Source organism: Pseudomonas sp. S2_H01, assembly GCF_054668305.1.
Genome location: NZ_CP162756.1, coordinates 4,886,037 through 4,943,707, shown reverse-complemented (window position 1 = coordinate 4,943,707; position 57,671 = coordinate 4,886,037). Strand labels below are relative to the sequence as shown.

Here is a 57,671-nt window from a genome sequence, read left to right as displayed (position 1 = left end):
GTGAGGTCGGCGCGACCGTCACCGTCAGCGTCAACGGTGTAGAGATCGCGACCGGGACCGTGGGGGCGAACGGCACCTTCGTCATCGACCTGACCGGCATCGCTGCCGATCAGATACTGTTCGTCGTTCAGAGCGATGCCGCGGGCAATGACTCCACCGCGTCCACGCTGGTGGTGCCCCTCACGCCTGCGCCGGATGCCCCGGACAACCTGGTCCTCTCGGCGGACGGTGTGACACTGACCGGGACCGCCGCCAGCGGTGCAACGATCACGGTGTACAGCCCGACGGGCGCTCCGTTGGGTACGGGCGCCGTCGGCATCGACGGCACCTTCACGGTGACACTCAGCCCGGCGCAAACCAACGGCCAGATTCTGGACGTCACCGCCAGCACGGTGCTCGGTGGCTCGTCGGTGCCGACCGAGATCACTGCAGGTGACACCACAGCCCCTGTTCCGCTGACCGATCTGGCAATCAACGCAACGGGCACAACGGTGACCGGGCGCGGGGAAGTCGGCGCGACGGTCACCATCACCTCTGCCAACGGCACGGCACTGGGAACGGCTGTGGTCGGCGCAAACGGCACCTTCAGTGCGCAACTCAACAGCGCCCAAGCCAATGGACAGATCCTCAACGCGTTCCAGACCGACACGGCGGGGAATCCTTCGACCACGCTGAACGTCACGGCGCCGGACATCACCGCGCCCAGCGCGCCCTCCACGTTGGGGCTCAATGGCACCGGTCTGCTGTTGACGGGCCTGGGTGAAGCCGGGGCCACAGTGACCGTGCGCAGCGCCGCCGGCCTGGTCCTGGGCACCGGAACCGTGGCGGCGAACGGCACGTTCTCGGTCACGCTGAACACCGCACAACTCAACGGCCAGCCGCTGACCGTGAGCCAGGCCGACGCAGCCGGCAACGTCTCGGCGTCAACCGGCTTCACGGCACCGGACACCACGGCGCCTGCGGGTCTGAACAATCTGGCGCTCAACCCTGGCGGCCTGCAACTGAGCGGGTCCGGCGAGCCGGGTGCGACCGTCAGCGTGACCAACGCCGCAGGCCAGGTGCTGGGCACCGCCGTGGTGGGTGCCGGTGGCAGCTTCACCGTGCAACTGTCCAGCGCGCAGCTCAACGGCCAGTCACTCAACGTCCAACAGGCGGACCCTGCCGGGAATCTGTCTCCGGTCGCCAACCTGGTGGCCACCGATATACAGGCACCGACTGCACCGACCGGCCTGACCCTGGCAGCCAACGGTCTGACGGTAAATGGCAGCGGCGAAGCGGGCGCAACGGTCAACGTCTACAGCGCGGGCGGTGCCTTGCTGGGCACCGGCACAGTAGGCAGCGGCGGCACGTTCAACTTCAACCTGACCTCGGCCGCGCAACTCGACGGTCAACCGCTGACGGTGCGTCTGGTCGACGGTGCGGGGAATGTCTCTGCGGCGGGCAGCCTGACAGCGCCCGACACGACAGCCCCCGGCGCGCCCACCGGCGTTGCCGTCAACGGCAGTGGCACGGTGTTGACCGGACTGGGTGTGGCAGGCTCGACCGTGACCGTGCGCAGTGCCACAGGTGTTGTTCTCGGCACAGGCACCGTGGCGGCCAATGGCAGCTTCTCCGTCGCACTGGCCGCTGCGCAGATCGACAACCAGGTCCTGACCGTGACGCAGGCCGACCCGACCGGCAACGTCTCGGTATCGGCCACGGCAACCGCACCGGACCTGACCGCTCCCGTCGCGCCGACTACGCTGTTGGTCAGTGGCGACGGCCTGACGGTCAGCGGCACCGGGGAAGCCGGTTCTACGGTAATCATCAAGTCCGCCAGCGGCACCGTGCTAGGCACGGCGGTCGTTGGCGGCACCGGTGTGTTCAGCGTCGGGCTCAATGCGGCGCAGATCAACGGTGAGAAGTTGTCCGTCAGCCTCACCGACACCCATGGCAACGTCTCGGTCGCAACGGTCGTCACGGCGCCCGATATCGACGCCAACGCACCGGTGGTCGCCAGTGACAATCTGGCCACCGCCACGGTGATCATCGCGCCGGTCAAGGTCACGCAGAACTTCTCCGACTCTTTCACCACCCTGCTGTCCGGCTTCTCGAAAACCTTCACCTTTACCGTGGCCAGCGGCACCAGCATCGACCCAACGCTGACCCTGACCACGGGCAGCCTGATCTCGCTGCTCGACGGCGTTTCCTACACGCTGCAAGTCAAGAGCGCCAGCGGCGTCTGGGTCACACTGGACGTCAATGGCAGCGGTGGACTGCTCGACCTGATCGCCATTGCCGGTCAGGGCGTGCGGGTCAATATCGGCGACCTGCTGGGGGGCGACTATCGCCTGACCGTGGCCAGCTCCGGCATCGGCGTGCTGACCACCGTCACCACCCAGCTGCAACTGGATATCACCAGCCTGACGCAGTTCACCGGAACCGCCGGTGCGGCGATCACCGGCAACGTGATCAGCGACGTCGGCACTGACGGTCAGGTCGACCAGACCGGTCCCGATCAAGGCGCCTTGTTGCAGATCCAGAAAAACGGCAGCTATGTGGCGGCAGGCGGCGGCACGACCGTGCAGGGCCTGTACGGCACGCTGACCATCGACGCGAACGGCAACTACAGCTACAAACCCAATGGCAGCCTGAGCAGCGTCGGCAAAGTGGATGTCTTCAACTATCAACTGGTGCACGCCAACGGGCTGAGCGACACCGCCACGCTGTACGTTCGCATCGACAGTCCACAAGCGGCGGAGATCTGGAGCAACACCAACCTCGCCAGTCCGGCCTTGCTGGTGGACGCCACCAACGACATCGCTCATACGGGCATCACCCTGGTCAACCAAGAGGTCACCACAAACTCGGCGCTGGGCAGCTTCGGCGTGTTGCTGGGTGGCAGTAGCGGTACCTATGCCACCAGTGTCGCGGCCAACACCGTCAGTGACCTCACGGTCGTGGTCAACGCCAGTAATCTGTTGAGCCTGCTGAGTTCGGTGACGGTGAGTCTGTACAAGCTCAACACCACCACGGGTCAATACGTGCTGGTGAAAAGCTACGGCGGCGGCTCGTTGCTCAATCTGGGCGGGGGCAATTACGGCATCCAGTTCGACGATCAGACGTCCGGCAGCTATCAGGTCAAAGTGGCCGTTGGCGGTCTGGGCGTGGGAAGCACGATCAACACCAGCCTCATCAATGTGGCCACCTCCACCAACCAGTTCGTCGTCGGCAGCTACACGCCCGTGGCAGGCAACCTGCTCACTGACACGGCGGGGGCCGGTGCAGACGTACTCGGCTCGGCCTATACCGTGCTCAGCGTGCAGCAAGCCGGGATGTTCGTCACCCCGGGCTACAACGGCACGACCCTGGTCGGCACCTACGGTTCGTTACTGGTGCATGCCGACGGCAGCTACGTCTACACCCTCAACCCCGGCCAGACCAGCGCGGTGGTTGGCCATCAGGATGTGTTCACCTACCAACTGACCCATCCCAACGGCACCACGGACACGGCCACGTTGACGGTGGACCTGGACGCGGCCGGCGCCGTGGCCACCACATCCTTCGCGGCCCTGGCCAGCGTCGACGATCACAGCGCCGCGTCGGTCGCGACAACGGCCGACGCTGCGGGCACCGAACTGATTCAGGGCACCGACGGCAACGACACCCTCGACGGATCCCACGGCGGCGCCGTGACCCTGCAAGGCGGTGCCGGTAACGACACGCTGATCATCAGCGACCCGCATTTCGCGTCGGTGGACGGCGGTACTGGCACCGACACGCTGCTGTGGGCCGGTGGCGACGCGGCAATCAATCTGGGCGATCTGCAAAGCCGGATTCACAACATCGAAGTGCTGGACCTGAACCACACCAGCGCCGTGTCACTGACCGTGAGCCTGGCAGACCTGGTGGCGATCACCTCCTCCGACAACAACACCCTGCTGATCAAGGGCGACAGCAAAGACAGTGTGCACATGACCGACACCTGGGCGGCCGACGGCACCCACCAGGCGGACGGAATCGACTACACCCAATACACCCCGCAGGAGGACCCGAGTCACCATTTGTGGGTACAGAACGGCATTCAGGTTGTTTGAGATCCAGGGAAGTCTGACCCAGGTCAGTAAGGAAACCATGTGAAGTGCGTACGCCGTCACCCCTGGCCGATGGTGCTATTGACCATCGGCCTGCAACACCTGATCCACCTGCCCGCGCGGGCAGACGAATACATCGACCCGGGGCTGCGCAGCATCAGCCCTTCCCGGCTGCAACATCAACCGGGGGACAAACAACCGAAACCACGGAGCAGCCAATCGCCCGTCGCGGCAGTACCGGGCAAAGAAGACACGCAGACACTGGGGCTCGAACAGGCGGTGAGGCTCGCGGTGGACTGGCACCCCAGCATCAGCGAGGCCATCGGCACGCTGTATCAACAGGCCGAGGGTATCAACGTGGCCGAGGCCGGTTATTACCCGCAGATCGCCGGCGGCATCAAGGGCGGCTACAACAGCGGCTATGGCAGTGACGCCAGCAGCCAGTCGGTGAGCATCTCGCTGAAGCAGATGCTGTATGACTTCGGCAAGGTTTCAAATGCCGTCGAGGCTGCCCGGGCCAAGGCCGCACGCAGTCAGGCGAGCATTCTGCTGGCGATCGATCAGGTCGGTCGGGACACCGCATTCGCCTACGTCGAGGTTCAGCGCTATCAGCGTTTGATCGACATCGCCCGCCAGCAGATTCAAGGGATTGGCGGGATTGTTGATCTGGCCAAACAGCGCAGCGACATGGGCGCCAGTACCCGCTCCGATGTGGTTCAGGCACAGTCCCGCGCCGAGGGCGGCATGGCGACCTTGCAGGAGTACAAGGCGCAATACGCGCGCTGGCAAGCGACGCTGGGCAATCTTCTGGGGCGACAGACGTCCCCGCAAGTGACCGACGCCTTTCCGGACTCGCTGAATCAGTCCTGCAACACGCCCGTGATTACCGATGCCCTGCCCGCCGTACTGCAGGCAGCCGCCCAGCGCACCCAGGCCCAGGCCGAACTCGCTCAGGCCAAGGCCGAGGCGTATCCGACGCTGTCGCTGGAGCCCTCGTTCAATCAGTACCTGGACAACAATTACGACAGCCAGAACCCGGCCATCGACCGCACCCAGGTCGGGATTTTCCTGAACCTTGAAGTGCCGATTTATCAGGGAGGCGCCATCAGTGCCCGCAGCCGTGCTGCCGGTTATGCGTTGACCGCTGCCGACGCCGCCGAGGACGCCGCTCGCTTGCAGGCGCGCCAGGGCTTGAGCGAGTCCCAGGCCCAGACGTCCGGCCTGACACGCCGCCTCAACTCATTGGAGTTTCGCGAAACCACGATTAAAGAAGCCCGCGAGCTGTACGGCCGGCAATACCTTGAGCTGGGCACGCGGCCGCTGCTGGACCTGCTCAATGCCGAGCAGGAGATCCACCAGTCGCGCTTCGATCTGGCCAACACTCAGGCCGACCTGCGTCGCCTGCAAATCGACTGTCTCTACAACAGTGGCGCATTGCGCCGGGCATTCGGTATCGATCACAGCACCATCCAGCATGTGGAGATCCTGCCATGACCGATCCCATCGTCATCGCTCAACCTGTGCAGGCCGACACGGCGCGTCAGGACTATTCACCGTGGCTCGAGGCTGTGCTCACCGTCGCACGGCATTACCGACTGGACGTATCGCCGGAAAGCGTGCGCCTGGCGTCGATCCACAGTGAGGGACGGGTCGAGGAAGTGGTCCGGCACATGGCGCGTCAGGCCGGGCTCAGCGTCAAGTTCGCCGACTACGACCACAAGAGCCTGAGCCGCTGGCGCACGCCTTTGCTGGTGCAATTGCAGGATGGCCAGGTCGGGGTGATCGAAAGCGTCGGTGAAGACGGCGAACTGGGCATTGCCTACAGCGGCGATCAAGGCCTGCAAAGCCGGATCGAACCTGCGGCCCTCGCGGACCAGGCCGTGCGCACGGTGATCCTGCGGCCGATCCAGCCACTGAGCGATGTGCGCACCAACGATTACATCAAGCCCTACGACGAGCACTGGTTCAGGCGCATCGTGCTCAGCGACCTGCGCCCCTACAGCCAGGTCATGCTCGCCTCGCTGGTGGCCAATCTGCTGGGCATGGCCGGTGTGCTGTTCTCGATGCAAGTCTATGACCGAGTGATTCCCGCCGAATCGCTGCCGACCCTGTACGTGCTGTTCGGCGGCGTGATGCTGGCGCTGGTGTTCGATTTCGTGATGCGCATCATGCGTCTGCGCATCACTGACATCCTTGGCAAACGCGCCGACTTGCGGGTCTCCGATCTGGTCTTCGGTCACGCCCTGCGCCTGCGCAATTCGGTCCGCCCCAAATCCACCGGCTCGTTCATTTCGCAGTTGAGGGAGCTGGAGCAAATCCGCGACCTGATCACGTCCAGCACCGCGACGGCGCTGGCGGACATGCCGTTCTTTTTCCTGTTTTTGCTGGTGTTCTACCTGATCGGCGGACTTTTGGTGCTGATTCCGCTGCTCGCGTTGGTTGCCATGGTATTGCCGGGCATTCTTGCGCAACACCGGTTGGCGAAACTGGCCAACGAATCGATGCGCGAAGCTGCGCTGCGCAACGCGATGCTGGTGGAAAGCGTGCAAGGCATGGACGACATCAAGGCCTTGCAGGCCGAGCAGCGTTTTCAGCAGCAGTGGAATCACTACAACGCCGCCTCAGCCGACAGCAGCCTGCGCTTGCGCACCTTGACCAACAGCCTGGTGACCTGGACCCAGAACGTTCAGGGCGGCGTCTTCGCGGTGGTCATCGTGTTCGGTGCGCCGATGGTGATTGCCGGCGACCTCACCACCGGCAGCCTGGTGGCGGCGTCGATCCTGTCATCGCGGATGATGGGTCCCATGGCACAGCTGACTCACGTATTGACCCGCTGGCAGCAGGCCAAAGTCGCCTTGCAGGGCTTGAACCGGATCATGCAGATGCCAGTGGATCACCCCGAAGGCAGCCAGCGCGTGCACCTGCCCGCGATACGCGGGGAATACCGGATGCGTCAAGCGGGCTTTCGCTACAGCGAAGAATCATCGCCTGCGTTGAGCAATATCGACCTGAAGATACGCCCCGGCGAACGGATCGCCATTCTAGGGCGCAACGGTGCTGGCAAGTCGACCCTGCTTCAGGCATTGGCCGGCGCCATGGACCTGAGTACAGGTGAAACCACACTGGACGGCATCGCCCTCGCCCACATCGACCCCGCCGACCTGCGTCGCGACGTGGGCCTCATGTCGCAACAGGCACGACTCTTTCACGGCACGCTGCGCGACAACATTACCCTTGGCGCCGGGCAGGCCAGCGATCAGGAAATCATCGCGGCGCTCGCCGTCACCGGTGCACTGGATTTCGTGCGGCAGATGCCCAAAGGCATGGACCATCTGATTCTCGAAGGTGGCCTGGGGCTGTCGGGCGGGCAACGCCAGAGCCTGCTGCTTTCGCGGCTGTTGATCCGGCAACCGCAGGTCCTGCTGCTGGATGAACCCACCGCCTCGCTGGACGACATCACCGAGCGCCTGTTGCTGGAAAAACTCACCACCTGGTGCACCGGCAGAACGCTCGTCGTCGCCACTCACAGGGTCAGCGTCCTGCAGCTTGTCGAGCGCATCATTGTCCTGGACAACGGCCGGATCGTGATCGATGACCACCGCGACGCCGCGCTTGCGCGGTTGCGGCAGCCCCAAGGAGCACCGTCATGAAAGCACTGACGGCCGAACACGCGCCGCGCTTGCCGGATTCGATCACCTACCTGGACGGTCGCGACGAGCGCAGCATCACTGGCGGCATCCGGGTCATCTGGGGCTGCGCCGTGATGATCGCCTGCTTTCTTGCCTGGGCGGCATGGTTTGAAGTGGTGGAAGTGTCCACCGGCACGGGCAAGGTGGTCCCCAGTTCCAGGGAGCAAGTGATCCAGTCCATGGAAGGCGGCATCATCAAGGAAATGAACGTCACTGAAGGTTCGCTGGTGGAGCGTGGCCAGGTCCTCGCCCAGCTCGATGCCGTGAAAACCGAATCCAACGTGGGGGAAAGCGAAGCCAAGTATCGGGCGGCGCTCGCCAGCGTCAATCGCCTGCAAGCAGAGGTCAGTGAAAAAACCCTCTCGTTCGATGCGTCGCTCAGTGGTTTCCCCGAACTCATCCGCGCCGAAACCGAGCTGTACACCACCCGCCGCAAGGGCCTGCAGGACACGCTGGACGGCATCCAGAGTTCGCTGAAACTGGTGCGCAGCGAGCTGGAGATTACCGAGAATCTGGCGAAGATCGGCGCGTCGAGTCGGGTTGAAGTGCTGCGTCTGAATCGGCAACGTTCGGAACTCGAACTCAAGGCCACCGAAGCCCGCTCCGATTACATGGTGCGCGCCCGCGAAGACCTGGCCAAAGCCAACGCCGAAGCGCAGATGCTGGTCGCAGTGATTCGTGGCCGCAATGACTCACTCTCCCGTCTGACCCTGCATTCGCCAGTGCGCGGCATCGTCAAGGACATCGAAGTGACCACCATCGGCGGCGTGGTTCCACCCAACGGAAAGCTGATGCAGATCGTGCCGCTGGACGAACAACTGCTGATCGAAGCGCGGATTTCACCGCGCGATATCGCCTTCATTCACCCGGATCAGGAAGCCAAGGTGAAGATCACCGCCTACGACTACTCGATCTACGGCAGTCTCGACGGCAAGGTCGTGACCATTTCCCCTGACACGATCCAGGACGAGGTCAAACCCGAGATCTTCTATTACCGCGTGTACATCCGCACCGACTCCGATGTACTGCGCAACAAGGCCGGCAAGACCTTCGCCATCGTGCCCGGCATGATCGCCACCGTGGATATCCGCACCGGCCAGAAGACGGTGCTGGATTATCTGATCAAACCCCTGAACCGCGCCCGCGAAGCCTTGCGCGAACGATGATCAGCGACTGGCAAGGTGAGTCGGTGCCGCTGTCACCGGCTGGGCCTGCGCCAGGTAACGGCCCCACTCGCGATTGATCTCGGCGTAGGGCAGAAAGATGCTGACCCGAGGCTGGTTGGCGAGGTCCGGGCGCTTGAGTGCAGCCAGTTCGCTGGACGACAGGAATGCAACGGTGATGCCGACGACCTTGCCATCGGCGGCAAACACCGGGCCGCCCGACATGCCTTTGGCGACCGGCCCATCGTGGGTGCCATAGAGCACGTTGCCCTCTTTGGCGTCCAGCCGCACCATCGCAGGCAAGGCGTGGCCACTGCCCTTCACCGACATGTACAGCGAGTTGTAACCCACTGCCGTGACGGCCTCGCCCGGGGTGTATCCACGCCAGAGTGGAACGCCATTGGCCTTGTGCCGGAAAAACTGGATGTCCCCCTGCCCTTGGTAAACCGACCCGGGCACGTAGGGAATGTGCTTGACGGTGACGGCGTACTCGTCATTCCACTGCACCGCCGTGCCCATCAGCATGTAAGGAAGCGGTCCGCCGGAATGGACGACGAACGCTTGGTCATAAACTGGATCCTGAGTAAAAGCGACTGGCATTCCATTGCACCCGCTGAGCAGCACTGAGGCCGCAACAAGTGACTTTAGGGGGCGCATTTTGCACACGGAGAGTGAGTTGAAGACGGCTCAAATATGTCATTGAGCCATCACTCCATCAATAGCCTGAGACTACCTTTTGTCCGAATTCGATACAGTGAGTGCATTGGATCCAATGCCTGCTGTCCAGGCATTGATCAGGTCGCGGAGCGAATCAGAAGAACGAATAGGAGTAGTTGAAGATCAGTCGAGTCTGGTCCTGATCAGCAATGCTGGTGCCGCCACCCCGGTACGTACCATGACGCAGTGTCGTGCCGAAGCCCTTCAAGGGACCTTGTGCCACAACGTAGTCGACCCGCATGTCGGTTTCCCACTCGTGGGTATCCGGTCCGCTGCCGTTGACGGCCTTGGCGTCCACGCCGCTCAGGTAGCCAATCGAAGCCTTCAGGCCAGGCGCACCCAGGCTTGCGAAATCATAGGTGTATTGACCGAACGTCGTGTTCTCACCCGCACGACCAAAGTTGCCGACCACGGCGTCGGTGAAGGAGTAGAACGAAGCGCCCCCCTCGCCTTCGTTGCGACCACGGCTGTCGGTGACGTTCGCCTGGTTCAACCAGACAAACCCGCCGTTATCCGACACACGCTGCTGACCCAGCATCAGGCTGTGGCTGCCCAAGGTGTAGGTGAACATGGCAATGGCCGTGTCGTTATCCACTTCGCCCGGTGTTTTCGCGTATCCGCCGTTGTTGTTGAACCGGTAGCCAGCCTGACCGTTCGCACCGTCCGCGTAGCTCTTGAAGTAGCGCAGATCCGTTTTGAAACTTTGGCCTTCGCCCAGTGGCTGGACATGGATCAGGCCGAAAAAGTGTTGGGAGTAATAGTCCTGGAGGTTGGCGTAGTAGTACTGCAGGGTCAGGTTTTTGCTGGCTTTCCAGTCGCCCCCCGCAAACCTGAACGTGTTGCTGTCCTGGGTGCCGCCCGCCACCGACAGGCCTTGGCTGTTAGTCGACGCCCGGCCCCTGGCGCGCTCGATCTGCCCGCCCGTGAGGGTCAGGTTGTCGATTTCTTTCGAGGTGAACATCGCCCCGCCATAGGTCTGCTGCATCAGTCGGCTGTCGGACGCTATCAGGATGGGCAGGTTCGGCGTCAGCGAGTTGCCTAAACGAAACTCGGTCTTCGAAATGCGCGCTTTGGCCGTGGCGCCGAGGCTGCTCCACTCATGCTGGGCGGAACCGTCACTGTCGCTGGGTGCGAAGGTATTGGTGTCCGGGTGGTGGCCTTTGCCGCCATCCAGATGAATACCGGTCAGGCTCAGCACGTCAACGCCGAAACCGACCGTGCCTTCGGTAAAGCCGGAAACGTAATCCAGCCTGAACGCCTGCGCCCATTCCCGTTGGTCCGCACCGCCTTCACGGTTATCAGCGTCGTAATAAAAGTTGCGCATTCCCAGTGTCAGTTTGCTGTCTTCGATGAAGGCGGCATGGGCCATGGGCACCGTTCCAAGTACAGAACCGGCAAGCAGGTAGTTGAGGGAAGTGCTGATGTGTTTAATCACGCTTATTGTCACTCTTATCGTGTGGTGCCGGGAGCAGATGAATTATTTTTTTGAGAGGGGCTCGTGCTTTCTACATGCCCTTGTGACGAACTTCCGCGGACTCTGTCATCCCCAACAGCGATGAATGAAAGGCCTGCACAGGCGCCCGCACGCAGGTTAAGTCTTTGATGAACCTGCACCTATACGCGTGAAGGACAAAGACTTTGTTCAAAACACCCGATCATCATGACACCCAAACTTATTACATGGGGTATCGACTGAAACAACGCGAAAGGGGATAAAACAGTGCCCGCCCGCTCGCTAAACTTTCGCTGGGAAGTATGGATTCGGCAGGTGATTGAAAACGGCACACAGCCTCGTCCGTGCAAGGGGCACGGACAGACCATTGCCCGATGTTATAGGGAGTTCACTCTTCTTCCAGCACGTCGTAGGAGTATCGGTTTCTTCCCGCACTCTTGGCCTTGTACATCGCATGGTCGGCATGCTGAATCAGCGCGCCGATGTCGTCACCGTCACGGGGGAACAGACTCACGCCCATGCTGGCGTGGATCTGCACGCGGTGTCCGTCGATGAACAAGGGCAACTGGAAACACTGGTGCAGCTTTTCCAGCAACGTGACGATTTTCTGCGGGTCGGTGACGTCGCTGAAGAAAATCACGAACTCATCGCCTCCCAGGCGCGCAACGCAATCGGCATTGTCGCTCGCCGACGTCAGCAGCTTGGCCACGGCCTGCAACACCAAATCGCCGAAACGGTGGCCGTATTGGTCATTCATCTCTTTGAAGTGATCCAGGTCGACAAACAGCAAGGCCATCTTCTTGCCGCTCTCCCGGGCGGACACCAGCGCCTGCTCAAGACGCTCAAAGCACAGGCGGCGGTTCGGCAGTTCGGTCAGCGGATCGTGTCGCGCCAGGTGTTCGAACGCCGCGCGGCTGCAGGTCAGGTCATCAAGCTGGGTGAGAATCTCATGCTTCATCGCGTGGAATCGATGCGCCAATACGCCCAGTTCGTCGTCTCTGGGTGGCAGTACGCTGATTTTTCTTTCGCGGGAAAACAGCTCGACGGCGTCGGTCATGCTGCGCAGCGGTCGTATCAAGGCGCGCGACGCAATGAACGCCGCCAGCAACGCCAATGCGCTGAACAGCAGGGCAATCTGCGCGATGTTGGTTCGGGCACGGGAAGCCTGAGCGAGTACATGGCTTTGCGGTTGTCCCAGCCCAAGCACCACGAACGGTTCGGAGGCATCGTTATGGGAAAGCCGGACGAATGCCGCCACCAAACGGTCCTGCTGCCCTTGTTCGACGCTGCGACTGATCAAATTGCTGGAACCGGTTTCTGTGAGAAGGCGCGAGACTTCCGGGAACTCGTCCTGCAGAAACAACCGGCGGCCCTGATCGAAACCGAAGGTGCGCCGATGGTCCGGGTGGATCAGCAAGTCGCCCCAGCGGTTGCTCAGGTACACCTGATATTCCTTGGGTAAATCGCTTTGCAACTGGCTGAACAACTGATCGAGGTCAACGTTGATCACCAACAGCGCGAACACCTTGCCGGTTTCGTCCGCCACGGGCGTCGAGACGTGCAGCGTCGGCTTGCCCAGGCCCGAGTGCGCGCCCTGTTCGTGATTGATGACGATCGGAGAGATCCGTACTTCACCCGGCGCCAGTCGCAATGTCTCGAACACGTAGGCGTAGTGTCCCTTTTCCTGCAGATCGTCGCCCTCGACCCTGACGATGCTCGGCCCGTCACGGTCCTGCCGGACCAGCTCCAGCCCATGGTTCGTGGCGCTGATCAGGCGGATCTGCATGTAGTCGGGATGCGCCAGCAACATCGCGCGAAACACTTGAGCCAGATCGTCTTGCGCGTGGCTGAGTTCGCCCGGGTCTTTGATCTGCCCTAATTCGTGCACTTGCGGCCCATTGGTCAACACGGCGGCATCCAGAGAGATCGTGCGCAGGCTGCCGTGCAAATTACGCCCCAGCACTTGCACCGACGTCAGCAAATCACGCTCGGCCGCGTGCAACAGCATCTCGCGACTGCTGCTGTAGATGTAGTAACCGGCCAGGCCTGTCGGCAGCATGCCGAACAGGGCCATCAGGCAAGCCAGCTTGAAGGCGATGCCGAACCTCATCATTGTTCCCTCAATGGCGGGCGTTCTCCGGAAACGATGCGCTGCCACAGCATTGCGCGACGCTCGTCGTCCTCCACCGGACGCAGCCATATCAGACGGCTTGAAGGGCTGGCATCCTTGGGCTCCTGCAGGGTGTTGGAGAGATCCTGTCGATCGGTCAATGCCCGACTGACCTCAGGCTCGAGCATGTAGTTGATCCAGAGACTGGCGAGAGCAGGATCCCGCGCACCCCGACTGATGGCCCAGCAATCGAGCCAGGCCAGCGCACCCTCTCGTGGCACTACATAGCCTACATCCACCCCGGCATCGCGCAGTTGCCTGAGCTGCTGACGACCGTAATTGGCGAAGATCAGCGCCACCGAATGGGTGCGGAACAGCTCAGCCGCCTCTTCGGGCAACGAATAGAAGGTCAGGACATTGCGCCGCAAGGCGATCAGCTTGTCGGCCACCTTCAGGAAATCGGCCGCTCGGATCTGAAACGGATCACCGCCCAGCGCGAGACTCGCCAGCGAAAAGTTATGGTTGCCGGTATTGAATGCCAACACTCGCCCTTGAAACCTGGGGTCCCACATGGCGTCGATCGACTCCGGCGGCTGACTGAATTGCTTGCGATCATAAATCAGCCCCATGTCGGACCATGCATAGGGAACGGCATAAATCTGGCCGTCGACGACAATGTCGGGGATGCGCGAATAGTCACGGAAACGCGGGAGCTGGCGCGCCGTGTTCGCGATGCGTTCGGGGTGCAGGGGCTGCAGCAGACCTTGGTTCACATAATTGTGGATTTCGGCGGTATTGGCAGCGATGACGTCAAAATCGCTGCCCTGATTGTCCGCCAGCTTGCTGCGCAGCACTTCATCACTGCCAACCAGCGTCACCTCGACCTTGACCTTGTAACGCTTTTCAAAAACCGCGACCAGGTCACCGTCGGCGTAACCGGGCCATGCCAGAACACGCAATGTCTGTTCAGCGCCGCTCGCCTGAAACGCGGCGAACAAACAACCAATCATCAACCAAAATGGGCACAGGTATTTCATGGACGATGCCCGGAACCGGTAATCACGCCACTATACATATGGCAATGTGCCGTTGCTTGGCAACCTGCTTGCGCAAACCAAGCCTGCGGTCGGAAACGTGACGCGCGACGCGCGACGCGCGCACCGATGATGCGACCTGCGAAGACGCGCCGCCCCACGTACGATCCGCTAGAATCGTCGCTCAAACCATAAAGGAGCGTGGGGCCGTGCAGATTTCAGGCGCAATACCGTTGATTCGTATTTTTCCGAAGAAAAGGCCAGGGAGTTCTATGTCGACTTTTTGGGTTTCAGCATCGAATGGGAGCACCGGTTCGAGGACGATTTACCGCTTTATGCGCAGATCCGTCGGGGCAATCTGGTGATTCACCTCACCGGCCACCATGGCGACGCCACGCCGGGCTCCACGCTGTTCATCCCCATGACGGGCATTGAAACCCTGCACGCCGAGCTGAACGCCAAGCGCTATGCCCACGCCCGCCCCGGCATCAAGCACGAAGGCTGGGGCAACGTCATGGAAATCGCCGACCCGTTCGGCAACCGCCTTCGTTTCTGTGAACTTGCCCCTGACTGAAGGCCACACCGGCGACTGGGTCGAGCCCCCGCATTCCCCCGCCAAGTGGCGTGCACCGTGGGCTGTGCTAGCGTTTGAGAGCCGCCACTCTCATGCGAGCCCCCGCCATGGACGAAACCATCGTTAACCTCACCACCGAGAAATTCAATGCGCTCCTGGCAGTAGTGCAGCTGTACGGTGCTGCTTTTGCAGTCAAAATCCTCTCCGCCATTGCCTTCTGGATCGTAGGTCGCTGGCTGATCGGCGTTGCCGTCAGCATGGTGCAGCGAGCCTTGGGCAAGCAAAAGGTCGACCCGACCGTCTTGCGTTATGTTGGGTCGGCCATCACCGTGACGCTGAACATCATTCTGGTGATCGGCATTCTCGGTTACCTCGGCATGCAGACCACCACGTTCGCCGCGCTGCTCGCCGCAGTGGGTCTGGCGATCGGTATGGCCTGGTCCGGGTTGCTGGCCAACCTTGCAGCAGGCGCGTTCATCATTGTCCTGCGTCCATTCAAGGTCGGTGATTTCATTTGCGCCGGAGGTGTCACGGGAACGGTCACGGAAATCGGCCTGTTCGCCACCGCCATCAATACACCTGACAACGTGCTGACCCTGGTCGGCAACAACAAGATCTTCAGCGACAACATCCAGAACTTCACCCACAACCCGTTCCGTCGCGTCGAACTCAAGGCCCAGCTCTCGGGCAGCGCGGACTGGAAAGCCGCAGCCGCGTTGCTCAAGGAGAAGATCGCCACACTCCCCAACGTGCTCGCCGCTCCCCCGGTGGATGTGGAAATCCTGGAGTTCAACCTGGTCGGACCGGTGCTGGCCGTAAGGCCCTACTGCCACAATGAGCATTACTGGCAGGTGTACTTCGACACCAACCGCACGATCAAGGATGCATTGGGAGAGGCCGGATTCCCCGCGCCCATGCCGGCACAGACCGTTATCCTGCAACAAGCGGCAGCGGGTTAAGCCGCTGTGAAACCACCGAGGGGCTGCGACGATCTGACGGCACGCGCAGCCACCCGGTTTTTTCAATGCTGACCGTGACACCGCCCACCGACCACCACTGAACTACTTGCTGCTCGCCTTGATTTTTTCGAACGATTGATGAAGGTCCGACGCCCAGCCATCCAGCACCCCTTTGGCATCGGCAACCGTCATCGTCGACTGACTGTTCTCCAGATTCTTGCCGGCGCCTTTTCGGACAACTTGAGCGACCACCTTGTTGGTGTCGGCATCCAGAAAAGCAACTTCCGTTGCAATCGTGGTTTCCTGATCGCGCCCTCCCGCAGCGGTATTGACGGCCGCAGCCACCAAGGCAATGGGCAAGACTTCGTACGGTTTAAACCCTTCTGCCTTGCTGCCGACGGCTGTGATGGCGGGACGAACGACAAGCGTGCCCGGGCCAGGCGCACTGGCCAGCGGCAATGACTTGCCAATTTCGCGTTTTAACGCCTGATCAAAGTATTGAGTAATGCCCTGCAAGGTCCCTTGAGGGATCTGCGCCGTGGGTTGGGGTTTGGGGTAAAGCTGGCTGGGCTCGATGTAAACGCTGGTGAACTTCGAGACTTTGACGTCAGGATCGATCCAGCGCATGACAGCCACGCCACTTGCGGATTTATCCTCTTTCAGATGACTGTAGTCCTTCAGAAAACCGGAGTATTCCTCAGGCGGCGTGGCAGTCGACGCGCACCCGGCCAGGATAAGCGTTGTCATGCACACTGAGTGAGCGATTAGCGATAACTTCATTAGGCAGCTCCTTGACGTTGCGTGGCGGATCCATGAACCAAAGCAACCACGGGCCCGCGGCAGATGGCGCGGATGTCCGTTGTTTTGAGCAAAGATAGTTATAGTTGAGGATTTCAGGAGAGATGGATCAAGGGGCCGTTATTTTTGGACGGTTGAATATTTTCGGGCGGTGCAGGCGAAACAGGCTCGACGTGCTATTACGTATTAACGCCTCTCAAAACAGCTCATAACCCGATAGCATTAACCGGGTACGGCGGGTGAGTAATATCGTTTCAACTCGCACGTGCTTGATTAACCGTTTTGCATTCACCGCAGTCTTTTGAAGTCAGGTTAAACCCGACAAAGGCGACTCCGCTGTTCCTGTGCGAATAGTGCGCCTCGGGTGATGGCAGAGCAGCGCTCAACCCGCATTGAAACAGGAGTTTCAACATGAGCACTCAACCGCTTCATCCCGCCACTGCCTCCCGGCTATTGCTCGACGTGCTGATCCGCGCGGGCCTGATCGTGTTGCTGGCACTGTTCTGTTTCGATATCTTCCGCCCGTTCCTGAGCCTGGTGCTGTGGTCGCTGATCCTGGCGATCACCCTCTACCCCTTGAACCAACGGCTCGCCACCCGAATGGGCAACCGCTCGGGGTACGCCGCCGTCGTATTGGTGATCATCGGACTTGCGTGCCTGATCGGGCCGTTGAGCTTGCTCGGAGCTTCGATTGCAGGCTCGGTCGAGTCCGGGGTCAAGGCGTTTGAAGCCGGTCAACTCGACATCCCAGCACCACCCGCCAGTGTCGAGAACTGGCCGTTGATCGGTGATTCCCTGTACGCCGTCTGGTTGCACGCGTCCGAGGACCTGAGTTGGGCGATCCATCAACTCATGCCACACCTCAAGGGCTGGAGCACCGTTGCCTTGCATCAGGCCGCCGGAATCGGCGCAGGCATTGTGATGTTCGTTTTCGCCTTGATCGTGGCTGGCATCATCATGGCTCACGGCGCGAGCGGTCATCGCACCGCCCTCGCCATCACCTCGCGGATCTTTACCCCCGCTCGTGGCCCTCAGGTGGCGACGCTGTGCACCGCGACCATACGCGCAGTGGCGCAGGGCGTGGTCGGCATCGCCTTTATTCAGATGCTGTTGCTGGGCATCGGCTTCGTGCTGATGGGCATCCCGCTGGCAGGCGTTCTGGCATTGATCGCGCTGCTGCTGGGGATCATCCAGCTGCCGATGCTGATCCTCACCATTCCCGTCGTGATCTACGCTTTTGCCCACTTCGGCAGCAGCGCGGGCACCATTGTTTTCGCGATCTGGAGCATCCTCGCCGGGCTTGCCGACAACGTCCTCAAACCCCTGTTGCTGGGGCGCGGCGTGGCGGTGCCAATGCCTGTCGTGCTGATTGGCGCCCTGGGCGGCATGATCAGCAACGGCATCATTGGCCTGTTCATCGGCCCGGTGATCCTGGCGGTGGGTTACGAGCTGTTCATCAGTTGGGTCCATCAACCCGCGCTGCCCGCCGATCAGCCACGCGTGGCCGATGAGATCGTGCCTGAGCTGCTGCCCGGAGACTGAAGTCCAGCGGTAGATCACAGGCCATTGCCCGCTCTTCACAGTCGCTTTGAGTCAGCGCAACAGAGCGTGGACATTCACCACCTGACTCCGTAATGTGCGCTGTTTTTCAGAATCTCAACGTCGAGTGCCGTCATGAACCGCCAAAAAAAGATCAAGCAGCTCTTGAAGGCACACGCCAAAAAGGCGAGCGCCAAGCTCGCCCCGAAGAAAGAGAAATACATCAGCAAGGCGGACCGTTTGAAGCTTGCCGCTGAAACCGACCAAGACGCGACGACCACGGCGCAAGGCTGATCAAGACCGCGCCGCTCTTTGCCGCACCAGCCCCAGGATTTTGCGTCGCTGCGCAAGTTTCTGGGGTTGGGGTGGACGCTCTGACAGGACGCTGTTTGTCGGCTGAACGCCCGGCCACGTAGCGCTAGTGCAACTTTTTACGGTTTCTGATTTCATTACGAACACAGGAATGATTGTCAAAAAGCCAGCACAGGAATGAGCGATGCGTGATCGGGGGCTGCTCTGGAAAGACTGACTCAAGAAGAGCTGGAGACCGAAGTCATTCGTCTCCACGCCGCGTTGGACACGACGGCACAACGCGAAGAGCGGTTCCGGACCATTCTGGAAACGATCGAGGCCGCGTTCGCCATCGTTCAGGTCAAGTACGACGCTGACGATCGCCCTATCGATTACCGCTTCGTCGAGGCCAACCCGGCCTTTGAAAGGCAGGCCGGGGTCAACCTTCGAGGCAAATGGGTCACCGAATTTGCGCCTGATCTGGAGGACTTCTGGTTCCAGACTTACGGCCACGTTGCCAAGACCGGTGAACCCGCCAATTTCGAGAATTACGCCAGTCACTTCGAGCGCTGGTTCGACGTGAAAGCCATTCAGGTCGGCAATCCGGCGGACCGGCAGATCGCGATCTTCTTCAGTGACGTCACCGAGCGGCGGGCCGCGCAAGAGCGTCTTCGGATCAGCGAGGCGCTGGCGCGGGAAAACGTCGAGCGTGTGCAACTGGCCCTCGCGGCCGGCGCAATCATTGGCACCTGGCACTGGGATCTGCCCACTGATCGTTTCACCGTGGACAAGGCCTTCGCCCAGGCGTTTGGCCTGGACCCGGCATTGGGCCGCGAAGGTCTGAGCCTTGAACAAGTGATCGCCACTGTTCACCCCGAGGACAGAGACCCTCTGAAAACCGCCATTACCGAGGCGATCGGTCGCGGCGGTGCATACGCTCACCAATACCGGGTTCGGCGTGCTGACGGTCGTTATTACTGGATTGAAGCCAACGGCCGCGTTGAGCACGCTGACGACGGCACCCCGCTGCGTTTTCCCGGCGTGCTGATCGACGTGGAAGAACGTCGCTCCGTCGAGCGCGAACGCGACCGTGCCACCGCCGCGCTGCGCGCCCTCAATGACACGCTTGAACAACGCGTCGTCGAACGCACCGCCGACCTGATGCAGGCGGAAGAAAAGCTGCGTCAGTCGCAGAAAATGGAAGCAGTGGGTCAGCTGACCGGCGGCATTGCCCACGACTTCAATAACCTGCTGGCCGGTATCTCCGGCTCTCTCGAGTTGATCAACCAACGGATCGACCAAGGCCGGCTGGAAGAAGTCGACAAGTACATGCACGCCGCGCAAGCCGCGACCCGCCGTGCCGCCGCACTCACCCACCGACTGCTCGCCTTCTCGCGCCGCCAGACGCTCGACCCCCGGCCGACCGACGTGAACACGCTCATGGTCGGCATCACCGAAATGGTCCAACGCACGGTCGGCCCCGGGATCTCTGTCGAGACCGTGGGTGCGCACGCTCTGTGGCCAACGCTGGTCGACGCCGGGCAACTGGAAAATGCGCTCTTGAACCTGTGCATCAATGCCCGGGATGCCATGCCCGAAGGCGGAAGCATCACGATAAAGACGGCGAATAAGCGAATCAAAGGTGAATTCGCCGCTGCACTCGATCTGCCTGCAGGCGAGTACGTGTCCCTGTCGGTCACCGATACGGGCACCGGCATGTCGCCGGACATCATCGCCAAGGCGTTCGACCCCTTCTTCACCACCAAACCCATTGGCCAGGGCACCGGCCTGGGTTTGTCCATGATCTACGGGTTCGCAAAACAGTCAGGCGGACAAGTCCGCGCCTACTCGACCGTCGGCGAAGGCACTACCATGTGCATCTACCTGCCTCGCTACGAGGGCGAGGCCGTCACCGACGACCTCGACACCCGCCATTTGCATGGCCCTTGCGCCGCTGCCAGCGAAACCATTCTGGTGGTCGATGACGAACCCACGGTGCGCATGTTGCTCACCGACGTTTTGGCAGAACTCGGTTACACCGTGATAGAGGCGCCAGACAGCGCCGCCGGATTGAGGATTTTGCAGTCCGATGCACACATCGACCTGTTGATTACCGACGTCGGCTTGCCGGGCGGCATGAACGGGCGGCAGATGGCCGATGCAGGACGAGAAACCCGACCGGATCTCAAAACGCTGTTCATCACCGGCTACGCCGAGACCGCTGCGATCGGCAACGACCCGCTCGGCGTGGGCATGTGGGTGCTGACCAAACCGTTCGGGGTCGATGCACTCACGTCTCGCGTACGGGAGCTGATGAGCAGTCAGGCTTAGCCCGCAAGGTCCATGACCATTTCATGCCACGCCATCCCGCCGTGCTCGGACGGTGATGGCTGAACATAGCGATAGCCCATGCGCGTGTACAAGGGTACGTGCTGCGCCTTGCACATCAGGTGGAGGGTCTGCTTGTTCGAGTCCTTCATGCGTTGCACGAACTCGCGCATCAGCAGTGTCGAGTAGCCTTTGCCTTGCGAGGCGGGTTCGACCACCACCGACATGATCACTACGTTCGGCGCATCGGCCGAATGCCCCACCAGTTCCTTGAAGTCTTCATCCGACATCACGACCTCGTGGGCACACCCGCTATTGATGAAACCGACCATGTGCCCGGCCTCTTCCAGGATCAAAAAACCTTGCGGGTACTGGTCGATCCTCGTGGCGATCTTTTCCAGCGTGGCGGCTTCGTCACCCTCGTAGGCACTGGACTCAATCTCGAAGCAGCGCGGGGCGTCCGCGGCGGTGGGGAGGCGAAAGCTAAGGGTGGACATGGGTGTTCCTGGCTCCTGAAACGTTGAACGGCATTGTGCAATTGCGCTAACGCTAACGAAGACGCCACACGGATACAACCGCCGTGCAGATGACGACCCACGTGATGCCATAACGAAAAAGGTGAACGGCTCACTTCTTTCGAAATGAACCGTTCACCTTTTCGCCTGCACCGGTTTGCGCAACAGGCGCGCTGTTACAGGTCGGTGATTTCCTTATGACGCGGCACCAGGGCCTTCATCACGGTCCAGGCCACCAGGTAGGCCAACGCGCAGATGGCAAACATGATCATGTAGCCGGTGTGAATGTCGTTGATCGATTTGTAGTAGTCGAACACCCAACCGCCGATCTTGGTCATGACCACGCCACCGAAACCACCGGCCATGCCGCCGATGCCCACGACCGAGGCAATGGTTTTCTGCGGGAACATGTCAGACACGGTGGTGAAGATGTTGCACGACCAGGCCTGGTGCGCCGAAGCGCCGATGCCGATCAACAGCACCGGTACCCAGAAACTGATGTAGCCCAATGGCTGCGCGAGCAGCACCAGCAGCGGGAACAGCGCAATCACGAACATGGCTTTCATGCGGCCGTCGTACGGCTTGTCGCCACGGGCCATGAAGTAGCTGGGGAACCAGCCGCCACCGATGCTGCCGAACATGGTCATGCTGTACAGCACGAACAGCGGGATCACGATGGCCTGGCCTTTCATGCCGTACTGCGCCGACAAGTAGGTCGGCAGCCAGAACAGGAAGAACCACCACACACCGTCCGTCATGAACTTGCCGAACGCAAAGGCCCAGGTCTGGCGATAGGTCAGCAGCTTGAACCACGACACTTTTTTCTCGCCAACGCTCGACGCAGGCCGGGCAGCAGCGTCGGCGGTCTCATCACTGCGGATATAGGCCAGCTCTTCTGTGGTCAGGCGCTTCTGCTGCTCAGGCTTCTCGTACAGCGCCATCCAGACCGCCAGCCAGACAAAGCCCAGCAAGCCAATCACGATGAAGGCCCACTCCCAACCCCAGACGCTGGCAATCAGCGGCACACAGATGGGCGCGGTGATCGCACCGACGTTGGCGCCGGAGTTGAAGATACCGGTCGCAAACGAACGCTCTTTCTTGGGGAAGTATTCAGCGGTCGCCTTGATTGCGATCGGAAAGTTACCGGCTTCGCCGATCGCCAACACCGCGCGCGACAGCATGAAGCCCGCGATCGACACCGGAATGACTGCCAGGCCTAACGCCCCGCACACAGAGGCGATGCCCTCCCCCAGCGGCACCGAAAACGCGTGCATGACCGCGCCGGTCGACCAGATGCCGATAGCCACGATGTAAGCAGTTTTGGTACCGATTTTGTCGACCACGCGACCGGCAAAGATCATGGCGATCGCGTAGACGAACTGGAACACCGAGGCGATGTTGGCGTAGTCGGTGTTGCTCCAGCCAAATTGCGTCGAGAGATCCGGTGCCAGCAGGCTGAGCACCTGACGATCCAGGTAGTTGACGGTGGTAGCGAAAAAAAGCAGCGCACAGATCGTCCAGCGGTATTTGCCGACGGCCTTACTGATGACGGCAGACTGACTGACGCTTTGCGGATGAGTGGACTCGTTCAGGTTCATGGCATCACTTTATTGTTTGGATTCGGGTGATGATCTCTCGACAGTATCGTGAGAGCGCACGCGTACGGACTTCAGGCGTTGTGGCCTGATTCAAGACGTGTGAAGTGGACTAAGAGGTGGTAGGCGGGACGTTGACGTCTGCCGAGGACACGCGACGAACTGCCGGGATCGAGTCGTTGGGTGCAGCATGGAGCGAGATGAGTGAGCAAGTCGATTTCATGAGGGAGGCCGACACTGTTTTTTATAGTTGGGCGTGATCAGTATTGATCATCTGTCGTCGTACAACGATCCTTATATCGAGTCCATGCTCTTGCTGTCAATCGGGAAAAACGTCGAGACTCAGGCAGCATGTTCCCGGCCAAACCCCCACGAAGCCTAAAAACAGGGCGAGATACGGCGAGGCCTGATGACCATATGATGTCCGTCCCACCCTATCCGATGAATACCGTTGTATGACAACGGGTGATGAAGCCGCCTATTTGACGACCTGGATACCCGAGATCCCGACCACCTCCGCCTGCTCCAGGATTTGCTTGGGGGTGGCGTCCGCGTTGGGCATGATGAGGCTGTTTTCACTGTCGCCAAAGTGCAGTTGCAGCAGGTGCATCGCGGCTTCATGGACGGCTAGCTCAGGTTGCTTGAGCTCGAACCGGTGGCTGCGAGGCTCGTTGTTGATCAGGTAGTGGACCGTGTAGGTGTGCATATCGGGCTCTCGTGTCGGGATGATCAGGAAATATCGTGACGCTGGTTATCCTGACTTATCAGTCAATTTTTAGTTCAAATGTCGGACCATCGCGCCGCTGACCGGAAGCGCAGATAGACTGAATTCCACTGACATTGGGCGCCGTTCGCCCGACACAGGGCAAAACCCTGGCGGTCATGCAGGTGTGCGGTGGTTCACAGTCGTTCAACGTGGTGAACCAGCTCCGCGTACTGGGCCGCTGGATGCGCACGCCACGCTTCGCAGCTACTGCCCGATCAGCGCCTGCGCGGTGGCCGCCAGCTGACTGCCGACCTGCTCTTTCAGCGCGTCGATGAAGCAGGTGATTTTGGCGTCCACGTACTGCCGGGAGGTGTAGACGGCATACACGTTGCGCTCAAGGGTGTGGTACTCGGGCAATACGCGCACCAGTTTCCCCGAGCGCAAATCGTCTATCGCCGAAAATCCCGCGAGCAAACCTATGCCTGCGCCTGCACGCACCGCAACCGCCATGGCGTCCATATCATTCACGCTGAAACTCGGCCCCGTCGGTACAAAGGTGGCGGTGCCAGCGCTGCTCTTGAGTTGCCACTCATCCCGTGCGTAATCCACCGTGCCCAACAACAGGCACGCGTGCTGGCTGAGATCTTCCGGCACCACGGGCGCCGGGTGTTTTGCCAGGTACGCCGGGGACGCCACCAGCACGCAATGGCTGACCCCGATCGTGCGGCTCACGTAGGCGGAGTCCGGCAGCGTTCGCGCAATCAGGATCGAGACATCCAGCTGATCCTCCAGCAGATTCGGCATCCGCTGAGACAGCAACAGATCAACGGTGACTTCCGGAAACGCCTGGCGGTACTCAAGCACCGCGTTTGTCACCAGGTGGCGCGCCAGACCAGGAACGCAATGCACCCGCAGCGTGCCTTTGGGCGTCAACAGCGCGTTGCTCGCTTCAGCTTCCGCGTTCTCAAGGTCAGCCAGGATTTTGGTGCAGCGCTCATAAAACCGCCGGCCCGCATCGGTGACTGACAGCCGCCGGGTCGATCGCTGCAGCAAGCGGGCATCGAGCAGGGTCTCGAGCGCAGAAACGGCCCGGGACACGTTGCCAACGGTGGAATCGAGGTGATTGGCCACGGCGGTGAAACTGCCCATTTCCACGACCTTTACGTACACCGACATATTAGAAAATTTATCCATCCCTACCGTCCTTCCCGGTCTGAACTACCGCTCGCGTTGTGGAAATGCCCGGCCATCATGGCTGCCTGCAGCGGCGGGCGCAATCGGTCGCTGGCCGCCGATATTTCCTCTGCACACAACAATGATTCCCTCCCCACAGGCTCAATCAAACAGGGCGTCCTCCATAGACTCGGTTGCACAGGCCAGCGGCACCCGCCGCGCTGAATGGCCACTGACCCGATTTCTGATAACCCTATGAAGGCCCACACTATGAATACCCCCTACGACTCGCTCTATCTTTTCATCGGCGGTGAATGGATCGGTACTGAAGGACGCGACACCGCGGTGGTCGTGAACCCCGCGACAGAAACGGAACTGGGACGCGTGCCGCTCGCCACCACGAGTGACCTTGATCGCGCGCTGAACATCGCGCAGGCGAGCTTTGACGTATGGCGTCGCACGGTGCCGGATCAGCGCGCCAGGATCCTCAAACGTGCAGCCGATCTGATTCTGGAACGGGCACCGCACATCGCGGCACAGATGACCCTGGAAGAAGGCAAGCCGCTCGGCGAAGCCCTGGATGAGGTCACACGCGCCGCTGAGTATTTCGAGTGGTTCGCCGAAAGCGCACGGCGCATCGACGGCCGTGTCGTGCCGGCCAATCGCCCGGGCGTTCTGCAACTGGTGAAACGTCAACCCATTGGGCCGGTCGCTGCCTTCACGCCCTGGAATTTCCCGGCCATCACCCCGGCCCGCAAATTGTCCGCCGCCCTGGCCGCCGGTTGCAGCGTCATCCTCAAGCCTGGCGAAGAGAGCCCCTCAACGGCGCTGGCCCTGGCCCGTGCCCTTGACGACGCGGGGCTGCCGAAAGGCGTGTTGCAGATCGTGTTCGGCGTGCCCGATCAGGTTTCCAGCCACCTGATCGCATCGCCGATTATCCGCAAGGTCACGTTCACCGGCTCCGTGCCGATCGGTCGACTGCTTTCTGCCCGTGCTGCAGAGGGCGTCAAACCCATCACGCTGGAACTGGGAGGCCATGGGCCGGTACTGGTGTTCGAAGATGCGGACGTTGAAAAAGCCGCCGTTGAAGGCGTTGCAAACCGCTTTCGTGGTACTGGTCAGGTCTGCATCTCGTCCACGCGCTTTCTCATTCAGCGCGGTGCTTATCAGACGTTCGTCGAGCGCTTCGTCACTGCCACCCAGGCGCTCCGAATCGGCAATGGCCTGCAACCGGAGACCCAGGTCGGGCCGCTCGCCAACCCACGGCAACTGGCGAAAATGGAAGAGCTGGTCGCTGACGCAGTGGCCAAAGGCGCCACCCTGCTGGCGGGCGGCAAACGTCTGTCGGGTCAGGGTTTCTTCTTCGAGCCCACGGTTTTGGCCGATGTGCCCATGACCGCGCGCGTCATGCATGAAGAGCCCTTCGGCCCCATCGCGATCCTGATGCCATTCGACGAAATGGCCGACGGGCTGCAAGAAGCCAACCGCTTGCCGTACGGGTTGTCGGCCTACGCGTTCACCTCCAGCGCACGCACGGCCATCGACGTCGCCGACGGCCTGGAGGCGGGAATGATCGGCATCAATCAATACCGCATCGTCGCCACTGAACTGCCTTTTGGTGGCCTGAAGGAAAGCGGCCATGGCTCGGAAGGCGGAGTCGAAGGCATTGAGCACTACCTCACCCACAAATTCATCAGCCAGGTGTAAGGACGCGATCATGTCGAACATCAATTTCAGCAGCCCTCGTGAAGCGGCCAGAGCCTTCACCCCCACCCTCTCGCAGTTCGTCGACACCACACTGTACCCAGTGATCTGGAGCGATCCGGCACTCTCCCAACGTGACCGCAGCCTGATCACTGTCGCTGCGCTGATTGCCGGTGGCCATGTTGAAGAGTTACCTGCGCATCTGCGGCGAGCAGTGACCAATGGCGTCACCCGTGAGGAGCTGTCGGCCGCCATCACGCACCTGGCGTTCTACGCGGGCTTTCCTGCCGCCATCACAGCCTCGGCCATCGCCAACGCCACCCTCAACGCATCGGAGCAACAGCCATGAAAGCCATCATCATCCATGAGTTTGGCGACGCCGACGTGCTCAAGCTGAGCGACGCAGCCACGCCCGAAGTGCGCCCGAACGACCTCTTGGTGCGCGTCTATGCGGCCGGCGTCAACCGCGCTGACCTGACCCACCGCACCGGCGGTTACGGGCACCCCGACTTCGGCGACTCGCCGATCATCGGCCTGGAAATCGCCGGCGAGGTGATCGGAAAAGGCAGCGCCGTCGAAGGCTTCGAGGTGGGCGCACGGGTGATGGGCGTCGTGGGCGGCGGCGCCTATGCCGAGCTGGCACGTATCGACTACCGCATGGCGATGCCGATTCCCGCTCAGCTGGATTACGTTCACGCGGCGGCGATTCCCGAGGTGTTCGTCACCGCGCATGAGGCGATGATCCACCTGGCGCGACTCACGTCGGGTGACTCCGTGTTGATTCATGCTGCGGCAGGCGGCGTGGGCTCCGCCGCCGTGCAGTTGGCGTACGCCACCGGCGCTACCGTGTATGCGACCACGGACGGCAGCAAGTTGTCGCGCGTCGAGCACCTCGGCGCCGATGTCGCGATTGACTACAAGACGCAGGATTTCGCCGACGTCATCGCCCGGAAGACGGACGGCCAGGGTGTGGATGTGATTATCGACTTCGTCGGCAAACCTTACTTCGAACGCAACATCGCCTCCCTCGCCAAAGGCGGCCGACTGATCCAGGTCGGTATCCTCGGTGGCGGCGGCAGCGTGAACGTGACGCTGGAGCAGATTCTGTATCGCCACCTGCAAATCATCGGCACGGTCATGAAGTCCCGCACCCAGCCGCAAAAGCACGCGATGATCAAACGCTTCCGTGACCACTGGCTCGAGCGGTTTGAAGGCGCAGGCAGCCTGGAACCCGTGGTCGACAGCACATTCCCGTTGTCGCGTGCCGCCGATGCCCATCGTCGGATGGAGTCTTCGGAAAACGTCGGCAAGATCATCTTGACGATGCAACCTCAGGACTTGATCGAGGGCTGACGGTTCATAGCCCGGCCTTGAACACAGGCGCCCTCTGATCGGAGGGCGCCTTGCTCTGGCGTCAAAGCACCCCTCACTCACTATCGAACAAGCGGGTTGATCCTGATTACGGATTCAACCCATCCCGTTGCTGTGCATTCCAAAGCTCCAGGTTTGACTTCACAAGGACCTCAGGCAGAGGGCTCGACACGATTTTCTGCATCTCATCGGTGATCCGGGCTTGCAGTGCGGGGTGGATGCAATCTGCGTTGGGCGACAGCGCCAGATAAAGGCCCTCGCTGCTGATCGGCGGTTCAAGGGCTTCCACCGCTGCTTCAACGCCCAGCTTTTTAGCCAGGGCCATGCCGGGGTATTGCTCGAACAACACGAAGTCGTTGCGTTTGAGGATGAGCTTCTGGAACGCCTGACTGGCCGTCGGCACCGCCTCGAGCGAAAGGTGGGCCTTCGCGTAATCATCGAACGCCTGACCGAAACTGTTGTTGACCAGCGTTCCCCCGTTCCGTCCGATCAGATCGGACCATTGGTGATAGGGGAAGGCTTCGTGTTTCCTCACCCAGACCATGCTGGGCGTAAACAGGAACGGCGGCTTCACAAAGTTCAACGCCTGCTCACGCTCCGTGGTCAGAAAATACCCCGCCAACATGTCGATGCGCCCCGCCCTCACCTCCTCCTGCGCACGCGACCAGGGCCCTGCGTAAACGACATCGATCTGCAGGCCTATCGCGTTGCCCAACTGCTTGATCAGGTCGGCATTGGCGCCGATGAGTCGACGCGGGTTGTGGGGGTCTCGCCACAGGTAGGGAGGGTATTCCGCATTGCCGGTTGCGGTGAGGTGATCGCATGCGGTCTCACTCAGCGCAACACCGGGCATCACCAGCAGCAAGGCGGTTACGGACATGCACCTGCACATACGATGGCCGATCATATTCAACCCCAGATGAAAACCCCGCGTATGAGCAGTATGCTCCTCATCGCCTGACGCCTGCCGTTAAAAGGGCGATGGCTCAGGCAGGACCACGCAACGATCCTTGATGCCGCCTGCACACCCGTGAACGGGTGGCGGTTCACAGGCGTATGTCGGTTTCAGGTTAGAGGTCATACAGTGCTCTGGTTCCATTGACTGCATGAAACAATAGACCGAATCCAGAAATCAGCACCCGTTTAATCAGGCGTTGCGAAGCGTGAAAAGCGCTCGTGGTTTCCTTCCCGCTCAGGAGGATTCGATCATCGAACTCACAACGGCGACAGCAGGTCGACCGCGCACCGTCGCCTTCTCGTCTGGCAATGTCAGTCGGTACTGCGCTGGTGATGACTCGCGACAAACTGCCGAAAGCGCTCGGTGGGCAGGCCTTCAAACAGTTCATCCGGCGTGCCCTGTGCGTCGATCAGGCCCTGCGCCATGAACACCACCCGATTCGAGACGTGGCGGGCGAAGCCCATTTCGTGGGTCACCACCAACATGGTCCTGCCCTCTTCGGCCAGCGAGCGCATGACGCGCAGCACCTCGCCGACCAGTTCCGGGTCCAGCGCGGAGGTCGGTTCGTCAAAAAGCATGACTTGCGGGTTCATGGCCAGCGCGCGGGCGATGGCGACACGTTGTTGCTGCCCGCCGGAAAGGTGCGCCGGGTAGTAGTCACGTCGGTCGTACAGGCCGACTTTGTGCAGCAATTGCTCGGCCTCTTCCACGCACTCGGCGCGCGAGCGTTTCAGCACGCGCATCGGCCCTTCGATGATGTTCTGCAGCACGGTCATATGCGACCACAGGTTGAAGCTCTGGAACACCATGCCGAGCTTGCTGCGCATCGCTTCTACCTGGCGAGTGTTGCTGGGCTGAAGGCGTCCGTTGGCGTGCTGCTTCATCTCGATGACTTCGCCGTCCAGCACGATGCGGCCCTGGTCAGGGGATTCCAGCAGGTTGATGCAGCGCAGAAAGGTACTTTTGCCTGATCCGCTGGCGCCGAGAATGGAGATGACGTCACCCTTGTGCGCCTCCAGCGATATCCCTTTGAGCACCTGCACCGCGCCGAAGGATTTGCAGATATTGGTGACCGACAAAGCAGCCGCGACGTGTTGATTCATGATGAGCTCCGCTGCGATCAAAGGGACGAAGGGGTTTCAGGGACCGGTTCGGCCGCCCGCTGTGTGGGGCGTTCACGCAGGTGCGGCGAGAGTTGATACTCGACCCACGCCATGGCCCGAACGATCAGGAAATTGAGCACCAGGTAAATCAGCGCGGCACAGAGGAAGACCTCCATCGTGCGGTAGGTGCGCTGAATGATTTGCTGGGCAATGCCGGTCACGTCCCACACGGTCACCAGGCTGGCAATGGCCGTGGATTTGACCATCAGCACCGCTTCGGTCGAATAGGACGGCAGCGCCTGGCGCAAGGTGACGGGACCGATGACGCGCCACAGCAAGGTCCAGCGGCTCATGCCGACCGCAAGCCCGGCTTCGATCTGGCCCTGGGGAACGCTCTGGATCCCACCGCGAATGATTTCAGCCGTATAGCCCGCCGTGCACATGGCCAGTGCGACCACGGCGCAGCCGTAGGGGGAACGCAGGATTTCCCACATGAAACTGCTGCGGATCGCACTGAACTGGCCCAGGCCGTAGTAAATCAGGAACATCTGGATCAACAGCGGAGTGCCGCGAAACAGCCAGATGTACATACGAGCCGGGTAGCTGAGAATCGGCCAGCGGCTGACGCGCATGGCCGCCACGCCCAGCGCGAGCAGCAAGCCAAGCGACAGGCTGGAAAAGAACAGACTCAAGGTGGTGGGCAACGCCGCCAATAGTTTGAGCATCGTGTCACTGAGAAAGGCAAAGTCGATCATGAGTGTTTCCCCGTCTCAGGAATGTGGCGTGCGGCGCTGCGTGCGCAACACCCGGTTTTCGGCCATGTTGAACAGGCGACCGGACAAGCCGGTGAGGATCAGGTAACAGGCGCCGCCGACGATGTAGAACGTGAAGTATTGACGCGTGGAACCGGCCGCCACCTGACTGGCGCGCATCAATTCGACGAGGCCAATCACGGAAATCAGCGCCGAGTCTTTGAGGGTCATCTGCCAGACATTGCCCAGGCCCGGTAATGCGTAACGCCAGACTTGCGGAATCAGCACCCGCCTGACGCGCATGTGCCAGGTCATGCCGATCGCCAGCGCGGCTTCAAGCTCGCCCTTGGCGACGGCCAGGTAAGCACCGCGGTACACCTCGGCCTGATACGAACCGGAAATCAGCCCGACCGCGAGTGCGCCCACCAGAAACGGTGGCGTGTCGACGAACCCTTCACCACCAAACCAGTGATTGATGGCGCCCAGCACGCTGGCACCGCCGAAGTAAAACAGGTAGATCACCAGCAGCTCGGGAATCCCCCGGAACAGGATCGAATAGGCGTCGCCGGCATAACGAAACAGACGGCGCTTCGAGAGTTTTGCCGCCGCCACCGTGCTTCCGGCAATGGCCCCCACCACCAGCGCTGACAAGGTCAGCAACACGGTCATGCCGGCCGCTTTCAAGAGGGCCGCGCCCCATCCGTTGTTTCCGAAACTGAGCAGCTGTAAGAGATCCATAGCGTTATTCCTGCAACGAACGGCGAAACGTCTGGTGCCTGAAGACACCGCCCAACTCATACATACTTGTCTTTACAAGCATATGCAATTTGATTGCCACATCCTTCCGTAGGCTGGAACAAGGACATGGCAAGCCCTCTGGTTAGGCGGTCAGATGCTCATAAGGTTTAACGGGATGAAGGAGAAAGATCGCGAGCAAAAGGGGTTGGGTGACCGCAGGACGCCTCACGCTGGGGCGGGGAGAAACATCGGGCCCCAGCAAAGTGCGTCGACCTGTAACAACCCGTGGCAACGTTCGGGTCAGGGTGTAGCCAGCAATGCGATGAAGCTTTGCACGTTCGGGCGCTTGCGTTTTTCCGCCGGTACAAACGCGCAATAAGGGTGCCCTAGCGGGAGCGATCGGGCGGACAAGACGATCAAGCGTCCCGCCGCCAGATCGGGCTGAGCGATGAGCTTCTGCCCTAACGCGATGCCGCAACCGAGTTTCGCCAAGGTGATCGACAGGCTGGACAGCCCGGAGCGACGCCCCAACGCAGGATCCGGCGAAGCCTGTCCGACCTCACTGGCGTACCAGTCACTCCAGGTCGGGTGCGAGGCGTAACTCGGCCCCCACTGCGTATGAATGAACAGGCTTTCGTGGATACGCGTCAGGTCGAAATCGCTGTTGCCGTGGCGATACCACAACTCCGGTGCGCACAGCGGCACCACCTGATCGTGTACCAGAGGGATCGCTTCCAGCGACGGGTAATGGTAGTCGCCGTAGCTGACACGAATGTCGACGTCATGGCGGGCAAGATCAACAGGGTCATCTTCGACCCGCACGTCCACCGAGAGCTGCGGATAGCTTTCCAGCAAGACCGCCAGCTTCGGCGCCAGCCAGACTTCGGCCAGCGAGAACGGCACGCTGATGATCAACCGGGTGCGCATCTCGCCTTCCAGCAGGCGTACGGTCATGGCGGCGATGTCATCCAGCGCGCGGGATGTCTGCGGAAAAATCGCCAGCCCCGCGTCCGTCAACGAAAGCCGGTTGCCGCTGCGCACGAACAGCTTCTTGCCGAAGTAGTCTTCCAGGTGACGGACCTGTTGGCTGACCGCAGCGGCTGAAACGCCCAGCTCTTTCCCGGCCGCGACAAAGCTTGCCAACCGCGCAGCAACTTCAAATGTTCTCACGGCATTCAGCGGCGGCAGTCGTTTCATTGAAGCGCTTCCCTAAGTTTTCCTGGGGGGAGGCTAACAATTTTTGCCGTTGTTGCGAAGATTTTCACAGGTTAGGTTTAAACCACACCTAACGGAGGGCCGACATGAACACCGTCATCAATCTTCAACGCTATCCGCTGGACCGCCCAGGCAGTGAGGAATGGATCGCCCTGGTCGAACACGCTCGCGCAGCGCTGGCCCGCAACGGCATGTTCAGCCTTGAAGGCTTCATACAGGACGACAACGTGCGTGCCGCCGCGCAACAGATCCAGCCGACCATGGACGCTGAATCCCACACCCACAAGCGCTCGCACAACATTTATTTCAAACCTGAAATCCCTGAACTGGCCGCCGATCATCCTGCGCTGAAGAAGGTCGAAACCGTCAGCCACACGCTGTGCGCAGACCAGCTCAAGAACAGCCTCGTCACCGACGTGTATGAATACCCGCCACTGGTGGCGTTCCTGAGCGCGGTCATGGATAAACCGGCGCTGTACGTCATGGCCGACCCGTTGGCACGGGTCAACGTGATGAGTTATCGCGAAGGCGAAACGCTCAACTGGCACTTCGATCGCTCTGAATTTACCACCACGCTGATGCTCCAATCACCCGAAGCGGGTGGCGAGTTCGAGTACCGCACCGACTTGCGCACAGCGGATGATCCCAACTATGACGGCGTGGCCGATCTGTTGAACGGTCGCGACCCCGACGTGAAGACATTGCGACTCAGGGCTGGCACTCTCAATGTCTTTCGTGGGAAAAATACCGCGCACCGCGTCACCCCCGTGCGTGGCCACCGCGAGCGGATGGTGGCGGTGTTCTCCTACTACGAAAAACCCGGCGTGATGTTTACGCCTGAAGAACAAACGGGCTTCTACGGACGTGCGTCTCACCCGACGACTGAAGACACAGCGGCATAATAAAAATGACTGTTTCGCGGCTTTTGATCTAGCTTGACCCTGCCAGTCTTATTTCCAATTAGATGGGGAAACACATGGGCCACACCTACCACGTCACTAAAAAAATCCTCGCGTGTGCGGCTTTAGGCAGCAGCCTGGTCTTCGGCAGCACCGCCTTCGCAAAGGACTGGACCTCGGTCCGGGTTGCGACCGAAGGGGCTTACGAGCCCTGGAACATCACCCTTCCGAACGGCGAAATTTCCGGCTTCGAGCCCGAGCTGCTCAAAGATGTCTGTGCCCGGATCAAGCTGGAGTGCAAGCTGCAAGCCCAAGACTGGGACGGCATGATCGCAGGCCTGAATGCCGGCAAGTTCGACGTGCTGATGGACGCCATCGTGATCACCCCTGAACGCGAAGCGGTGATCGCGTTCTCCAAACCTTACGCCAACACCCAGGCGGTTTTCGCCAGCGCCGACCCCAAGCTGATCGCCAGCATGCCGAGCAATGAAATCATCAAACTCAGCGGTGACGAGAATGCCGACAAGGCCGCGATCGACAAGATGAAAGCGCTGGTGAAAGGCAAGACCCTGGGCATTCAGTCCGGCACCGCCTACACCGAGTTCGTCGAGAAGAACTTCCGCGACATCGCGACCATTCGTGAGTACAAGAAGTCCGGCGAGCACATGCTGGACCTGAACGCTGGCCGCATCGACTTCGCGTTCGATGACGTGACCTTCTTCACGTCGGCACTGGACAACCCGGATAACAAGGGGGTGCAAATGATCGGCCCGAAAATCGGCGGCACCATCTGGGGCCCGGGTGAAGCCCTGGGCTTCCGTAAGGCCGATAACGACCTGCGCGAGAAATTCAACGGCGCGCTGACGGCCGCGCTGGAAGACGGCACCGTCAAGCGCCTTTCGGAGAAGTGGTTCAAGGCCGACATCCGCCCTTGATGCGCCCCGCGTAAACGCGTCAAAAGCCACTGCCCTTGTGCAGTGGCTTTTTTGTTTTTGCTGCCTGCGCCCTGCCCTACAACGAAAAATACCGGCCGGCGCTGAATTATTTCGTGTCTTCTTGTATCTGATCGGAAATAACGTGCCACCAAAACGCTTTCATCGACTTCACGCGCGACACCCGTGTCCCGAGGCGACGTCGACAACCGCGTTTTGCAGCAACACCGATCCGCAAGAGAGTGATTCACATGAAATCAGGCAAGAAAAAAGTCAGCCCGATCGGGTTGAACGACATCACCATCGTTGACGACGCGAAGATGCGCAAGGCGATCACCGCCGCTGCCCTGGGTAACGCCATGGAGTGGTTCGACTTCGGCGTGTACGGCTTCGTCGCTTATGTGCTCGGCAAGGTGTTTTTCCCCGGTGCAGACCCCAGCGTGCAGATGATCGCGGCACTGGCGACCTTCTCCGTGCCCTTCCTGATTCGCCCGCTGGGTGGCTTGTTTTTCGGCGCGCTGGGCGACAAGTACGGTCGCCAGAAAGTGTTGGCGGCGACGATCGTGATCATGTCCCTGAGCACCACCGCCATCGGCTTGATCCCGTCCTATGACTCGATCGGCATCTGGGCACCCATCCTGCTGTTGCTGGCGAAGATGGCCCAGGGTTTCTCGGTCGGGGGCGAATACACCGGTGCCTCGATCTTCGTCGCCGAATACGCCCCGGACCGCAAACGCGGCTTCCTCGGCAGTTGGCTCGATTTCGGCTCCATTGCCGGCTTTGTGCTCGGCGCCGGCATCGTGGTGATGATTTCTGCGGTGATTGGCGAAGACCAGTTCCAGGCATGGGGCTGGCGCCTGCCGTTCTTCCTCGCGCTGCCATTGGGCATGCTTGGCTTGTACCTGCGTAATGCCCTTGAGGAAACACCTGCATTCCAGCAGCACGTCGAGAAACTCGAACAGGGCGACCGTGAAGGCCTGTCGGGCGGCCCGAAGGTGTCGTTCAAAGAGGTGGCGACCAAGCACTGGCGCAGCCTGATCACCTGCATCGGCATCGTGGTGGCGACCAACGTCACCTACTACATGCTGCTCACCTACATGCCGAGTTACCTGTCGCACAACCTGCATTACAGCGAAAACCGTGGCGTGCTGATCATCATCGCGATCATGGTCGGCATGCTATTCGTCCAGCCGCTGATCGGCTTCATCAGCGACAAGATCGGCCGTCGGCCGTTCATCATCGTCGGCAGCATTGCGCTGTTCCTGCTGGCGATTCCGGCGTTCATGCTGATCATCAGCGGCAAGATCGGGCTGATTTTCGCCGGGTTGCTGATCCTCGCCGTGGTGCTCAACTTCTTTATCGGCGTCATGGCGTCCACGCTTCCTGCGATGTTCCCGACGCACATTCGCTACAGCGCACTGGCCGGCGCCTTCAACGTCTCAGTGCTGATCGCCGGCCTGACGCCGACCCTCGCCGCGTGGCTGGTGGAAACCACCAACAACCTGTACATGCCCGCGTATTACCTGATGGTGGTCGCAGCGATTGGTCTGGCCACTGGTTTGACGATGAAAGAGACCGCCAACAAACCGTTGCGCGGCGCGGCGCCTGCCGCCTCCAACATCGAAGAAGCCAAGGAGTTGCTGGAAGACCTCCACGACAACATCGAACAGAAAATCGAAGACATCGACGCCCAGATTGCCGAGCTCGAAACCAAGCGCAAAGAGCTGGTGCAGCAGCATCCCCGCATCGACTGAACACGCGCGGACGCTGATTGAGTATGTGGTCGATTGCGTTGAACAGCCGCCTCGCTTACGGTGTTGAACCGTAACCCGGTGCCTGTTCATGCATCGACCCACCCTTGCTTGGAAGCAATCCATCATGCCCCTGCACATTGAAACGCCGCTGATTGAATCCCGTCCGATGAGCGCCATTGCCAAGCGCACAATCAATCTGAAGCTCGATGCGCTTCAGCCCTGCGGGTCCTTCAAACTGCGGGGCGTGGGGCACGCCTGCGAGGTTCATCATTCCCGTGGCGCGAAACGCTTCATCTCTTCTTCGGGTGGAAATGCCGGACTGGCCGTGGCCTATGCCGGGCGCGTTCTGGGCGCGGCAGTGACGGTCGTCGTCCCGGAAACCACCACAGACCGGGCCAGGGAGCTGCTCATTCTTGAAGGCGCGGACGTCATCGTTCACGGTCGCTCCTGGCAAGAGGCCAACGAACTGGCCCATACGCTGATCGCGCCAGGAGACGCGTTCATTCATCCCTTCGACGACCCGCTGTTGTGGACCGGCCACGCCAGCATGATCGACGAGGTCGCCAAAACAGCGCGCAAACCCGGGGCCGTGGTGTTGTCGGTCGGGGGTGGCGGATTGCTGTGCGGCGTGATCGAAGGCCTGCAACGCAACGGCTGGGGTGATGTGCCGGTGATTGCGGTGGAAACCGAAGGCGCTGCGTCTTTCCGCGCCGCCACGTTGGCGGATGCCCCCGTGGAAATAGACGCCATCACCTCCGTCGCCACGTCGCTGGGCGCCAAACGCGTGTGCAGCCAGTCTGTCGCCTATCTCAAGACCCATCGGATCGAAAGCGTCGTGGTCAGCGACAAAGACACCCTGGACGCCTGCGAACGCTTTCTCACCGATCACCGAATCCTGGTCGAGCCTGCCTGTGGCGCGGCACTGTCTTTAGGGTATTCCCCGACCCTGCTGACGGGGTACGACAACGTGTTGATGGTGGTCTGCGGCGGCGCCACCGCCACGCTTGAGCAGATCAGGGCGTGGCGACAGGCACTCTGAGGAAGCGGTTTGTCTCTTCATCCTGGAGTGAAACGTCTCCATACCGCCTGCCTTCACACGGCCTCGGCTGGCAGAAGCCCCGCGTTTTGATAGCTGTCGATCAACTCGTCGAAAATCGAAATGTCTGCGCGGCTGCGGGCCATGAGTTGAGCACCGGAGACCGCTGAGAAGACGGCGCGGGCGCGCTTTTCGGCATGCTCCGGTGACACCTGCTTCGCCGCGACCAGCGCTTTTCCCAGCCAGGCCACGTTCACCTCGGCGAAGGCCTGAACCTCTGTTTTTACGGCGTCCGGCAGGTCGTCGTATTCAGCCGACATGAAGCTGCACAGACACAGCCGATTGCCGCACTCCAGGGATCTGCGAAAGATCCACGGGTATCGGCGCAGTGCGCTTGCCGCATCGTCGGTTTCTGCCAGCAGCTCATCCAGATCCCGTGCGGTGTCTTCCCAGTAGCGACGCGCCACGGCTGCGCCGAGGTCGGCTTTACTGGGGAAATGATGGTAAATGCTCGCCGCCTTGATGCCGACCTCCACCGCCACGTCGCGGAAATTCAGGCCGCCATACCCGTGGGCCTGAGCGGCTTGCCGAGCCGCCGCCAGGATCGACTCCTTCGCATTCGTGCTCATGTAAAGACCTCATGTTCGTCAATGGCGACAAGCCTACCATTTGTTAGGTAGGGCTTGACAGGCCCTTTTTAAAGCTCTAGTTTTTTCCCTACCAATTGGCAGGTAGAGAAACACTTCTGTCGATTCACAGGCATCAATCCCCGTTCCCATCAGACAGGAAAAACCCACATGAGCCACGAATTGTTTTTCTCCGACGCAACCCGTTTGGCCGAGTTGATTCGCACCCGGGAGGCCTCACCGGTTGAAGTGATGCAAGCCCACCTTGATCGCATTGAAGCGGTCGATCCTCAGGTCAATGCGATCGTGACCGTGGTGGATGACGCGCTCGAGGCCGCGAAAGCCGCCGAGCGAGCGGTGTTGAAGGGCGAACCGCTGGGCGTGCTGCACGGCGTCCCGTTCACCGCCAAGGATTCCATCGACACCGCCGGCGTACTGACTCAGCGTGGTTCGCCCATTTTCAAAGGTCGCCAGCCAGACACTGACGCCACCAGCGTGGCGCGCATGAAGCAGGCCGGCGCCCTCTTGCTGGCCAAAACCAACCTTCCCGAATTCTCCTACTGGATCGAAAGCGACAACCTGCTCTCCGGTCGTTCGAACAACCCTTGGGACCTGGAACGCACACCAGGAGGTTCGAGCGGCGGTGAATCAGCGGCAATCGCCGCCGGGATGTCGCCCATCGGCCTGGGCACCGACCTTGCGATTTCCGTAAGGGGCCCGGCAGCGCAAACAGGGATCACCTCGATGAAAGCAACACACGGTCGCGTGCCCATGACCGGCATCTGGCCTCGCGTGCCACGCCGCTTCTGGCACGTCGGCCCGATGGCCCGGTCGGTTCGGGACATCGCCCTCGCCTTCTCGCAACTGGCTGGGCCGGACGGACGGGACGCCTTTGCGACCAGCACCGTCGGGTTCGACGCAGGCATCGGTCGCCAGCCTTATCGCCCGCTGCGGGTGGGCTGGATGACGGGGCCGGGATTCGGCCCGGTCGATCCCGAAGTCGTCGCCACCGTCCGGGCCGCCGCCGAGGCGTTGAAAGACATCGGCATGGAGGTCGAACACGTGGGTATCCCTGCACTGGAGCGTGACTTTGCCCTCGATGTGTTCAACAAGCTGCACGTGATGGAGATGAAATCCGCGTTCGCCGAAGCCACCGCCGGACGCAGAGAGGACGAGCTCTACACGATGGCGAAGACCATGCGCTCGTTGCCCGACACCTCGATGAAGGACTTCATCGAGGCCGAGCAAGCCGCCGAACGGCTGCGCGACGGTTACGCCGAATACTTCGCGCAATACGACGCCTTGATAACTCATGTACTGCCGATACCGGCACACCGGCATGGGGTCGAACAGTTCATCATTGACGGCCAGACCGTAGACGCCACCTACCTGCAGGGCGCGACCGTACCGCTCAACGTGACCGGGTTGCCGGGTGTGTCGATGCGGTTCGGGACGAGCAAGGAAGGACTGCCGATCAACGTGCAGATTGTGGGTGCGTGGCAGGCTGAGTCGACGATCCTGCACATCGCTTCATTGCTCGAAAGCATCAGCAAAGTGCGCACGCTCCGTCCCGCGCTGTAACACCCGCCGCAGCAGAGCATCAAGCGGCGAGCGTTGACCCGCTCGACGCCATGCTCTACGGACAATGACGAGACTGGCCGGACGCTTCACATTAGCGTCCGGCCTTTTACGCTGCCCTCAGCCGGCGTAGACCGGGTAATCCGTGAGGCCCGCTTCGGCGCCGCCGTAAAGGGTGGCGGGGTTAACAGGGTTGAGCGGCCAGCCATTGACGATGCGGGCGGGCAAGTCCGGGTTGGCAATGAACGGACGGCCGAAGGCGATCAAGTCAGCCAGACCTGCCTCGACCAGGCGTGCGCCCCGCTCCGCCGTGTAACGGCCCGCGTAAATGATCCGGCCACTGAAAGTGTTCCGCACGTCACGGCGAAAGGTTTCCGGCAGGTCGGGGGCATTGTCCCAATCGGCTTCGGCGATGGAGACGTAGGCGACACCCGCGTTTTCCAGCACCTTGACCGCTTCGATGTACGTCTGGTGCGGGTCCTTTTCCACCATGCCGATGTACACCCGATCCTGATCGGTGGTGGTGAACAAGGGGGTGAACCGCACGCCCAGACGGTCAGGACCGATGGCCTGAGAAACCGCTGCGACGATTTCACGAAGGAAGCGCAGACGGTTCTCAAGCGAGCCGCCGTATTCATCATCCCGCTGGTTGGCGTGCTCGGAGATGAACTGATTCACCAGATACCCGTTGGCCGCATGGATCTCGACACCGTCGAAGCCTGCTGCAATGGCATTGCTCGCAGCAGTGGCGTACAGGCGGACCAACTCTTTGATTTCAGCCACGGTCACTGCGCGAGGCATCGACGGCGCCACCAGTTCACCGGTTCCGGCGCCGGTTTCGATGAAGGCCTTGGAGCTGGTGGTCTGAATTGCCGACGGCGCGATGGGCGCGCTGCCATCAGGCTGCAGGGCGTGGTGGGACACCCGGCCAACGTGCCAGAGCTGCGCGAAGATCACACCGCCTTCGGCGTGCACCGCATCCGTCACTTTGCGCCAGCCGTCAATCTGTTCTGGGGTGTAGATGCCCGGCGTCCAGGCGTACCCCTGACCGCGCGGCTCGATCTGCGTGCCTTCACTGACCATGAAGCCTGCCGACGCCCGCTGGCCGTAATACGTGGCCATCAAGTCAGAGGCAACATCGCCGGGCTGCGCACTGCGCTGACGGGTCAATGGCGGGAACACAATGCGGTTCTTGAGGGTCAGGCCACCCAGTGTTACAGCAGAAAACAGTGATTCATGTTGCATAGGTTCAACTCCGGATAATCAGGGAAAAAGGCTGAGCGTGCGGCCCCTGAACCCAGGGGCCGCGCGTCACTCACTTCTTGATCAGAATGGTTTTAGGGTTGGTGAAAAGCAGCCGGCCTTCATGACCGCCTTCGGTGCCGACACCCGACTGTTTGTGCCCACCGAACGGGATGTCCACGCCTTGGGTGTGCATCTCGTTCACCCAGACCATGCCGGTCTCCAGCCGGTTGGCAACCGCCACTGCTGCCCGTGTGTCGCGCCCCCAGACCGAGCCACCCAAGCCGTAGGGGCTGTCGTTGGCGCGCTCGATGACATCGTCCACGTCGTCGTAAACGATGATGGGAACGATCGGGCCGAATTGCTCTTCCTGGACAATTTTTGAGTCTTCAGGCGGGTTATCGACCACCGTGACCGGGATGAAGTAACCCGCACGGTTTTCGTCCACTTCGCCACCCAGCACGATGCGCTGACCGTTGGCCTTGATGTCGTCCAGGAACTCGCGGACCTTGTCGAATTGCATCTTGTTCTGCACCGGGCCGACGGTGACCTCAGGATCCAGGCCATCGCCCAGCTTCTGTTGCCCGGCGTACTCCACGAAGGCCGACACAAATGCTTCGTGGTGCGAGCGATGGACGTACAGGCGTTTGATCCCCACACACCATTGCCCCGAGTTACCAATGGCGCCCCAGAACAGTTGTGGGATCACCGACTTCCAGTCGGCATCGGGCAGGACGATGGCAGCGTCGTTGCCGCCCATTTCCAGGGTCAGGCGCTTGACGGTCCCGGCTGCCGAACGGATGACGTGTTTGCCGGTTTCGGTAGAGCCGGTGAAGCTGATCTTGGCGATGTCCGGATGCGCGGTCATTTGCGGACCCAGTTCATTGCCACCCGACACCACCGACAGCACGCCAGCCGGCAGGACGGACTGTGCAATCTGACCAAAGCGCAGGGTGGTCAGCGGGGTGAACGGCGAAGGCTTGATGACCATCGTATTGCCGGTGAGCAACGCCGGTGCGACTTTCCACAGGGCCAACAGCACCGGGAAGTTCCACGGCGTGATGGCACCGACAACGCCCAGCGGTGTGTGGTGCAGTTCGACGGTATGGCTGTCGTTGTCTTCCAGAACCTCGACCGGGATGCGGCGAGCGGCGATCTGACGAATCCACGAAATCGCCTGATCGACTTCCGGCTCCGCCATCGTTTTGAGGGGCTTGCCTTGCTCAAGGGTCAAGAGCACCGCCAGCTCGTCACGATGTGCCTGAAGCGCATCGGCGTACGCCACCAGATAATGCTCACGCTCGTCATAGCTCAGCGCCGACCAGGTCTTGAAAGCAGACTTGGCCGCCGCCACCGCGTCATCCAGTTGTTGAGGCGAGCCCGACGGTGCCTTGGCAAGGACCTGGCCGGTGGCCGGGTTCATGACATCGAACGAGGCCGTGGCGTCGACCAGTTTGCCGGCGATGCTGAGGTAGTACGGCCCTTCGAACAAAGAAGTTGCTGCTTGTTTTGCGGACACAGTCGTCATGTTCTTACTCTCCAGATTCAATGTTTTGTAAACGCTCGTGACGTCGAAAAGTGCAACTAAACAGCCTGTTTTTTGGGCAACAGATCCCGTGGGATCAACTGATGCCTGATCCCGTTAACAGTCGTTAATAGCGGTTACCCGGGGTGCTTCAATACGGCGCGAGTCATGACACTGGCGTCGACGAAGGGGCTGGCGCTGCGCGTAATCTTGGCCATGACGCTGGCGCCCAGCCACAGCGAGTAGAGCCGAAATGCCGTGCGCTCTGCCCCCTCACTCAGCGTGACCGATCGCTCTTCAATACCGCGGGCTATCGACGCTGCCAGGGCAGCAATGATCCTCGACGTGCCGCGTTCCAGGGCCAGCCTCATGGGCTCTGACAGGTCGGCAACCTCGGCGCCCAGCTTCACGGCCAGGCAGTTTCCCGACTCGGTCTCGCTCGTCTGGTTGTCGATCCACTGTTGCCAGTACAGGTCCAGTTTTTGGTATTCGGATAATCCCGTTCTGTTGAAGATCCGTGTCACGTCATCCATGTAGGTTTCAAAGTAACCGTCCAGCAGGGCCACTCCGAAAACGTCCTTTGAACCAAAGTAGTTATAGAAAGAACCTTTGGGCACCTGTGCAGCCTGAAGCACTTCGTTAAGACCGACAGCGGAAAAACCTTTCCTGCCGATGATTAACTTCGCGACATCGAGAATGTGCTGTCGGGCATGCTTACGTTCAGTGACGGTCATCGTATTCGCCTCTAAGTAGACCAGTCGTCTCACCTGTTGAGGCGAATGTTAAGAGCAGGTGCTCCCCTTCACAATGTCGAATCCGCAAGGATTTCGGACATAGGCTTGTGTCCTTTTTTCGGTCATCGGCCCACTGGCCCGCCTGATTCGCAGAACACAGTTGCCAGCCACGCGGCGGGCCATGACAATCCTGCGCATGCCCCGCTCACCTGGAGATGTCTTGATGCATAGCGTTGCGCTGGTGGTTCACCCCGGCTTTCAATCCCTCAGCCTTGCGGTGGGCTCTGTATTCGAATGCGCCAACCTGTTCCAGGGCGAGCAGGCCTATGAATTTCATCTGGTGTCTGAGGCGGGAGGCGCCGTGATGTCCTCGCAGGGGTTTTCGGTCAATAGCACAGCACTCAGGCCCGAGGGCTACGACACGGTGATCGTCAGCGGTTACCTCGAACTCGACACCCCGGACAACGCCCTGATCGAATTTGTGAAGGCGGCCTCGGCCCAGTCCCGTCGCGTCGCTTCGCTGTGTGTCGGTGCCTTCTTGCTCGCCGAGGCGGGCCTGCTGACCGGCAAGCGCGCCACCACGCACTGGTTGCACGCACCGGCATTCCGGCAACGCTATCCCGAGATACAGCTGGAAGAGGATCGCCTGTTCATCGTGGACGGTCAGACCTGGACAGGCGCCGGCATGAGTGCTGGCGTCGACATGGCACTGGCGATGGTCGAGACCGATCTGGGCAGCGATCTGGCCCGCAGGATTGCCCGCAAACTGGTCATTTATCAGCGTCGGGGGAGCGAGCAATCGCAGTTTTCCGCCCTGCTGGAACTGGACCCGAAGTCCGATCGCGTCCAACTGGCGATGGCCTATGCGCGTGAAAACCTGACGGACGACTTATCAATCGACGCACTCGCTGCCGTGGCCCGCCTCAGTCCTCGGCAGTTCAGTCGGGTGTTTCGGGAGGAGACCGGGCAAACCCCGGCGAAGGCCATCGAAAGCCTGCGCCTTGAAGCCGCTCGCGTGATGATGGAGACCAGCCGCCATCCGGTGGAAGTTGTCGCCAGGGCTACCGGATTCGGTGACCGGGAACGTATGCGCCAGGCCTTTTTGCGCGCGTTCGGCAAGCCGCCACAAGCGATGCAGAAAACGTTGTTTACGGCCGCTAACGGCGCCAATGGCTGAGGACGCTCGGTCGGCCGTCAAGGCGCCGCATACGCGACCAGGTTTTCATGGCTGATGATGTCCGGCTCCGCGACATAACCGATCTGCCGGGAAAACGCCTCGACGAACTGACCCCGCAGCTTCTGGATTTCCTGGGCGCTGTAATTGACCAGCCCGCGTGCCAGTTCGACGCCGTCGGCGCCCCGGCACACCACCATGTCTCCGCGCTGAAAGACGCCCTCGACACGCAGGACCATCAACGCCGTGATCCCGCTTGAATCCGATTCACCGGGGTATGAACCGGCGATGATTTCCAGTACGCCGCGCATCGGCAACTGATTGGCGAGCCAGCGTCCCCGCGACGCCGCCGGGTGCGTGTCCGAGGTGAGCAACGTACCGACTGGCGCACCACGGGCAATGGCGTCGAGGACACCGGTCTGGCGCCCGTCGGCGATCACCGTGTGCGCACCGGAGCGCGCCGCCAGCCGCGCCGAACGCAACCAGGAACGCACGTCGAAGCCGAGGCGTTCGGTCATGTCGTGCGCGCATCGGTCCAGGGTCGCATCACCCGCTGCGGCCTGGTCGATGAAGGTGTCGACTTGTCCGGATTCAGCGGCAGGCATCAGCAGACCTTGCACCTCGGTCAGCAGTACGTACACGTCGGCTTGAACCAGGTTGACCACCAGCGCGCCCAGGCTGTCGGTGTCACCGGCACGAATCCCGTGACTGGCAATGGTGCCGTTTTCACTGACCACCGAGACCACGCCTTTGCCGAGCAACACCTGCAAGGTGCTGCGGGCGTTCAGATAATGCTTTCGATGTGACAGGTCGTCCTGGGTCAGAAGGATCTGCGCCGACTGCAGGCCATGCGCGGCCAGGCCCTGGGCCCAGGCATTGGTCAGTTTGATCTGGCCAATGGCGGCCAACGCCTGCGCTTCGTGCAGCGGCAACGGGGCGCCAATGGCGGGGCCTGCGCCTGCAGCTGTGGCACCGGCCGACACCACCACCACGTCGAGGCCGCGTTGATGCAGGGTCGCCAGTTCACCGGCCAACCGGTTGATAGCGTCCGTGTTCAGGCCATCATGCGCCGCGATCAGACGGCTCTCGATGTGGATGACCCAGCGTTGTGTGGTCGTTATCGCCTCACGCATGTGCTCACCTCGGTTCTCGTGTAAAGCCCGGTTGACGCCGGGCGCGGATCACGACGTGGGCGCAACCGTCACGCCATCGCTCATCTGTGCCAACACGCTCGCCGACTCAAGGTCTGCGCCATTGGAGCCATGAATCACGTAAAGGCACTGCCCCGGCTTCACGTGATCACCCTGCCCGACCTTGAGGTCTATACCTGCGGACTTATCCGCCGGAGCGCCTGCCCGGCGGGCGATCTCGCCGATCCGCCAGCCATCCAGTTCAATCACCCGTCCCTCAGCCGTGGCGCAGACCGAAACCGTCAATGCACTGGGCAAGACCGGTGTCTTTCTGCCCTGAGCGTCGATGATCCGCTCGAAGGCGGCATTGGCTTCGCCGCTCGCCAGCAGTTTTTCGGCCAGTTCACGGCCGGCTTCCACGCTGCCCACGGCAGGGTCCCACGCCAGAATCTGCCCCGCGAAGAACACCGCCTTGTCGCGCAGGTCCTGTGGCGCCGTTGGCTCATTGGCCAACACCGCGCGTACATCACGCACCTCCAGCGAAGGCCCGATGCCCCGGCCAATCGGTTGGCTGCCGTCGGTGGCGAAGGCGACCACGGTCAGCCCCAAACCCGCCCCGACACGCTCGAATAGGTCGCCCAGCTCCCTCGCCTGGGCCTGGGTCTTGAGCTTGGTGCGCGGGCCGTACGGCAGATCGACGACCACGTGGGTCGAACCTGCCGTGAGCTTCTTCGACAGGATCGAGGCGACCGACCAGCGATTGGAGTCCAGCCCGAGCGGCCGGGTGATTGCGTTCATGACGTCATCGACCACCGAGTGATTGAGCCGGCCGTTCCAGGCAATGCACGCCCCGGCCTCTTGCACACAGCGCTGAACATCGGCGGTGGTCAGGTCCACACGTGCCACCGACTCCATGGCATCGGCCGTGCCCGCCGCCGACGTGATCGCGCGCGATGAAGTCTTGGGCATTGCCATTCCGTGGGCGGCCACGATGGGCACCACCAGGAGTGTGATGCGGCTGCCGGGCACACCGCCCATCGAGTGCTTGTCGACCACGATGGGACGCTCCCATTGCATCGTCGGCGTGAAGCGGCTGCGCACCCTGGCGAGGGCGATGACCTCGGCATCGGACAGGCTGCGCGTGGCGCTGACCAGAAACGCACTGATTTCACCGTCCGTATAGCGCCCTTCAATGATGTCGCGCAGCAGCATTTCGTATTCCGTTTCGCCCAGCTCGTGACCCTGGACTTTTTGGATCAACGCCTGGCGGCTGGCCGGTGAAGGCGTACGGCGCAAGGCAATCTCGGTGCCCTCGGCCACGCCCCAGTGCGAGAACGCCTCCTCGCTCAAGCCGATCTCGTTCGCCGCCAGCAGTCCCGCCGCGTCCAGGCCGTGAATCTGCACGCTCAGGGACGTGCCGTCCGCCAGCAGGTCCACCTTTGATCCCCCCAGGTAATCCGCCACCGACAGAACAGCGCTTTTGACAGGCAAATAAGCCACCCGCTCAAGCCCGGTAGACAAGGGCACACGGCGCAACCGAACGCGCTGGGTGGCGTTGGCCAACGCGCGAACAAAGGCGTTGATCCCTTGCTCCAGTGCGCCGTCGTTATTGACGCGGATCGTTTCGATGTCCACCGGCAACGGCTCAACCTGACGCATGACCCGCGCCCGCGCCTCAAGCGCGGTTTCCCGCCCGCGAGCCAGAATCCGCGCTGCCAGCACGTCGGTGGACGCCGTGACCTCCACGACGATCAGCCTCGGCACCCGCCGCGCCAGCTCGCGGATCATTTTGCGCGAGCCATTGGCGATGACATTGCAGCCATCGTTCAACGCAGCGAGCAGATCGACTGGCAAACCATAGGACAGCCCGTGAGCATCCCAGGTGATGAGGAACTCCCCTGCGCTCACGGACGACCGGAATTGAGCCTCGGAGACGCCGTTGTGATCCTCGCCCGGCGCGCCCGTGGGGCGCGTGATCGTGCGGCGAGCGAACACATAACCACCGGTGCCACCGAGGTGGGCGCGGGCGCCTTCGATCAACGAATCCTTACCGGCTCCGCTGGGGCCGACAACAAAGAAGAAGATGCCCTGCGCCATGTGCCTTACTCCGCTTCGTCCAGACCGATGTCTACACAGACCGCCGCCTGGTTGAGTTTGCTGGTGGAGATGTAGTCGACACCGGTCTTGGAGATGGCGCCAATGGTGGACAGGTTGATGCCGCCTGACGCTTCCAGTTTGGTGCGTCCGTTGACCATCTTCACCGCCTCGGTCATGTCCACCACGCTCATGTTGTCGAGCATGATCACGTCGACGTTGGCTTCCAGTGCTTCGGCGACCTGGGTCAAGCTGTCGCACTCGACTTCCAGCTTGGTCAGCACCGGCAACTGACGACGTGCGCGTTGCACCGCCTGGGTGATACCGCCACACACCGCGATGTGGTTGTCCTTGATCATCACGCCGTTGTCCAGGCCAAGACGATGGTTCAGACCGCCACCGCAGGTCACGGCGTGCTTCTCCAGCATGCGCAGACCGGGTGTGGTTTTGCGGGTGTCGATCAGGCGAGCCTTGCTCCCCGCAACAGCGGCCACGTACTTGGCGGTTTCGTTGGCGATGCCGGACATGCGCTGCACGATGTTCAGCGCGGTGCGTTCCGCGGTCAGCACGCTGCGAGCGTTGCCGCGCACATCGATCATCACGGTGCCCGCTTCGATCTTCTGCCCGTCTTTGACGCGGACAATCACTTCCAGCGTCGGGTCGTAACGCTTGAAGACCCGGGCCGCAATGTCGATACCGGAAACGATCAATGTCTCGCGGGCATTCATGTAGAAAGCGCCGACTTCGTCCGCCTCGATCATGACCTGGGCGGTCAGGTCGCAATAACCGATGTCTTCGGCCAGCCAAAGATCGATGAGGCGGTCAGTCTGGAATACGTCATACATCGTGGTTACCCCTAAGTGTGGATACAGTTCGGTGAACGTCAGTTATCGGTGCTGCAGTTTCTTGTCGAGCATCAGCATCAAGCTGTTGCAGGTGACGGCAATCAGCGTGAGCAACAGCGCCACGGCCATGATCGTCGGGATGTCACCGAGGCCCATCGCATTGACGGCCATGTAGCCCAGGCCGCGCTGCGAGGCGAACATCTCGCCGATCAGCACGCCAAGCAGTGTCAGTGCGAAACCCAGTCTCACGCCGGCCACGATCTCCGGCAGAATCGCCGGCAGCAGCACATGGAACAGCGACTGGATCGGCGTCAGCCGAAGGGTACCGGCCGTGCGCAGGTACACGGGGCGCATCTGGCGGATGGCGTTCATGGTGAACAGCAGGATCGGGATCAGCCCGTGCATCACGCCGAACGCCACTTTCGAGGACAGCCCAAGCCCGAAGCACAGCAGCACCAGCGGGTACAGCGTTACTTTGGGAATGGCGTACAGGTTAAGCAGGATCGGCTCGGCGACCGCGCCCGCCAGCCGGTTCACCCCCAGCAGCACGCCAAGGACGATGCCGCCGACCAGTGCGAGGCTCATGGCGTAGGCAAACGCCTTGGCGGTTTCGCCGACGTTTACCCAAAGCTCGACCGTGCCCATCATCGACAGCAAATGCGTGAGCGTCATCCAGGGCGATGTGAGGGCTCCCGCCCCTATCGCCAGGTGCAACAGCTGCCACGCGGCGATCAGCGCGATCACCAGTAAACAGGTCGGAAAAAATCTCTGCATGGCAGTCACCGTTGACGACGCGCTTGCAAGCGACGGTCGAAGAAGTTGAGCACCGCATTGATCAACGTGACGCTGATCAACACCAGCAACATGAGGGCGTACATGTTGTCGCTTTCAAAGTTGTTGTAAGCGAAGGCAATGGCGTAACCGATGCCGGCCCCCGACAGGATGAACTCGGACGCAATCACACCGATGAACGCGTACGCCACGGCCAGCTTCACCCCGCCGAACAGGTACGGCAACGCGGCGGGCAGCTCGATGCGCCAGGCCGTCTCCAGTCGCGACATGCGCATCACCGCCGCGCTTTTACGCAATACGTGGGGAATGCGGTCCAGGCCGGTCAGCGTCGCGGTGATCATCGCCACGATGGCAAGCAACACGGCGATCGCGATGATCGAGCCATGACCGACCCCGAATACGACGATGAACACCGGATAGAAAATGAACGTCGGAACGGCGTAGTAGCTCGCCAGCAATGGCTCCAGTGCAGCGCGAAAACGCGGCATCGAATGCACCGCCAGGCCGATGAAAAATCCGCTGATGATCGCGATGAACGCCGACACCAGAATGTTGGTGAAACTGAACAGGATGTCGTTGCCGTAATGACCGGCCGACATCAGCGCCAGCAGATGGGTGAACATCTGCGAAGGCGGAATCAATACGCTTTGCGGGATGACATGAGTGCGACACAGCAACTCGATCAGCCCGATAAAACCGGCGACCAACGCGGACCGCAGCACGCTTTCGGTATTCAAATCGACGTCCTCGACAATGGCTCGGCCAGATCAGTGCTGCGTGCCCATGACCTTCATGGTTTCCACCCGCAGTTTTTCCCACAGACGCGCATTGATCTCGCCAAATCGCGGCGTTGACACCACGCGACTGTCGCGGTCGCGATCCCAGCCGGTCTCGACCATGTCGATGAACAACCCGGGCCGTGAAGACATCACCCCGACCCGGTCCGAGAGCATTGCCGCCTCGTCCAGCGCGTGGGTAATCAGCAATACCGTGGCGGAGGTTTCGCGCCACAGCCGCAGCAACTCATCGCCCATCAGCAGACGGGTCTGCTGGTCCAGGGCGCCGAAGGGTTCATCCATCAGAATCAGCCGTGGCTGCATCACCAGCGTGCGGGCGATACACACGCGCTGGCGCATGCCGCCGGACAGTTGGGCCGGGTAAGCGCCCGCGAAATCCCTCAGGCCCATGAACCCCAGCGCATAGGCAACACGGCGCTCGACTTCGGGGCCGTCGACACCGCTGCGACGAAGCCCGAAAGCGATGTTGTCGCGCACGGTCAGCCACGGAAACGAGGCGTCTTCCTGAAACACCACACCGACGCCGTCCGGCACGCTGGAAATCACTTTTCCCTCGAACATCACTTCGCCAGACGTGGGACGGGCAAGCCCGGAAAGCACGTCCATCAAGGTGGACTTTCCGCAGCCCGAAGGCCCGACAACGGAAAAGAATTCCCCTTTGTTCAGCGTCAGATCGATAGGTCCCAGCGCTGCGAACATTTCGCGGGCCCCAGCCTTTTTGAATGAGCGAGTCACTTGACTCAGGGTGACATGCGGCGTCCGGGTTTGCGCAGTGACCCGCAACGTTTCGACCGAACCACCTTTTAATGCAAACGTCATTCTTCACTCCTCCGAACCGGCTGGTGACCCTTGAGCCCGCTAAGGCTGAAAGCGTTAAAATTACAATGCATACGCTAGATATAAGAGGAGTAGCAAAATAGACGCCAGAAAGGCGACAAGGTTTTTAAAGTATAAATACAATAAAAACAGATGATTGATTTATAACGACTTAAAAATTTTTATGACGTTTAATTAATCCGAAAACGCTTAATAAGCGACGTCTTTATGCACAGGCATTCCAGAGGTCTTTTAGTGCGTATACGCTATTCGCTCCAGTGTAGTGCCCTCGCGACAGCTGCCGCACCAAAGCAGGACGCCGCGTCTGCCTGCCCCCCGGCAATCGGCCCTGACCGCTAATCGTGCACGAATCAACGTACACACTTGTTTAAGGGGCAATACCTCAAACCCGGGACAACAGGTGGCTCATTTATGAAAAGCCATTTAAATCTTTGTTATCAGACAGTTGAAAAAACGCAGACAAGCCCTGAACGTGAATTAAGGCGTTGGCCTGCATTTTGCTCCGAGATTCTTAATAGCGTACAGAAACTAAAAAAACACCGCTCAGCCCTGATTCTTGCCATGACCCAAGCACCCTGATGCTATTAGGAGTTTCAAGAATGACCGCACAGCAAGCCCTGTTCCGCTCAACCAGAAAGCTCGCCGTTGCCAGCCTCGCGACGCTGTCGCTGGTGGCCTCGATTGCACACGCCGATGAAATCTCCGTGACCCAATGGGGCACCAGTCTCTATGGCTTGCCCTACGCCGTGGCCATGGAAGACGGGTTGTTCAAAAAGGCCGGTGTCGATATTACCGGCATCCTGGGTTCGGGCGGAGGCGGAACCACGGTGCGCAACATTCTGGCAAGCGACACACCGTACGGTGAGGTGGCGGTGGCCGCTGCCTTGGCCGCTCAACGGCAAGGTCTGGACCTGGTCATCGTCAACATCGGCACCCGGTCGGTGGCCGAATCGTCGGTGGTGACCCTCAAGGGCTCTGCGCTGAAAGACATCGCCCAGCTGGACGGCAAAAAAGTCGCGATCACCTCGCCCAAAGGCGTGTCGGAAATGCTGCTGCTGATGTCGCTGAAAGCCAAGGGCATCGACGCAGACAAGGTCACCCGGGTCGCCTCCGGCGGTTATGTGAACGGGCTGACCCTGCTGGATCAAAAAGCCGTCGATGCCGCGGTGCTGATCGAACCGTTGTCGATTCTGCGGAAGGACCAATACGCCACACTCTATAAATCCAGCGACCTGCTGCCCCCCATGACCACCTCGGTCGGCATCACCACCCGCGAATTCGCCAAGGCGCACCCGGACAAATTGAAGGCGATCATCGAAGGCCGCCGAATGGGCGTCAACGCCATTTACGACAATCCGCAACACGCCGCCGACATCCTCGCCAAGGGCTTCAAGCTTGATCCGGCAGTCGCCAAAGAAGCCGTGGACAACATGATTGCGCCACACATGTGGAGTGAAGGTGATTTCAACCTGGTGGAAATGGAGCGCATGGCCGACGGCCTGCGGCTTAACGGCGAGTTGAAGGGTGACGTGGATTGGGCAGCGATCATGGACAAGTCTTATTTGCCGAGTGACCTGCAGCATTGATCAAAGACGGTCCACGGACGCATGGCTGAACGAAGTCAGAAAACGAGCGGGCATTAAACAGCCCGCATGGACGGTAAACACCGGCAGACAATGGATGGCTCGCTCCAGGCCGTCATCCATTGCCGAGCCGATTACTGCAGCACGAATTCGTGAAAGATTTTCGAACCGTGCTCATCGTTATTTCGGCAGGTAAACCCGAGGCTTTTCGCCAACAGATCCATGTGCTGATTGTTGGACGCATCCATCGAGGAGATTTTTTTAAAACCCTGCCGTTTGGCCGTGTCCATCAGATGTTGCATGAGCGCGGAAGCAACCCCTTTGCGCTGCCATTGTTCGGACACCGCCACGGCAAACTCACAATGAGCGTCTCCTTCGAACGCCCCGTAACGCGCTTTGCCGATTTCTTTCAACTCCTTGCCTTCGTAAGCAAGCGCGATGTAGGCCATGCGGTTGGGCAAGCTCACATCCATCAATTGGTCATGGGTGTCTTCACGCTCGCTGAAAGAGGCCAGAAACCGAAAATGCGGCGTGTCCGCCCCTAACCCTTCAAAGAAAACAAGGTCACGTTCACGGTCCCGCGCCGCCAGCTCACGGATCAACATCGGCGTTCCATCCCGCATGGGCTCAAGCCAGTAATCCCCGCTGAGTGCTTTGGTCTCGTCATCGAACCTTGTCACAATGCTCGCATCGTAAGCCATGTCTAACACTCCCAGTTCACCCAGTGGCCTCTTTGCTGACCTTAGGCTTATAACGATCAGTGCAGGGAGAATTTCAGCGATGTCGCATACGTTCCGGATGGTCGGTCACTCATAAGGCGTCGTGGTAAAGGGCGCGCCGGTAACCCTCACTCCGTTAGCCTGACAACGCTATGTGGGCCAGCGCACAGACGCAGAATGCTTGAGAACATCACACTCGTCGCTGCAAAGCTTCGTCCTATAAGGCGCTGCTCGCGCTGGCGCATGACGTCGGTGCACCTTTCAAAATGCACGCATTCACCTCCGTGCGTTTCAGGCTCAGGACCTTATGAACAGCATATGGACACGCATACGGAGAGTGGCTGCTCGCTCGTCCGGGTTTTACCGGACCGGTTCATTTGCCCTTCCCCGCTTCGAATACGAGCCGATTCTGCGCTCCGAGCTGTTCAGTGCCGATCAGATGGCAGAGCACGGGATTGCACTGGCCAGGCAGCATCGGCTCACGGCGTTGTCTGCGCGGGACGCGATGCTCGGCAGGCTGGACGATAACGAGGCGCTGCTAAAGCGCAGCTTTGCGGCGCTGGCCGAGGCACAACTGTCCAGTCGGCGGGTCACGCCGGCAGCGGAATGGCTGCTGGACAACTTTTTTCTGATCGAAGACCACATACGCACCGCAAAGACCCACTTGCCCAAAGGCTATAGCCGAGAGCTGCCACGGCTGATGAACGGCGCCTCCGCCGGCCTGCCAAGGGTTTACGACATTGCCCTGGAAACCATTTCCCATGGCGACGGACGGGTCGACGAACAAAGCCTCAGCCGCTTCATCTTTTCCTATCAGACGGTCATGCCGCTGGCGCTAGGTGAGCTCTGGGCGATCCCCATCATGTTGCGACTGGCGCTGATCGAAAACTTGCGCAGGGTCGCTTCTCGGGTCATGGCCAATGCTGACGACCGAAACCTGGCCGATGACTGGGCCGAGCGGTTGATCGAGACCTCCGAGCGCGACGTGAAGAGCCTGGTGCTGACCGTCGCCGACATGGCGAGGTCCGCACCGCCCATGTCGCCAGCCTTTGTCGCCGAGTTCACCCGACGCTTGCAGGGGCAGAGCGCGTCCCTCGCCCTGCCGCTGAACTGGATCGAACAGATGCTCGGCGAGACAGGCTCGAGCATCGAGCGCCAGGTCCAGATCGATGCTCAGCAGCAGGCCGCCGACCAGGTTTCCATCAGCAACAGCATCGGCAGCCTGCGCCTGTTGTCAGCGACGGACTGGCGAGAGTTCGTCGAGTCGATGAGCCACGTGGAGCAAATCCTGAGCGAAGACCCTGCCGCCGTTTACCGGGCAATGGATTTCGGCACCCGGGACAGCTATCGGCATGTCATCGAGCGACTGGCACGCCGCAGTCCGCAGCACTCGGAAATCCAGGTGGCGCGCGTGGTGGTCAATCTCGCCACCGCCGAAGCCGCCTCGGTGTCTTGCAAAGTGCTGGCGCGTCATATCGGCTATTACCTGGTCAGCGCGGGGCTGCCGCTGCTGGAGCGCAGGCTGAATGCCCGCGTGCCGATTCATGAGCGCTGGAAACGGTTGTTACAGCGCTCGCCGCTGCTGTTTTACCTGGCGCCGGTGTCGCTGCTGACGATGATCTTCGCCGCGCCCTTACTCGCCTCCGCACACCGGGACCGCATGCCGGACATCGCCCTGCTGGTGTTGGCCGTGCCCTGCCTGATCATGACCAGCCGCCTGGCGATCAGCCTGATCAACTGGCTGGTGACCTTCAGTCTGTCGCCCTCCGTGCTGCCCAAAATGGATTACGAGCGCGGGATTCCCGCCGACGCGCGCACGCTGGTGGTCATCCCCACCCTGATCGCAAACCTGGCCGATGTGGACGAGTTGGTCGAAGGCCTCGAAGTGCGGTTTCTCGCCAACCGCGATGCGCATCTGCGCTTCGCCTTGCTCAGCGATTTTCTCGACGCCGCCGAGCAGACCTTGCCGCAGGACGCCGGACTGCTCGCCCACGCCTGTCAGGCAATCGCTCGGCTCAACCTAAAATACGCTGAAGGCGGTGAAGGCGGTGAAGGCGGTGAAGGCCCCGAGGATCGTTTCTTCCTCCTGCATCGACCACGTGCCTGGAATCCCAGTGAGCGGGTGTGGATGGGGTATGAGCGCAAGCGCGGCAAACTGATCGAACTCAACGCGCTGTTACGCGGCAGCGGGCGCGCGTCTTTCAACGCCATCGTCGGAGACGTCGATCAGTTGCTGGGCGTTCGCTACGTGATCACCCTGGACACCGACACGTTATTGCCGCGGGACGCCGCGCGCCACTGCGTGGCAGCAATGATGCACCCGCTGAACCGGCCGGTGTTCGATGCCATGGGGGCGCACATTGTCGCCGGTCACGCCATTTTGCAACCGCGCGTGGGCATCAGCCTGACCAGCGTTACCCGCTCGGCCTATGCACAATTGTTTGGCAGCGATGCCGGTGTGGATCCCTATACCCGTGCGGTGTCGGACGTCTACCAGGACCTGTTCCAGCAAGGCTCGTTCATCGGCAAAGGCATCTACGACGTGGACGCGTTCACCTGCGCGCTGGAGGGTTGCCTGCCGGACAACCAGATCCTCAGCCACGACTTGATCGAAGGGTGCTATGCGCGCTCCGGCCTGCTGAGCGATGTGCAAGTGTACGAGCAATACCCCGCGCGCTATGGCGCTGATGTCAAACGTCGGCATCGCTGGATTCGGGGCGACTGGCAGCTGCTGCCGTGGCTATCGCCCTGGGCGCGCGATGCCAGCGGCGGGTGGGCGCGCAACCGGCTCGGCGTCATGGCTCGATGGAAAATCCTCGACAACCTGCGCCGCAGTCTCGAACCCCTGGCCACGATGCTGATGCTGGGTTGGGCCTGGCTGTTCAGCAACGCTCCGTTGGGCTGGACGCTGACCGTCGTCGGATTGCTGGTGATTCAGCCGCTGCTTCGCGCACTCACCGAACTGATGCAGCCACCGGCGTCCGCCGTACCCTATCGGCAACACGTCCAGGCAATGGCGGGCGATCTGGGGCAAGATCTCGCCCGCGCCTGCCTGACGCTGGCCTGGATGCCATTCGAGATGTTCTACAGCACCGACGCGATTCTCAGGTCGCTGTGGCGGCTGGGTTTCAGCCGACGCCTGCTGTTGCAATGGCAGCCCTCCCGAGAGGTGGAGCGCGATGCCGCCAGTCGGCTGGGCGGGTTCTACCGGCTGATGTGGGTCGCGCCAACGACAGTGGCGATCGCCGTCGCCGTGCTGTGCAACAATCCGCTGACCCTGGGGATTGCCGCCCCGCTGCTGCTGGCGTGGTTGCTCGGGCCGTGGGTCGCCTGGCGCCTCAGCTCGCCTCCCCGTCAATCGGTGTTCACACCGTCAACCGAGGCGCTGCGGTTCCTGCGCATCCTCGCACGCAAGACCTGGGCCTTCTTCGACCAGTACGTCGGGCCCGACGACCATTGGCTGCCGCCCGACAACATCCAGGAAGCCCCTAAACCCGCCATCGCCCATCGCACCTCGCCGACCAACATGGGCATGTCGTTGCTCGCGCACCTGGCGGCCCACGACTTCGGTTACCTGAGCACGGAGCGTCTGCTGACCCGGCTCGCCGCGTCGCTCGACAGCATGGACGGGCTGGAACGGCATCAGCGGCATTTCTACAACTGGTACGACACCCGGACGCGCGAACCCCTGCGGCCGCAGTATGTGTCTACCGTCGACAGCGGCAACCTGGCGGGGCTGTTGCTGACCCTGCAAGCCGGCCTTGCGCAATTGCCGGATGCGCCGATGTTCGGCGTGACGGTGCTCAATGGTCTACGCGATACGCTGGACACGCTGATCGAAGTACAACGTGCCAGCGGCGGTGACGAAGACCCGCTGGATCAGTTGAGGAAGGGAATTGACCGGGCCGCGCTGACGCCGGACGCCGACACGTTGAGCGACCTGCTGCACACCGCGCGCGCCATGGTTTCACGCGCTGATGCTGGCGGCGATGAAGACAGCTCGTACTGGCTTGGAGCCTTCAGGCGCCAATGCATCGACTGGACCGAAGAACTGCAACGCTTTCGGCTGCCGGCCCCTCGGGTCGGCGTGCGGCCGATGACGTCTACCTTGCGCCAGTTGGCGTGCCTGAACATCGACGACTGGGAAGCCGTCCACCATGACGACGTCACGCGCGTTCTCCGGGCCGCCGATGAGCGCCTTAAGACGCTGGAACGGCTGAGTCAGCTCGCGGCATCGATGGCGCTGATGGATTTCTCGCTGCTTTACGACCGTCAACGAGACCTGTTTTTCATCGGCTACAACGTCGACGAAAGGCGGCTCGACACCGGTTATTACGATCTGCTGGCGTCCGAAGTGCGCCTGGCCAACTTCGTGGTCATCGCCCAGGGACAGATTCCGCAGCGGGCCTGGTTCACGCTGGGCAGGTTACTCGGCGAAAACGCCGGGACGCCGACCTTACTCTCCTGGTCCGGCTCGATGTTCGAGTACCTGATGCCCATGCTGGTGATGCCCAACTACGACGGCAGCTTGCTGGATCAGACGTGCCGCGCCGCCGTAGCGGTGCAAATCGAACATGGCAATGCGCTGGGTATTCCGTGGGGCGTTTCGGAATCGGGGTATTACACCCTTGATGCCCATTTCAATTATCAATACCGCGCGTTCGGGGTTCAGGGTCTGGGGCTCAAGCGCGGGCTGAGCGACGATGTGGTGATTGCGCCCTACGCCAGTGCACTGGCGTTGATGATTGATCCGGACGCGGCCTGCAAGAACCTGCAACGCCTTGCCCAGCAAGGTTCGTCCGGCCGTTTCGGCCTG

Annotated in this window: 45 protein-coding genes and 1 pseudogene (2 of these 46 cut by a window edge); 21 read left to right on the top strand and 25 right to left on the bottom strand. The window is 61.0% G+C overall.

Annotated features, from left to right (window positions below; all coding sequences use genetic code 11):
- The 4 genes from AB4N84_RS22015 to AB4N84_RS22000 form a co-directional block, all read left to right on the top strand.
- On the top strand, positions 1–4,076 hold the end of the coding sequence (locus tag AB4N84_RS22015; protein ID WP_460043166.1) for a BapA/Bap/LapF family large adhesin. It extends 8,458 nt beyond the left edge of the window; only the last 4,076 of its 12,534 coding nucleotides appear in the window; the start codon falls outside the window, past its left edge; the stop codon is at positions 4,074–4,076.
- A gap of 69 nt (positions 4,077–4,145) precedes the next feature.
- The gene (locus AB4N84_RS22010) at positions 4,146–5,567 is read left to right on the top strand and encodes a TolC family outer membrane protein (RefSeq protein ID WP_460047098.1); all 1,422 of its coding nucleotides are present in this window, start codon (positions 4,146–4,148) and stop codon (positions 5,565–5,567) included.
- Positions 5,564–7,723 (top strand): type I secretion system permease/ATPase, encoded by a 2,160-nt coding sequence (locus tag AB4N84_RS22005; protein WP_460043165.1) that lies wholly within the window; start codon positions 5,564–5,566, stop codon positions 7,721–7,723. Before AB4N84_RS22010 ends, AB4N84_RS22005 begins: the two co-directional genes overlap by 4 nt.
- Positions 7,720–8,928 carry an HlyD family efflux transporter periplasmic adaptor subunit gene (locus AB4N84_RS22000; RefSeq protein WP_074749629.1) on the top strand — a complete coding sequence of 403 codons (1,209 nt, stop codon included), beginning with the start codon at positions 7,720–7,722 and terminating at the stop codon, positions 8,926–8,928. The genes AB4N84_RS22005 and AB4N84_RS22000 overlap by 4 nt, the downstream gene beginning before the upstream one ends.
- Here the strand turns inward: AB4N84_RS22000 and AB4N84_RS21995 are convergent, their stop codons facing one another.
- The 4 genes from AB4N84_RS21995 to AB4N84_RS21980 all read right to left on the bottom strand — a co-directional run bounded on the left by AB4N84_RS21995 (position 8,929) and on the right by AB4N84_RS21980 (position 14,203).
- Positions 8,929–9,525: a trypsin-like peptidase domain-containing protein gene (locus AB4N84_RS21995; RefSeq protein ID WP_460043163.1), complete on the bottom strand. Its 597-nt coding sequence runs from the start codon at positions 9,523–9,525 to the stop codon at positions 8,929–8,931.
- A gap of 211 nt (positions 9,526–9,736) precedes the next feature.
- Positions 9,737–11,011: an OprD family outer membrane porin gene (locus AB4N84_RS21990; protein ID WP_460047096.1), complete on the bottom strand. Its 1,275-nt coding sequence runs from the start codon at positions 11,009–11,011 to the stop codon at positions 9,737–9,739.
- A 472-nt stretch (positions 11,012–11,483) separates the two neighbouring features.
- Positions 11,484–13,208, bottom strand: a complete 1,725-nt coding sequence (locus AB4N84_RS21985; RefSeq protein WP_460043162.1) for a diguanylate cyclase domain-containing protein — start codon at positions 13,206–13,208, stop codon at positions 11,484–11,486.
- On the bottom strand, positions 13,205–14,203 hold the full coding sequence (locus AB4N84_RS21980) for an ABC transporter substrate-binding protein (RefSeq protein ID WP_460043161.1): 999 nt from the start codon (positions 14,201–14,203) through the stop codon (positions 13,205–13,207). Before AB4N84_RS21980 ends, AB4N84_RS21985 begins: the two co-directional genes overlap by 4 nt.
- Before the next feature lie 319 nt (positions 14,204–14,522).
- Between AB4N84_RS21980 and AB4N84_RS21975 the strand changes: the two genes are divergently transcribed.
- A complete protein-coding gene (locus AB4N84_RS21975; RefSeq protein WP_460043160.1) occupies positions 14,523–14,813 on the top strand; it encodes a glyoxalase superfamily protein in 291 nt (96 codons plus the stop codon).
- A gap of 107 nt (positions 14,814–14,920) precedes the next feature.
- Entirely contained in the window at positions 14,921–15,772 is an 852-nt protein-coding gene (locus AB4N84_RS21970; RefSeq protein ID WP_460043158.1) for a mechanosensitive ion channel family protein, read from the top strand.
- A gap of 102 nt (positions 15,773–15,874) precedes the next feature.
- Here the strand turns inward: AB4N84_RS21970 and AB4N84_RS21965 are convergent, their stop codons facing one another.
- Positions 15,875–16,552, bottom strand: a complete 678-nt coding sequence (locus tag AB4N84_RS21965; protein WP_460043157.1) for a DUF3313 domain-containing protein — start codon at positions 16,550–16,552, stop codon at positions 15,875–15,877.
- A 429-nt stretch (positions 16,553–16,981) separates the two neighbouring features.
- Between AB4N84_RS21965 and AB4N84_RS21960 the strand changes: the two genes are divergently transcribed.
- From AB4N84_RS21960 to AB4N84_RS21950, 3 genes are all read left to right on the top strand, one after another.
- Positions 16,982–18,112, top strand: a complete 1,131-nt coding sequence (locus AB4N84_RS21960) for an AI-2E family transporter (RefSeq protein WP_460043156.1) — start codon at positions 16,982–16,984, stop codon at positions 18,110–18,112.
- Between the two features lie 132 nt (positions 18,113–18,244).
- Positions 18,245–18,403 carry a DUF2986 domain-containing protein gene (locus tag AB4N84_RS21955; protein ID WP_074749621.1) on the top strand — a complete coding sequence of 53 codons (159 nt, stop codon included), beginning with the start codon at positions 18,245–18,247 and terminating at the stop codon, positions 18,401–18,403.
- 222 nt (positions 18,404–18,625) lie between these two features.
- Positions 18,626–20,731 (top strand): ATP-binding protein, encoded by a 2,106-nt coding sequence (locus tag AB4N84_RS21950; protein ID WP_460047095.1) that lies wholly within the window; start codon positions 18,626–18,628, stop codon positions 20,729–20,731.
- Here AB4N84_RS21950 and AB4N84_RS21945 read toward each other — a convergent pair.
- The 3 genes from AB4N84_RS21945 to AB4N84_RS21935 all read right to left on the bottom strand — a co-directional run bounded on the left by AB4N84_RS21945 (position 20,728) and on the right by AB4N84_RS21935 (position 23,544).
- The gene (locus AB4N84_RS21945; protein ID WP_074749619.1) at positions 20,728–21,225 is read right to left on the bottom strand and encodes a GNAT family N-acetyltransferase; all 498 of its coding nucleotides are present in this window, start codon (positions 21,223–21,225) and stop codon (positions 20,728–20,730) included. The genes AB4N84_RS21950 and AB4N84_RS21945 overlap by 4 nt on opposite strands.
- Positions 21,226–21,419: 194 nt before the next feature.
- The gene (locus AB4N84_RS21940; protein WP_460043155.1) at positions 21,420–22,841 is read right to left on the bottom strand and encodes an MFS transporter; all 1,422 of its coding nucleotides are present in this window, start codon (positions 22,839–22,841) and stop codon (positions 21,420–21,422) included.
- A gap of 475 nt (positions 22,842–23,316) precedes the next feature.
- The gene (locus AB4N84_RS21935; RefSeq protein ID WP_460043153.1) at positions 23,317–23,544 is read right to left on the bottom strand and encodes a hypothetical protein; all 228 of its coding nucleotides are present in this window, start codon (positions 23,542–23,544) and stop codon (positions 23,317–23,319) included.
- Between the two features lie 122 nt (positions 23,545–23,666).
- Here AB4N84_RS21935 and AB4N84_RS21930 point away from each other — a divergent pair.
- A pseudogene (locus AB4N84_RS21930) lies at positions 23,667–23,792 on the top strand (arsenical resistance protein ArsH); the annotation flags it as partial.
- Positions 23,793–23,808: 16 nt separating this feature from the next.
- On the opposite strand, the gene AB4N84_RS21925 reads toward AB4N84_RS21930, so the two are convergent.
- Positions 23,809–24,738 carry a LysR family transcriptional regulator gene (locus tag AB4N84_RS21925; RefSeq protein WP_074749615.1) on the bottom strand — a complete coding sequence of 310 codons (930 nt, stop codon included), beginning with the start codon at positions 24,736–24,738 and terminating at the stop codon, positions 23,809–23,811.
- A 249-nt stretch (positions 24,739–24,987) separates the two neighbouring features.
- Here AB4N84_RS21925 and AB4N84_RS21920 point away from each other — a divergent pair, with 249 nt between their 5' ends.
- From AB4N84_RS21920 to AB4N84_RS21910, 3 genes are read left to right on the top strand one after another with little or no spacing between them, the layout of a single operon-like run.
- Positions 24,988–26,424 carry an NAD-dependent succinate-semialdehyde dehydrogenase gene (locus tag AB4N84_RS21920; protein WP_460043152.1) on the top strand — a complete coding sequence of 479 codons (1,437 nt, stop codon included), beginning with the start codon at positions 24,988–24,990 and terminating at the stop codon, positions 26,422–26,424.
- 10 nt (positions 26,425–26,434) lie between these two features.
- On the top strand, positions 26,435–26,770 hold the full coding sequence (locus tag AB4N84_RS21915; protein WP_460043150.1) for a carboxymuconolactone decarboxylase family protein: 336 nt from the start codon (positions 26,435–26,437) through the stop codon (positions 26,768–26,770).
- A complete protein-coding gene (locus tag AB4N84_RS21910; RefSeq protein ID WP_460043148.1) occupies positions 26,767–27,774 on the top strand; it encodes an NAD(P)H-quinone oxidoreductase in 1,008 nt (335 codons plus the stop codon). Before AB4N84_RS21915 ends, AB4N84_RS21910 begins: the two co-directional genes overlap by 4 nt.
- A 106-nt stretch (positions 27,775–27,880) precedes the next feature.
- On the opposite strand, the gene AB4N84_RS21905 is transcribed toward AB4N84_RS21910, so the two are convergent.
- The 5 genes from AB4N84_RS21905 to AB4N84_RS21885 all read right to left on the bottom strand — a co-directional run bounded on the left by AB4N84_RS21905 (position 27,881) and on the right by AB4N84_RS21885 (position 32,540).
- Positions 27,881–28,699 (bottom strand): substrate-binding periplasmic protein, encoded by an 819-nt coding sequence (locus tag AB4N84_RS21905; RefSeq protein WP_460043147.1) that lies wholly within the window; start codon positions 28,697–28,699, stop codon positions 27,881–27,883.
- A gap of 362 nt (positions 28,700–29,061) precedes the next feature.
- The gene (locus tag AB4N84_RS21900; RefSeq protein WP_460043145.1) at positions 29,062–29,853 is read right to left on the bottom strand and encodes an ABC transporter ATP-binding protein; all 792 of its coding nucleotides are present in this window, start codon (positions 29,851–29,853) and stop codon (positions 29,062–29,064) included.
- A gap of 17 nt (positions 29,854–29,870) precedes the next feature.
- Positions 29,871–30,608 (bottom strand): ABC transporter permease, encoded by a 738-nt coding sequence (locus AB4N84_RS21895; protein WP_074749609.1) that lies wholly within the window; start codon positions 30,606–30,608, stop codon positions 29,871–29,873.
- A 15-nt stretch (positions 30,609–30,623) separates the two neighbouring features.
- Entirely contained in the window at positions 30,624–31,343 is a 720-nt protein-coding gene (locus AB4N84_RS21890; protein ID WP_460043144.1) for an ABC transporter permease, read from the bottom strand.
- 300 nt (positions 31,344–31,643) lie between these two features.
- Positions 31,644–32,540, bottom strand: coding sequence for a LysR substrate-binding domain-containing protein (locus AB4N84_RS21885; RefSeq protein ID WP_074749607.1), 897 nt, complete (start codon positions 32,538–32,540; stop codon positions 31,644–31,646).
- Between the two features lie 104 nt (positions 32,541–32,644).
- On the opposite strand from AB4N84_RS21885, the gene AB4N84_RS21880 reads away from it, so the two are divergent.
- The 4 genes from AB4N84_RS21880 to AB4N84_RS21865 all read left to right on the top strand — a co-directional run bounded on the left by AB4N84_RS21880 (position 32,645) and on the right by AB4N84_RS21865 (position 37,182).
- Complete coding sequence (locus tag AB4N84_RS21880; protein WP_460043142.1) at positions 32,645–33,460, top strand: HalD/BesD family halogenase; 816 nt, start codon at positions 32,645–32,647, stop codon at positions 33,458–33,460.
- 74 nt (positions 33,461–33,534) lie between these two features.
- Positions 33,535–34,392: a transporter substrate-binding domain-containing protein gene (locus tag AB4N84_RS21875; RefSeq protein ID WP_074749605.1), complete on the top strand. Its 858-nt coding sequence runs from the start codon at positions 33,535–33,537 to the stop codon at positions 34,390–34,392.
- Between the two features lie 248 nt (positions 34,393–34,640).
- Entirely contained in the window at positions 34,641–36,143 is a 1,503-nt protein-coding gene (proP, locus tag AB4N84_RS21870; protein WP_460043141.1) for a glycine betaine/L-proline transporter ProP, read from the top strand.
- Between the two features lie 124 nt (positions 36,144–36,267).
- Positions 36,268–37,182, top strand: a complete 915-nt coding sequence (locus tag AB4N84_RS21865) for a pyridoxal-phosphate dependent enzyme (protein ID WP_460043139.1) — start codon at positions 36,268–36,270, stop codon at positions 37,180–37,182.
- A gap of 53 nt (positions 37,183–37,235) precedes the next feature.
- On the opposite strand, the gene AB4N84_RS21860 is transcribed toward AB4N84_RS21865, so the two are convergent.
- Positions 37,236–37,808, bottom strand: coding sequence for a TetR/AcrR family transcriptional regulator (locus AB4N84_RS21860; protein ID WP_460043138.1), 573 nt, complete (start codon positions 37,806–37,808; stop codon positions 37,236–37,238).
- A 168-nt stretch (positions 37,809–37,976) separates the two neighbouring features.
- Here AB4N84_RS21860 and AB4N84_RS21855 point away from each other — a divergent pair, with 168 nt between their 5' ends.
- Complete coding sequence (locus AB4N84_RS21855) at positions 37,977–39,386, top strand: amidase (protein WP_460043136.1); 1,410 nt, start codon at positions 37,977–37,979, stop codon at positions 39,384–39,386.
- A gap of 117 nt (positions 39,387–39,503) precedes the next feature.
- On the opposite strand, the gene AB4N84_RS21850 is transcribed toward AB4N84_RS21855, so the two are convergent.
- From AB4N84_RS21850 to AB4N84_RS21840, 3 genes are all read right to left on the bottom strand, one after another.
- Positions 39,504–40,628 (bottom strand): alkene reductase, encoded by a 1,125-nt coding sequence (locus AB4N84_RS21850; protein ID WP_460043134.1) that lies wholly within the window; start codon positions 40,626–40,628, stop codon positions 39,504–39,506.
- 70 nt (positions 40,629–40,698) lie between these two features.
- Positions 40,699–42,153 carry an aldehyde dehydrogenase family protein gene (locus AB4N84_RS21845; protein WP_074749599.1) on the bottom strand — a complete coding sequence of 485 codons (1,455 nt, stop codon included), beginning with the start codon at positions 42,151–42,153 and terminating at the stop codon, positions 40,699–40,701.
- A 134-nt stretch (positions 42,154–42,287) separates the two neighbouring features.
- On the bottom strand, positions 42,288–42,884 hold the full coding sequence (locus AB4N84_RS21840) for a TetR/AcrR family transcriptional regulator (protein ID WP_460043133.1): 597 nt from the start codon (positions 42,882–42,884) through the stop codon (positions 42,288–42,290).
- A 223-nt stretch (positions 42,885–43,107) separates the two neighbouring features.
- Here AB4N84_RS21840 and AB4N84_RS21835 point away from each other — a divergent pair, with 223 nt between their 5' ends.
- A complete protein-coding gene (locus tag AB4N84_RS21835) occupies positions 43,108–44,061 on the top strand; it encodes a GlxA family transcriptional regulator (protein ID WP_460043131.1) in 954 nt (317 codons plus the stop codon).
- A 17-nt stretch (positions 44,062–44,078) separates the two neighbouring features.
- Here the strand turns inward: AB4N84_RS21835 and proB are convergent, their stop codons facing one another.
- Genes proB through AB4N84_RS21805 form a run of 6 tightly spaced genes read right to left on the bottom strand, consistent with a single transcriptional unit; the run spans position 44,079 to position 50,535 of the window.
- Positions 44,079–45,191 carry a glutamate 5-kinase gene (gene proB / locus AB4N84_RS21830; RefSeq protein WP_460043129.1) on the bottom strand — a complete coding sequence of 371 codons (1,113 nt, stop codon included), beginning with the start codon at positions 45,189–45,191 and terminating at the stop codon, positions 44,079–44,081.
- 48 nt (positions 45,192–45,239) lie between these two features.
- A complete protein-coding gene (gene phnN, locus AB4N84_RS21825; protein ID WP_460043128.1) occupies positions 45,240–47,285 on the bottom strand; it encodes a phosphonate metabolism protein/1,5-bisphosphokinase (PRPP-forming) PhnN in 2,046 nt (681 codons plus the stop codon).
- Between the two features lie 5 nt (positions 47,286–47,290).
- Positions 47,291–48,127, bottom strand: coding sequence for a carboxylating nicotinate-nucleotide diphosphorylase (nadC, locus tag AB4N84_RS21820; RefSeq protein ID WP_346831460.1), 837 nt, complete (start codon positions 48,125–48,127; stop codon positions 47,291–47,293).
- Positions 48,128–48,169: 42 nt separating this feature from the next.
- Positions 48,170–48,901, bottom strand: a complete 732-nt coding sequence (locus tag AB4N84_RS21815; protein ID WP_460043127.1) for an ABC transporter permease — start codon at positions 48,899–48,901, stop codon at positions 48,170–48,172.
- A gap of 5 nt (positions 48,902–48,906) precedes the next feature.
- Positions 48,907–49,656: an ABC transporter permease gene (locus AB4N84_RS21810; protein ID WP_460043126.1), complete on the bottom strand. Its 750-nt coding sequence runs from the start codon at positions 49,654–49,656 to the stop codon at positions 48,907–48,909.
- A gap of 30 nt (positions 49,657–49,686) precedes the next feature.
- Positions 49,687–50,535, bottom strand: coding sequence for an ABC transporter ATP-binding protein (locus AB4N84_RS21805; protein ID WP_074749591.1), 849 nt, complete (start codon positions 50,533–50,535; stop codon positions 49,687–49,689).
- Positions 50,536–51,152: 617 nt separating this feature from the next.
- On the opposite strand from AB4N84_RS21805, the gene AB4N84_RS21800 reads away from it, so the two are divergent.
- On the top strand, positions 51,153–52,139 hold the full coding sequence (locus AB4N84_RS21800) for an ABC transporter substrate-binding protein (RefSeq protein WP_460043125.1): 987 nt from the start codon (positions 51,153–51,155) through the stop codon (positions 52,137–52,139).
- A gap of 131 nt (positions 52,140–52,270) precedes the next feature.
- Here the strand turns inward: AB4N84_RS21800 and AB4N84_RS21795 are convergent, their stop codons facing one another.
- Positions 52,271–52,837: an N-acetyltransferase family protein gene (locus AB4N84_RS21795; protein ID WP_460043124.1), complete on the bottom strand. Its 567-nt coding sequence runs from the start codon at positions 52,835–52,837 to the stop codon at positions 52,271–52,273.
- A 325-nt stretch (positions 52,838–53,162) separates the two neighbouring features.
- On the opposite strand from AB4N84_RS21795, the gene AB4N84_RS21790 reads away from it, so the two are divergent.
- Positions 53,163–57,671 carry the 5' portion of a GH36-type glycosyl hydrolase domain-containing protein gene (locus AB4N84_RS21790; RefSeq protein WP_460043123.1) on the top strand. Its footprint extends 4,170 nt past the window's final position, so the window shows 4,509 of its 8,679 coding nt (coding positions 1–4,509); its start codon is at positions 53,163–53,165; its stop codon lies off the right edge, out of view.

Excerpts from the sequence above, each read along its gene's own strand:
- AB4N84_RS22010 (WP_460047098.1), top strand. The coding sequence starts at position 4,146 with ATGGTGCTATTGACCATCGGCCTGCAACACCTGATCCACCTGCCCGCG.
- AB4N84_RS22005 (WP_460043165.1), top strand. The coding sequence starts at position 5,564 with ATGACCGATCCCATCGTCATCGCTCAACCTGTGCAGGCCGACACGGCG.
- AB4N84_RS22000 (WP_074749629.1), top strand. The coding sequence starts at position 7,720 with ATGAAAGCACTGACGGCCGAACACGCGCCGCGCTTGCCGGATTCGATC.
- AB4N84_RS21995 (WP_460043163.1), bottom strand. The coding sequence starts at position 9,525 with ATGCCAGTCGCTTTTACTCAGGATCCAGTTTATGACCAAGCGTTCGTC.
- AB4N84_RS21990 (WP_460047096.1), bottom strand. The coding sequence starts at position 11,011 with ATGGCCCATGCCGCCTTCATCGAAGACAGCAAACTGACACTGGGAATG.
- AB4N84_RS21985 (WP_460043162.1), bottom strand. The coding sequence starts at position 13,208 with ATGATGAGGTTCGGCATCGCCTTCAAGCTGGCTTGCCTGATGGCCCTG.
- AB4N84_RS21970 (WP_460043158.1), top strand. The coding sequence starts at position 14,921 with ATGGACGAAACCATCGTTAACCTCACCACCGAGAAATTCAATGCGCTC.
- AB4N84_RS21965 (WP_460043157.1), bottom strand. The coding sequence starts at position 16,552 with ATGAAGTTATCGCTAATCGCTCACTCAGTGTGCATGACAACGCTTATC.
- AB4N84_RS21960 (WP_460043156.1), top strand. The coding sequence starts at position 16,982 with ATGAGCACTCAACCGCTTCATCCCGCCACTGCCTCCCGGCTATTGCTC.
- AB4N84_RS21955 (WP_074749621.1), top strand. The coding sequence starts at position 18,245 with ATGAACCGCCAAAAAAAGATCAAGCAGCTCTTGAAGGCACACGCCAAA.
- AB4N84_RS21945 (WP_074749619.1), bottom strand. The coding sequence starts at position 21,225 with ATGTCCACCCTTAGCTTTCGCCTCCCCACCGCCGCGGACGCCCCGCGC.
- AB4N84_RS21940 (WP_460043155.1), bottom strand. The coding sequence starts at position 22,841 with ATGAACCTGAACGAGTCCACTCATCCGCAAAGCGTCAGTCAGTCTGCC.
- AB4N84_RS21935 (WP_460043153.1), bottom strand. The coding sequence starts at position 23,544 with ATGCACACCTACACGGTCCACTACCTGATCAACAACGAGCCTCGCAGC.
- AB4N84_RS21925 (WP_074749615.1), bottom strand. The coding sequence starts at position 24,738 with ATGGATAAATTTTCTAATATGTCGGTGTACGTAAAGGTCGTGGAAATG.
- AB4N84_RS21920 (WP_460043152.1), top strand. The coding sequence starts at position 24,988 with ATGAATACCCCCTACGACTCGCTCTATCTTTTCATCGGCGGTGAATGG.
- AB4N84_RS21915 (WP_460043150.1), top strand. The coding sequence starts at position 26,435 with ATGTCGAACATCAATTTCAGCAGCCCTCGTGAAGCGGCCAGAGCCTTC.
- AB4N84_RS21910 (WP_460043148.1), top strand. The coding sequence starts at position 26,767 with ATGAAAGCCATCATCATCCATGAGTTTGGCGACGCCGACGTGCTCAAG.
- AB4N84_RS21905 (WP_460043147.1), bottom strand. The coding sequence starts at position 28,699 with ATGATCGGCCATCGTATGTGCAGGTGCATGTCCGTAACCGCCTTGCTG.
- AB4N84_RS21900 (WP_460043145.1), bottom strand. The coding sequence starts at position 29,853 with ATGAATCAACACGTCGCGGCTGCTTTGTCGGTCACCAATATCTGCAAA.
- AB4N84_RS21895 (WP_074749609.1), bottom strand. The coding sequence starts at position 30,608 with ATGATCGACTTTGCCTTTCTCAGTGACACGATGCTCAAACTATTGGCG.
- AB4N84_RS21890 (WP_460043144.1), bottom strand. The coding sequence starts at position 31,343 with ATGGATCTCTTACAGCTGCTCAGTTTCGGAAACAACGGATGGGGCGCG.
- AB4N84_RS21885 (WP_074749607.1), bottom strand. The coding sequence starts at position 32,540 with ATGAAACGACTGCCGCCGCTGAATGCCGTGAGAACATTTGAAGTTGCT.
- AB4N84_RS21880 (WP_460043142.1), top strand. The coding sequence starts at position 32,645 with ATGAACACCGTCATCAATCTTCAACGCTATCCGCTGGACCGCCCAGGC.
- AB4N84_RS21875 (WP_074749605.1), top strand. The coding sequence starts at position 33,535 with ATGGGCCACACCTACCACGTCACTAAAAAAATCCTCGCGTGTGCGGCT.
- proP (WP_460043141.1), top strand. The coding sequence starts at position 34,641 with ATGAAATCAGGCAAGAAAAAAGTCAGCCCGATCGGGTTGAACGACATC.
- AB4N84_RS21865 (WP_460043139.1), top strand. The coding sequence starts at position 36,268 with ATGCCCCTGCACATTGAAACGCCGCTGATTGAATCCCGTCCGATGAGC.
- AB4N84_RS21860 (WP_460043138.1), bottom strand. The coding sequence starts at position 37,808 with ATGAGCACGAATGCGAAGGAGTCGATCCTGGCGGCGGCTCGGCAAGCC.
- AB4N84_RS21855 (WP_460043136.1), top strand. The coding sequence starts at position 37,977 with ATGAGCCACGAATTGTTTTTCTCCGACGCAACCCGTTTGGCCGAGTTG.
- AB4N84_RS21850 (WP_460043134.1), bottom strand. The coding sequence starts at position 40,628 with ATGCAACATGAATCACTGTTTTCTGCTGTAACACTGGGTGGCCTGACC.
- AB4N84_RS21845 (WP_074749599.1), bottom strand. The coding sequence starts at position 42,153 with ATGACGACTGTGTCCGCAAAACAAGCAGCAACTTCTTTGTTCGAAGGG.
- AB4N84_RS21840 (WP_460043133.1), bottom strand. The coding sequence starts at position 42,884 with ATGACCGTCACTGAACGTAAGCATGCCCGACAGCACATTCTCGATGTC.
- AB4N84_RS21835 (WP_460043131.1), top strand. The coding sequence starts at position 43,108 with ATGCATAGCGTTGCGCTGGTGGTTCACCCCGGCTTTCAATCCCTCAGC.
- proB (WP_460043129.1), bottom strand. The coding sequence starts at position 45,191 with ATGCGTGAGGCGATAACGACCACACAACGCTGGGTCATCCACATCGAG.
- phnN (WP_460043128.1), bottom strand. The coding sequence starts at position 47,285 with ATGGCGCAGGGCATCTTCTTCTTTGTTGTCGGCCCCAGCGGAGCCGGT.
- nadC (WP_346831460.1), bottom strand. The coding sequence starts at position 48,127 with ATGTATGACGTATTCCAGACTGACCGCCTCATCGATCTTTGGCTGGCC.
- AB4N84_RS21815 (WP_460043127.1), bottom strand. The coding sequence starts at position 48,901 with ATGCAGAGATTTTTTCCGACCTGTTTACTGGTGATCGCGCTGATCGCC.
- AB4N84_RS21805 (WP_074749591.1), bottom strand. The coding sequence starts at position 50,535 with ATGACGTTTGCATTAAAAGGTGGTTCGGTCGAAACGTTGCGGGTCACT.
- AB4N84_RS21800 (WP_460043125.1), top strand. The coding sequence starts at position 51,153 with ATGACCGCACAGCAAGCCCTGTTCCGCTCAACCAGAAAGCTCGCCGTT.
- AB4N84_RS21795 (WP_460043124.1), bottom strand. The coding sequence starts at position 52,837 with ATGGCTTACGATGCGAGCATTGTGACAAGGTTCGATGACGAGACCAAA.